Consider the following 57,671-nt stretch of genomic DNA (forward strand, 5'->3'; position numbering starts at 1 on the left):
CCTCCTCGCCGAGGATCTCGTCAATGAACTCCTTGACCTCACGCCCACGTTCGCCGATCAGGCCGACAACGATGATTTCCGCCTCTGTGAAACGGGTCATCATGCCCAGCAACACGGACTTGCCCACGCCGGTACCGGCGAACAGGCCCAAGCGCTGGCCACGCCCGACGGTAAGCAAACCGTTGATCGAACGAATACCAACATCCAGCGGCTGGCTGATCGGGTCGCGGTTGAGCGGGTTGATAGCAGGGCCATCCATCGGTACCCAGTCCTCGGCCTTCATCCCGCCCTTGCCATCGAGCGCACGCCCGGCGCCATCAAGCACTCGCCCGAGCATCGACATGCCCATGGGCAGGCGCCCGGTATCCGGCAACGGCACCACACGCGCACCTGGCGCGATACCGGCCAGGCTGCCGACCGGCATCAGGTAGATCTTGCCGCCGGAGAAGCCCATGACCTCAGCCTCGACCTGCACCGGGTGATAGCTGTCGCTGTTGATCACCAGACAACGGCTGCCGATGGCGGCGCGCAAACCTTCGGCCTCCAGGGTCAGGCCGACCATACGCAGCAGGCGCCCTTCCACCACGGGTTGGCTGGGCAGGTTGATCGCTTCGACATAGCCCGCCAGGCGTCTGGCGAAACTGATCCGCTCAAGGCGCATCGACGGCATCCAGATCCAGGTCGATGTCCGCTTCCGGCGGCTGAGAGACTTGCGCGCGCTGCTGCTCGAACAATTGCTTGAGCGCCTGCGCCATGCGCGTTTCGACACTGGCGTCGATCTGACTGTGCTCGGACTCGATACGGCAACCGCCGGGCAGCAGGCTGTCATCCTCGAGGATGCGCCAGCTTTCCTCGTGACGCTCACGCAAGGCCTTGATCGTTTCGAAATCCTGCGGATTGACCTGAATGCGCACGTTCTGCGCGCCCATTGGCAGCAGTTTGAGCGCCTCGCGCAGCACCTGGCGGATCTGGCTGGAGTCGGTGTTCAGCTCGCGCTGAATCACCTCGCGCACCATATGGCTGACCAGACGTACCATGGCCACTTCCATTTGCTGATCCTGCTCGGCAATCGGCTCGAGCAACTGCGTCATGAGTTTTTCCAGGCTGCCGACCTTCAGCGCCAAGGCCGCGTCGGCCTCTTGCTTGGCTTTGATCTGGCCGGCGTGAAAGCCGTCCTTCTCGCCCGTGGCGAAGCCTTCGTTATAGGCATCCTGGCGAATGGCTTCGAGTTCATCGAGCGTCAGTGGTTTGACATCTTCGAGTGCGACCTCTTCGACCTGTGCGGCGTCCTGCTGCTCGGATTCAGCTGGAGGCTGCATATGTTCTTCAGCAGCGGCCTCGGCTTCTGCCGGTTCGTCACCCGGCGCGTCGAAGCTGGGCAGCGCCCAGCGATCGAACGTGCCGAGATCCTTGGCGCGAATCAGCTCGCTATCAGGCTCCTTGGCAGCCATCAGGGTCTATTCTCGTTTCGACGCGAGCCGCGTTGCTGCGCCAAATGGCGCCATGGTCGGGCGGCGTTCCGCAGGCGTGGAGCGCAGGGAATGGTTGCTCCCTTGCCAAGTCCCGCAACACAGCATGGCGCCATTTGCCGCGCAACCCGGAGGGCCGGGCCAGTTTTTGCGCGCAGCGGCGTTATTCGTCGCTCATTTGGAATGACCAAACTTCTCTCCTCATGCCTTGCCCCGCGCAAAAACTGGCTCCGGCGCGGCCGTGGCGAAACGGGAATAGACCCTGTCAAACCATCTCCTCGCCGCCCTTGCCGCCAAGCACGATCTCGCCGGCCTCGGCCATACGGCGGGCAATGGTAAGAATTTCCTTCTGCGCCGCTTCGACATCGCTGACGCGTACCGGCCCCTTGGCCTCCAGGTCGTCGCGCAGCAGCTCGGCAGCGCGCTTGGACATGTTCTTGAACACCTTCTCCTTGATCGCGTCGTCGGCCCCTTTGAGTGCCAGCACCAGCACTTCGGAGGAGACCTCGCGCATCAGCGCCTGGATGCCACGGTCGTCGACATCGGCCAGGTTGTCGAAGACGAACATCAGGTCTTCGATCTGCATCGACAGGTCTTCGTCCAGTTCGCGAATGGAGTCCATCAACTGGCCTTCCACCGAGCTGTCGAGGAAGTTCATGATGTCCGCCGCACGCTTGACGCCGCCCATGGAGGCGCGCGTGGCATTGGCGCTGCCGGAGAACTGTTTCTCGAGAATCTGGTTGAGCTCCTTCAGCGCGGCCGGCTGCACGGTGTTCAGCGACGACACCCGCAGAACGATGTCCAAGCGTACCTTGTGATCGAAGTGACTGAGCACCTCGGCCGCCTGGTCCGGGTCGAGGTAGGCGACGACGATGGCCTGAATCTGCGGGTGCTCGTAGCGAATCACATCGGCAACGGCACGCGGCTCCATCCACTTGAGGCTGTCCAGGCCACTGGTGCTGCCACCGAGGAGAATACGGTCAATGAGGTTGCCCGCCTTGTCCTCGCCCAGCGCAGAGGTGAGCATCTTGCGGATGTAGGCATCGGAACCCACACCGAGGCTGGTCTGGTCGCCGACGATCTCGACGAACTCGGCCATCACCTGCTCGACCTGCTCGCGATGGATATTGCGCATGCCGGCCATGGCCACGCCGACGCGCTGCACTTCCTTCGGCCCGAGGTGACGCAACACCTGCGCGGCATCGGTTTCGCCCAGCGAAAGCAGCAGAATCGCGGCCTTGTCGACCTTGTTCAGCTTGGTAGCAGTGCGATTGTCACTCATCGGCGTTGATCCACTCTTTCACGACCTGGGCGACGCGGCCAGGGTCTTCCGCCACTAGGCTCTTGATAGCGTTCAGTTGCGCATCATACCCCTCACTAGACCTAGGCAACATGATGCTCTGCGGGCCGCCAAGGCTGACACGGTCATCGGACAGCTCGCCATCCAGACCTGCCATCGAGCCAAGCTCCACATCACCGGAGCCTGCCAGCTCCTTGCCCCTGCCACCGCCGGTGATGTTGTTGAGCACCGGACGCAACACGCCGAACACCAACACCAGGATGAACAGCACGCCGAGCACCTGCTTGACGATGTCCCAGAACCAGGGCTGGGTGTAGAACGGAATATCCGGAATTTCTTCGCCCATCGACGCGGTGAACGCCGTGTTGATCACGCTGACGCTGTCGCCGCGACTGGCATCGAAGCCCACCGAGTCCTGCACCAGACGAGTGAAGCGCGCCAGGTCATCGGCGGTCCAAGGCACCCGGCTGCTTTCGCCGGTGGCCGGGTCGACACGTAACTGGTCATCCACCACCACCGCTACCGACAGGCGACGCAGACGCCCCTGCTGCTGACGGGTGTAGCTGATGGAACGATCCAGCTCGAAGTTGCGGGTCGACTGCTCACGCTTGTCTGCCGGGTACGGCGCCAGCATCGGCTGGCCGGTTACCGGATCCATGATCTGCTGACCGTTGGCATCGACCAGCGGCTGACCAGCCGCTATCGGACCGGCGGGAGCGGCAGCGCCTGCAGCCTGCTGCGGAGCGGCAGCCGGGCCCGGCGGTTGATTGGACAGCGCGCCCGGCACGCCTTGCGGCGGCAGACTGCTCTGACGCTGTTCGTTGACCTGTTGCTCACTGCGCAGCGCGGGCTGATCCGGATTGAACATTTCGGAAGTGGATTCAACCGAACTGAAATCCACATCAGCCGACACTTCCGCCTTGTAGCGACCAGTGCCCAGCACCGGCTGCAGAATGTTGTGCACACGCTGGGTGAACAGCGTTTCCATACGGCGGGTGTAGTCGAACTGCTTGCCGGCCATGCTCAGCTCGGACAGTTCCTGCTGGTCGGAGAGCAGGTTGCCCTTCTGGTCGACCACCGTGACCTGGCCCTTGTCCAACTCAGGCACGCTGGTCGCCACCAGGTTGACGATGGCCATGACCTGACTGGGCTCCAATGCGCGCCCCGGGTAGAGTTCGACCAGCACCGAGGCAGACGGCTTGCGTTCGTCACGCACGAACACCGACGCCTTGGGCATGGCCAGGTGTACACGCGCCGCCTTGACGTTGTTGAGGCTGGCCACCGTACGTGCCAGCTCGCCCTCGAGACCGCGGCGATAGCGGGTCGCCTCCATGAACTGGCTGGTACCCAGGCCCTGCTCACGGTCGAGAATCTCGAAACCGACACTGTTATCGGTCGGCGCCACGCCGGCAGCTGCCAGGCGCATACGCGCACGCGCCAGATCGTCAGCCTTGACCAACAGGGCGCCGGAGTTGGGTTCGATGGTGTAGTCGATACCGGAAGCGGTCAGGGTTTCGACCACCTGGGTAGCATCCATACCGTTGAGGCTGCCATAGAGCGGACGGTAATCCGGCTGCTGCGACCACAGCACAACGGCAAAACCGATGGCCACGCTGGCAGCCAGGCCGACCAGCAGGCCGAGCTGACGCAGCACCGACATTTCGGCGAGATTTTCCAGGAAGCTAAGGCCCAGCAGGGGCTTCTTCGGCTCGCCTGACTCGGCCTTGGCCGGTACGTTTGCTACTGCTGCTTCAGCCATCAATCAACCCTCAGACCGGCATCTGCATGATGTCTTGATACGCCTGGACCAGCTTGTTACGCACCTGGGTCATGGCCTGGAAGGATACGCTGGCTTTCTGCGAGGCGATCATCACATCGGTCAGATCGACCCCGCTCTGCCCCATCTCGAATGCGGTCGCCAGTTTATTGGAAGCCTGCTGGGTCTCGTTGACCTTATTCACCGCCTGGCCGAGCATTTCCGAGAAACTCGGCGCCCCTTGCACTGGCTCGCTCGCAGCAGGCTTCTGACGCGCCATGGCCTCAGCCTGCATGGAACGCATTTCCAGCATCAAGCGATTGAATTCGACACCTTGGCTCATGACTTCCTCCACTGCCCGCTTTTTGACACTAGCGGCGCTATGCAGGGGTATCTGCAACAAGGGTGCCAACAAAGCGGCTTATGGGAATCAGATCGGGAACACGCAGATAGATGGGGTAGCCACCGTCATCCCCGCGAAGGCGGGGCCCCAGCAGCACCAGACGACTCACCAACAATCTCTGACCAAAGATCGCGCCCTTGCGGATTTCGCTCTTCGATCAGGCGCAGCTTCCAGGCACGATTCCATTTCTTGATCGCCTTCTCCCTGGCTATCGCGCCACTCATACTTTCATGCTGCTCGTACCACACCAGCAACTTCACTCCATAGCGGAGTGTAAAGCCCTCAACGGCTCCCTCTCTATGCTGCCAGACACGCTGCAGCAGATCCGCTGTAACTCCGGTATAGAGCGTGCCATTACGCTGACTGGCCATAATGTAAACGGCGGGTTGTTTCATGCTGCAGTCCTTTGCAGATTGGGCCCTCCATAGGTATGAAGGCCTATTCAGCGATTGATTTGAGCCCGAACGAAAAAATCGCTCCTACAAGCCAGGACAACCTTAGCACCGCGGCTGGATCCCCGCCTTCGCGGGGATGACGGTAGCTGCGCCTTCGCGGGGATGACGGCGATGGATCATTCGAGGTCATTCCCGCGAAGGCGGGAACCCAGGCAGCGTCCCCCTCCGTCGCATCCCCTTCAGCACAGCAACATTAGCTGGCGTACAGGTAGGCCTCGACATCCATCCCGGCATCGCGCATCTGCGCCAGCTTGTAGCGCAGGGTGCGCGGGCTGATACCCAGGCGCTCGGCGGCTTCCTTGCGGCGACCGCGCTCGGCACGCAGGGTGTCGATGATCACCTGAAACTCACGACGGCGAAGGTCCTCGCCCAGCGCGCCGGCATCGACCGGCTGCGTCATCGGCGGGGCCATACTCGGCACCACAGCCAGGTGCGGCACGGCGCTCTGCACCGTCTGACCTATGGGTGCGTGCAGGCACAGATCCTGCACCTGAATCACCCCGCCCTGCTGCAGAATCAGCGCACGTTGAATGGCGTTGTCCAGCTCACGCACGTTGCCCGGCCACTGATGCTGCACCAGGCACTGCGCGGCCGACTCGGACAAACGCACCGGCGCCTGATTCATTTTTTTGACGTGCTTGGCCAGCAGCCGCTCGGCCAGCGGCAGAATATCGGCAGGCCGCTCACGCAGTGGCCGCCAGGCCAAGGGGAAGACCGACAGTCGATAATAGAGGTCCTCGCGGAAGCGTCCTGCGGCAACCTCGCTAGCCAAGTCACGGTTGCTGGTGGCCAGCACGCGAATATCCAGGTTGATTGGCTTGCGCGCGCCGACCCGTTCCACCTCACGCTCCTGCAACACACGCAACAACTTGGCCTGCAGCCCCAGCGGCATTTCGGAAATCTCGTCGAGCAGGATGGTGCCACCGTCGGCCAACTCGAACTTGCCCGGCTGAGCAGTGACCGCACCGGTGAACGCGCCCTTCTCATGCCCGAACAAGGTGGCCTCGAGCATGTTGTCGGGAATCGCCGCACAGTTGATGGCGATGAAAGGCCCGGAGGCGCGCGGCGACTGCTGATGGATATAACGCGCCAGCACCTCCTTACCGGTCCCCGACTCACCCGTGATCATCACCGTCGAATCACTCTGCGCCACGCGTGACGCCAGCTCCAGCAGCTGCACGCTGGCCGGCTCGAGCGCTACCGGACCATCGCAATCCCCCGCCGTCAATTTACCGAGAGCGTGCTTGGCCACCAGCTCCAGCAGCGTGCGCGGCTCGAACGGCTTGACCAGATAATCAGCAGCACCCTGACGGATGGCATCTACCGCCCTCTCTACCGCGCCGAAAGCCGTCATCAGCAATACCGGCAGTTGCGGATAACGACTACGGATCTGCGCCAGCAGTTGATGACCATCCATACCCGGCATGTTGACGTCGCTGACCACCAGCCCGAACGGCTCTTCGGTCAACGCGACCAAGGCCGCCTCGGCGCAATCGACGGCTCGATAATCATGCCCGCCCAGGCACAGGGTATCGGCCAGGGCTTCGCGCAGCGCGCGATCGTCTTCAACCAGCAGGACTTTGGCAGCCATGGGTTACTCCTGATTCGAGTGAGACGCCGCATCAAGCAGCGGCAGAGAAACTATGGCGCAGGTGCCACGACCCGCACGCGATTGCAGCAGCAACTGGCCCTGGTGAGCACGCGCCACTGCCTTGACCACCGCCAGCCCGAGGCCGGTCCCAGTGGTTTTGGTGGTAAAGAAAGGTTCGCCAAGACGCGCCAGGACTTCCCTGCTCATACCGGGCCCGTTATCGCTGACGCACAGGCGCAGCAGGCCGTCGCGGCGGTAGAGATGAATCTTCAGACGCGCATCGCGCCCGGCCGCCTGAATGGCGTTGTCGATCAGATTGAGCACGGTGCCGACCAGCGTGTCGCGATTGCACAGCAGTTCGCCGTCACGCACATCGCACTGCCAGCGCACAGCCATATCGCCCACATGGGCATCGGCAGCCGCACGCAGCGCATCGAACAGGGCCGACGGCGACAGACGATCCGGCAATGGCAGCTCGCCCCGGGCGAAGATCAGCATGTCGCGCACCTGGTTTTCCAACTCGTGCAGCCGCTCCTTCAAGCGCCCGGCGAAGCGCTGCTGCTGTTCGGCCGGCAGTACCTGTTCATTGAGGTGGCTTGCATAGAGCAACGCAGCGGAAAGCGGTGTACGGATCTGATGGGCCAGGGAAGCGACCATGCGCCCCAGCGCCGATAGGCGCTCATGGCGAGAGAGCTGATCCTGCAGGCGACGGGTTTCCGTCAGGTCGGTCAGTAGCACAAGCTGCCCCGGCTCCCCGTGCAGGGAACGCGTGGCGATAGATAGACGGCGGCCGTCGCGCATGGAAATTTCATGACCATCGTCTTCGCGCGGGGCGAAGTTGCGTGCGATCACCTGACGCCAGAGCATGCCCACCAGGGGCTGGCCGAGCAGCGCACGCGCCACGGGGTTGGCCTCGCGCACGACGCCCTGACCGTCGATGACGATCACACCGCCAGGCAACAGATCCAGCAGGCTTTGCAGACGATGGGCCAGACGCTCCTTCTCCGCCAGTTCCTGCATGCGCTGTGCACTGACCAGCGCCAGTTGCCCCTTCAGCTCATTGACCCGCGCCTCAAGCAGGCTGTAGGACTCGCTGAGCTGATTGGACATCTGATTGAACAGGGCAAAGGCCTGCTCCAGTCCCGCGCGGCTGGCTTGTTCGAGCGGTGCGGAGCCGCTTGGCTCGGCTGACTCGGTAGGACGAAGGTTGGCTTCCATCGGCTTCTCTCGTACGACGTACCGTCAGAAGACGGTCGGATACAAGAGCCTTAGCAATACCCGTGCCTACTTTTTTATTCTTATTTTTCAACCACTTAAAAAAACAAAGCCGGAGCTTGCGTCAAAGCTCCGGCTTTCTTTGCGGCGTTACGGATGTTCTGAAAAAGTTACTTACCGTCACTCCCGCGAAGGCGGGAGCCCAGGAGTTTCGCAGGTTCTGGATTCCCGCCTGCGCGGGAATGACGAGTTTCCCAGAGTTTCCTTAGCCTGAGGCTGAGGAATCAATCCTCGTCCTGACCATCCTCTTCGCGGCGGCTCATGCCGTACTTGCGCATCTTCTCGACCAGCGTGGTACGGCGAATCCGCAGGCGCTCAGCAGCCCGCGCCACCACGCCACCTGCATCATCCAGCGCTTGCTGGATCAGTCCCTGCTCCAGGTTACCGAGGTAGTCCTTCAGATCCAGCCCCTCCGGCGGCAGCATGGCTGGCGTATCGAGGCCCGGTAGACCTGCCATGATCGCAGCGCGCTCTTCCATTTCATCACGCAGACTGGCCGCAAGCTGCTCATCTTCGTCATCGACATGACGGAACTTCTTCGGCAACTCGCCCACCCCGATCACGCCATAGGGATGCATGATCGCCATGCGCTCCACCAAGTTAGCCAGCTCACGCACGTTGCCCGCCCAATCGTGGCGGCACAGCGACATGATGGCTGCCGAGTTGAAACGAATGGAGCCGCGCTTCTCGTGCTCCATACGCGAAATCAGCTCGTTCATCAGCAGCGGGATATCTTCGATACGTTCGCGCAGCGGTGCCATCTCGATGGGGAAGACGTTGAGGCGGTAATACAGGTCCTCACGGAAACTGCCATCCTCGATCATCTTCTCCAGGTTCTTGTGCGTAGCGGCAATGATGCGCACATCAGCAGTCTGCGTCTTGTTACTGCCGACACGCTCGAAGGTTCGTTCCTGCAACACACGCAGCAGCTTGACCTGCATCGGCAACGGCATGTCACCGATTTCATCGAGGAACAGCGTACCGCCATTGGCCAGTTCGAAGCGCCCCGCCCGACTGGTGATGGCCCCCGTGAACGCGCCCTTCTCGTGACCGAACAGCTCGCTCTCCAGCAACTCGGCCGGAATCGCGCCGCAGTTGACCGGCACGAACGGTGCCTCGCGACGCTTGGAGTGGTAATGCAGATTGCGCGCCACCACTTCCTTGCCGGTTCCGGACTCACCGAGGATCAACACGCTGGCCTCGGTATCGGCGACTTGCTGCATCATCTGCCGCACCTGCTGAATGGCACGGCTGGTGCCGACCAGGCTGCGAAACAGATTGGGTTCGCGCTGCCGACCACGATCACGGGCCTGGTCGTACATCTCGCGATAGACCTGGGCGCGATGCAGCGAGTCGAGCAGCTTGTTGTAGCTGAGTGGCGTTTCCAGACTGGCCAGTACGCGCCTGCGCAAATCTTCCGGCCACTCGACGATGCTGGCGTCGCCAACCATCAGAAGCGGCAGGAACTCGTCCCAGCCGGCAAGCTGCTTGGTCAGTTCAAGCGCCCCACCCTTGGCCTCGACATCGCCCAGCAAGACACTCAGCACCTCGCGACTGGACTCAAGCCCAGCCACGGCACTGCGCCAGTCCTGGCTTGTACAGGCCAGATGCTCTCCCCCGAGAAAGTTCAGAATGATCGCCAGTTCGTGGCGGCGCGCAGCATTGTCATCGATCAACAGGATTTTGGTTTCACGCCACATCTTGTGCTTGTCTGACCCGAGGAGTTAGGGAAATTGCACGCCAGTTCTTCGGCGCACACCGGCAACTTGCCACTAGTAAAGTCAAAAAATTGAAGCCAGTCAATTTTATGACGTGATTTTTTACCCGCTATTGGCTTCAGCCAAGCAGTCACGTCGAGACTTGAGCGATAAAAAGCACTAGAACCGAGAGGAAGGGAAAACGCAACGAAGAAGAGACCGAGCCAAACCACTGGGGATTAGCTCGGTAATGCAGGTTAATTAACCGAAAAGCTGATAAACCTTGGCGCCCTGGCGGGCTTGATTGAGCTGCACCAATTCGCCTGCCAGACGCTGCTGCTCGGTCTGACAAACGGTCACCAACTCACGGTACAGTGACAGCAGATTTTCCATGCTGCCGCGCAGCTGCTCTTCATCGCGACTCTCGACCATGGCCGCATCGACCGCCATGCGGCACTGCAGATCAAGCTCGCCAATCGCGGCCCAGTCCTGTTTGGCCAGGGCGTCGCGCAAGGCCGCACCGGTTGCTTGCAAACGCTGGACAGATGCACTCATAACCTTCTCCTCTGGCGCCATGCCATAACTAGGCAATGGCATCCCAACCGGATTTAACCTCGCGAAGCAGCGCGGCGACCTCTTCGAGCAGTGCAGGCTCATTGTTGCGATTGGCCTGCAGCAGCCGACTCGTCATATATTCGTACAGACCGTCCAGATTCGCCGCCAGCTCGCCGCCCTGGCGGTGATCAAGAGCCTCGCGCAGACCGCCGACGATGGCGATGCTCTTACTGATCAACTCGCCTTTCAGCTCGGTCTGTCCGCGCTCCATGGCGCCACGCGCTTGAGCTATTCGGGTCAACCCACCTTCCATCAACATCTGAATAAGACGGTGAGGGCTGGCCTCAAAAGCCTGCACCTGGGTATTGACGGTCTGGTACTGCTGAAGGGCCGCCATTGCATTCATCGTCGCTCTCGCTCTGCTGTTTGGCTGATACCTTGTGTATCGGCCCTGGCCGGCAAAGCTTTAGGTGAATTTAACTTACCGATAGAGCGTTAGGGAAACTCTGAAATAGCCGTCGTTCCCGCGCAGGCGGGAATCCAGAACCTGCGTAGTTCCTGGGCTCCCGCCTTCGCGGGAGTGACGATAGATGGCTTTTTCAGAATTTCCTGAGGCGAATCTAACCTGCCGATGCAGGCTCAACCTCGGGGCCGATGGCGTCCCAGGCTTCCTTGATCTGCCCCAGCAACGCCAGCACCTCGTCCAGACTACGCGGCGTGTCGTCTAGCGCTACACCGGCCAGGCGACGGGTCATGTAGTCGTAGAGCGCGTCCAGGTTCTCGGCAATTTCGCCGCCCAGCTCCTTGTCTAGCCCGGCCTGCAAAGCGCCGATGATGGAGAGGGTGCTGCCGACGGCCAGGCCGCGAACTTCCGGATTGCCCTCGAGCTGGGCATGGCGGGCCAGAGACAGACGCTCCAGGGCGCCCTGCAGCAATAACTGAACGATACGGTAGGGGCTGACGTCCTGCGCGGTGTTGACCGTTTTGTAGGTGTCGATTGGATTGCTCATGGCTTATCAGCTGCCCTTTTTCACTACGCCGGGCAGGCTGCCCAGGGCCTGCGCCAGGCGATCACTGGTCTGGTTCAATTGCCCCACCAGCGAGTCCATGGCGTTGAACTGGGCGAACAGACGGGTCTGCAACTGCTCGATACGGCGGTTGAGGGTTTCTTTCTGCTTGTCGATGCCGCTGATGGTGGTTTGCAGCCCCTTCATACGCTCATCGAGAATGCCGCCGACTTGCGTGTAACCCTCGATACGCTGCTCGAGGCGCTTCATCAAGCCACTATCGCCGGTGAAAAAGGCACCTACTGCGTCGTAGTTGTCCTTTAAAGCGCTATCGAGTTTGCCGTCGTCGATCTTCAGGGTGCCGTCTTTCTGCGTGGTAATACCCAGGTCGGCCAGGGTACGCACGGCATCTCCCGATGCCCCGACCGGATTGCCCAACTCGCTGCGCACCCCGCTAAGCAAGGTACGCACAGTCGCATCGCCGACCAAGCCCCCTACCACTGGCGCCTTGCCCTCGCCGACCTGGGTGACATTGGTCAGCTCGCTGGTGGTGGAAATCAGCTTGTTGTAGGTATCGACGAACTTCTTGATGCTGCTTTTGACCCCGGCGTTGTCCTGGCCGACGGTCACGTTCAGCGGCTTGCCCGCCTCGGTCTTGCCGACCAGGGTAAGAGTCACGTCGGGAATGGCGTTGTCGATGCTGTTGCTGGCGCTGCTCAGGCTCAGGCCGTCGATCTTGAACTCGGCGTTCGAAGCCTGCTCCAGGTAGCCCGCAGCGGAGCCGCTGACTGCAGCGAGCGTACCCACAGGATTGTCCGGGTCGCTGTAGTCGATGCTGCCGATGGCCAGATCGGCGAGCGCGGCATCAGCCGTCTCGATATAGATATCCTTGCCGGCGCCGGTTTCCTTGGCGCTGAGCACCAGCCGCGAGGTGCCGCCGGCCGGGTCATTGACGATATTGGCGCTGACGCCCTTGTCCTTCAGCGCCGTGTTGAGTTTGTCGCGAATCGCGGCCAGGTCGTCGCCCGCCTCGATGGCCACGTCGACGCCGGCCTCGTCGCCGGCACCCAGCTTGACTGTCAGGGTACCCGCCCCCGTGGCGCTGAAATCCGAGGCGAGCGTCTGGGTCGCCACCTTGCTGGCACTCGCCAGGCGCCCGACCTCGACCTGGTAGCTACCGGCCAGGGCTGCGCTGCCGGCACTGGCCGTCAACGCAGTGGTATTGGACGAAGTGGCCGTGCGCTTTTCGAACAACGACGGGTTGTTAAGATCCTTGAGCGCCGTCTGCAGTTCGCTCAAGGCGCTCTTGAGCTGGCCCAAGGCGGAAAACTTGGTGGTGGAGGCCTTCTCCAGGCGCGCCAGCTGCGCCTCCTTGGGCGCCCGCTCGGCGTTGACCATGGCACCGACGATGCTGTTGATATCGATACCGGAGCCAATTCCCGTTATGCCAGCCATAAGTTCCACCTCGCCATTGAGTTGACGCGAACACCACGCCAACGCGCAGAATCAGCAATAAACGTACCACCCCACCCGCTCAGAGTTCGTGAAGAAATCGTCGCGAGCGAAGGCAGATTGCGTTTCGCCTGCGCGCAGCAAGCGGAGTGTATTGCAATACATGAGCATTGCGAGCACAGCCGAAATGCGAGATGCCGAGCGCAGCAGATTTATTCACAAGCTCTCAGGCCTGGGCATTGAACAGCAGGCTACGCACCTCATCCAGGCTTTCGGCCAGACGCAGCGCTTCTTCAGAGGGAATCTGACGAATGACCTCGCCCGATACGCCGTCGGTCACCTTGACCACCACCCGCCCGGTCGAGTCGTCCAGGCTGAAATTCAGGTTGCGCTGAATGCTCTGGGCGAACTCGCGGATGCTGGATACCGCCTCCTCCACGGACTGACGCCCGACCTCCGGCACTTGCTGCAACGCGGATTGACGATCTTCCGACCCCTGCTGCAGCGAAGCAGGTGCGCCCGCCTCACCACGCACCGCCCTGGTGGATCCAGCGCCGGTAATGCCGCCAAGCAGATTGTTTTCCATAACTTCACCTAAGATGGCAAAGCGGGGAGTAGCGCAAGCGCTACCCCCCGTGGTTCACAGCAACCAGCCCCAAGCTTAACGCAGCAGGCTGAGGACTGCCTGCGGCAGCTGGTTGGCCTGGGCCAGGATAGCGGTACCGGCCTGCTGCAGCACCTGATTTTTGCTCAGGTTGGCAGTTTCGGCGGCAAAGTCGGTGTCCTGGATACGACCACGGGCAGCCGATACGTTTTCCGAGATGTTTTGCAGGTTGGCGATGGTGTTATCGAAACGGTTCTGCACGGCACCAAGATCGGCACGCTGCGCATCGATGTTAGCCAGAGCGCCATCGATGACCGCGATCGCATCCTGGGCATTGGAGGCCGTATCAACCTTGATATCGGTAATACGGTTGAGCTGGCCAACCGTCTGCCCGGTCAGCTCATCCACGCTGGCACCCTCGATGGTGAATACCGACGAGGCGTTGAACTGAACGGTGCCCACAGCCTTGAACGCCGCATTGGTCGCATCCAGAGTGTAGTCACCGGCGAAGGTACCCGAGCCATTATCGACATTGACGGTCAAATTAACAGCTGCGCCACTTCCGGCGTTGCCCTTATAGTTTTGGATTTCGATGTTGTCGCCATTCACCGCGGCCACTAGCAGCTCGCCGTCGCTGTTGATACTGGCGCTCAGCCCGTTAGTGCCAGACTCGGCATTGATAGCATCACGCAAGGCAGCCAGATCGGTAGCATCATCTCCCGAGGCGGTGATGGTCACAGAGGTCTTGGTGCCACCCTTTGTGCCGATATCGAAACTGATGGCATCGAAGGTGTGGTTGGCTGGATCGGTATCGCTGGTATCGGCAGTCAAGCCCAGGCCGTTCCCGAAGGAGATGGTGTTCTTGGCAACAGCCGAAACGCCAGTTTCCGAAGCCGCCATATTGACCGCCTTGGCAATCTCGGAAGCACTGCTGTCTGCCACGACAGACACCGTCTTCTTGCCCAGCGAGCCTTTAATGTCGATATCGCCGGCCTTGAACCCTACATTCCTCTTGGCAGTGGCCAAGTCAGCCGCTGCGGCACCCGTGCCGGTGATCGAACCAGCAACGTTAGAACGGTAAGATCCCAGTGCATCGGACGACGCGCTGGTCAAGGTGACGTTGATGGTCTCGTTGGCATTGGAGCCAACCTGGAACGCAGTGGAGCCAAAGCTGCCATCCAACAGTTTACGCCCACCAAATGTAGTAGTATCCGCGATACGGGTCAGCTCCTCCTTGAGTTGATTCACCTCGGCGCCGATTGCCTTACGCTCTTGAGCTGAGTTGCTGCCGTTGGCCGACTGCAAGGCCAGATCGCGCATACGCTGCAGGATATTGGTCGACTGCTGCAGGGCACCTTCGGCGGTCTGCGCCAGGGAGATGCCGTCGTTGGCGTTGCGCACTGCTACACCCAGACCATTGATCTGGCTGGTCAGGCGGTTGGCGATCTGCAGGCCGGCGGCGTCGTCCTTGGCGGAGTTGATGCGCGAACCGGTGGACAGGCGCTGCAGGGAGGTATCCAGCGCCTTGGACGAGGAGTTCAGGTTGCGCTGAGTGTTCAGGGACGCAATGTTGGTATTGACAGTAAGGGCCATGGTGTTGCCTCCAATGGGCTGGTACTCAGATGAGCCGGGTGCTGCGAGCGTTTGGGCGGTCGCCTTGCTCAGGCACCCAGTTACTTCGCATTCGTCTCTTGTATCGGCGCTGCCGGTGATGGCTTTAGGTTTTTTTCGAGTTTTTTGTGGATTTTTTTTTGTGTTTTAAAACAGCTGGTTATGGGGATATCAGGATCGACGCAGGGGGTTCGCCAAAGGGTTGTCGGATTTGCCGGCAGTTTTTGCCGTCTCGTAGGGTGGACAACGCGCAGCTTGTCCACCGTCCTCATGCTATGGCGCCGATAAACCCGCGCCGGCTGCCGCTGGAAATGCTGCGCGGTTTTCCTCGGGGTGGCCATCCACCCAACGCGCCGCCCCGGATGGCATCCGGACTGTAGGAGCCGCGCCTCGCGGCGAATGCACTCGGGCAGGCTGCGCAGAAAGCAAAAGCTTCGCCCCGGGGCGGGGCTCCTACAGCCGGAATTCGTAGCCCGGGATCACGCCCCAGCGATTTCCCCCGGATGCAATCCGGGGAAAACGCCCGCCTGCCCCGGATTGCATCCGGGCTACAAGACCACAACGCCTGGTGCAGTTGGCCTTGCCCGGTCAGCGCAGATGGTTGAACAGGTTGAGCCCGGCGATCTTCACGTAGCTCTGCTGCGCCGCCTCGAGGATCACCGACTGGAAGGCCAGGCGCGACAGCGCTTCAGCGTAGTCCAGTTCGCGCAGTTCGGCCTGCACCGCCTTGTTGACCAGTGTGACGTCCTCGTTGTCGGTCAGCGAGGTCTCCACCACATTGAGCCGCGCGCCGATCTGCCCGCGCACCTGATCCAGGGCAACCATATTGTTGTCCAGATTGGTGAGCCCCAAGGCCACCGCATCGCGTACCTGGCGATTGCCCTCCGCGCTATCGGGCGCGTCTTCCAAACTTTTACGCAAGCTGGCGATGGTATTGAGGATGCCAACCTTGTTGGCAGGCGCGGTAGCCGGGTTGGTATCCGGCGGCTGCACGGTGAAGCTTGAACCGGCAGGCGGTACGCCGTTGATATGGAAGGCCACGCCGCCGTACTGCACCAGGCTGTCCTGCCCTTCCACCAGGCGTCGGCTGACCGGCACGCCATCCACCCCGTTACCGTCCACCGGGGTCAGGGTATAGGCCAGAGGGTCGGCCGGATCGTTGAACTCCAGGCGAATGCCGCCGGCGGGGAAGTTGGCGAAGGCCACCTCATCGTCCACCAGCGCGCCGCTGACGAGGGGCGCGGCAGGCGCCGGCGGATTACCACCGATGCTCAGGCGCCCGGCATTGCGGCCGCTGTCGAATATCGCCCGGCCGCTATCGCTGATCGGCAGCTCCAGGGAGCTGGCGATCTGCAGTTTGCGCTGGCCGTCGTCGCCCTGGTACAGATAGTTGCCATCGGCCGTGCGCAGATAGGGCTGGGTCTTGCCCTGGAAGCCGGCGAACAGGTATTCGCCACGAGCATTGCGGGTGTTCATCAGCGCCAGCAGTTCGTCTTCGCGCTGGCCCAGCTCGGCGGCGATGGACTGGCGGTCGGTCTGGCTGAGCGCGCCATTGCCGGCCTGCACCGTCAGCTCGCGCACCTGCTGCAAGATGGTGTTGACCGAATTGAGAGTGACCTCCTCCTGAGTCAGGCTGTTCTTCGCCGCCGTCAGGTTGGACTGGTATTGGCTCAGCACCGACTGCTGCTGCTCCAGCTGCAGCAGGCGCACCGAAGCCACCGGGTCGTCCGCCGGGGTGAGAATGCGGTTGCCGGTACTGATCTGCTCCTGGGTACGGATGGCATTGGCGTAGTTACGCTGCAGGCCGGAAACCCCGTTGTTGAACGCCTGGATGGTGGAGATGCGCATGCTCTGGCCTCTTGGTGCAACCGCCAAACCTAGGCGGATTCTGTAGGGTGCGCCATGCGCACCAGGTAGTTCATCGGTTCGCACGACCTAGACGGCCGCGTGTACCTTAGGGGAGCTCTGAAAAAGCCATTTTCCGTCACTCCCGCGAAGGCGGGAGCCCAGGTACTACGGAGGTTCTGGATTCCCGCCTGCGCGGGAATGACGACTACTTCAGGGTTTCCCTGGGGTTTATCTAAGGCTATGTCTGCGCTAAGTGTTGGGAGTGGGTGCAAAGGCCCGTAGGGTGGGCTTTAGCCCACCAACGGTGGTTGGCGTGGGCTAAAGCCCACCCTACAAGGCTCCCGGCCTTCCTTGGAACCCTAGCAACAGTTAACAGGGACATAGCCTTATCTAAATAAACTGATCAGGGTATCGAACAAACTGCGGGCAACTTGAATGATTTGTGCCGAGGCGTTGTAGTACTGCTCGAACTTGATCAGGTTGGCCGCTTCTTCGTCCAGGTTGACCCCCGACAGCGAATCGCGGTAGTCGGTGGCCTGCTTGAGAATCGCCGTGGTCGCCTCGCCATCCAGACGCGCCTGGGCTGTCAAGGTGCCAACCCGCTGGACCAGGTCGCCGTAGCCATCGGAGAAGCTCACGCCGGTAGTGCCCGAGGCTGTGGGATCGACGCCGATGGTCGCTTTGGATTGCAGGTCGGCCAGTTTCAAGGCGTTGCGGTTGTCCGACACGCCGTTGGCGTTAAAGGCGACGGAGAAGATATCGCCCGTCTGCGGTCGGCCGCTGAAAGTCTGCGATATCTCCAGCGTGCTTCCGCCCGAGGTAATCGTGTAACTAAGCATGTTGCTCTGCCCGGGCGTGATGCTCAGGGTAGCGGGCGTGATGGTAATGCCTGCCGGCCCACTCAGGTTCAACGTACCCGTAGTGGCCGGTGCAACCGGCTCGGCATAGGTCATGGTCAGCGGCGACAGGTCTTTGAGATCCGCCAGGATCATCGGATCCTGGACGTTGTCTATGGAAGGCTGACCGATAACCGCATTCCCTCGATTCTGCAGGTTCGCCTCTGCGCGCAAGGGGGCCGCGAAAGCCAGTTGATCCGGCTGATCGAGCACCACAGCGATATCACGGGCGCCGCGACGGGTCGGCTGCAGCAGGAAGATGTCACCCGCTGCGGGCGCCGGCGTGCCCACGTCGATAGTGAAGCCCTGGTCGCGACCATTGCTGTCGCCGAAACTGAGCGTGCCGGGCGGGCTCTCGGTAACGCTCATCATCGCGTTATCGCTAAGGCGGCGCGCCGTATAGTTGGTACCGTCGAACTCCAGGCGGTAGTCGCTGGTGGTCAGCAGGCTGGTGTCGCTGATATTGAGCAGCGGCTGGGCATTGCTGGTGTTGCTGCTGAAGGCGCGCACGCGCAGTGCCGCCAACGCCGGATCGTTGAAGTCGCCGAACAGCGCACTCCCCACCTGCCCCTTGAGGTCGAGGCCCTGGCCAAGCTGACTGTTGACCTGATCGCTGACGGCCAGGGCCAGACGACCAAGTGCATTGAAGGTGGAGTCCAGCACCTCCTCGCGATAGCGGATCAAGCCACCCAGCTCGCCGCCGCTGAGCTGGGTGGTAATGGTCTGGCGCGAGTTGCCGCTGACGAACTGCACCTCGAAACGCGTGGGATCGCCCAACCCCGGCCCAACCTCGAGGCGATTGGCGGTGGCGCCGACTACCAGTGGCTGACCGGAGCCGATGAACAGGTTGTAACTGTTGTCATCCTGCGGCACCACGGTGACGCCAACGTAGGTGGACAGTTGACGTACTGCCTCGTCGCGGGCATCGAGCAGGTCGTTGGGCTGCTGACCGTTCGCCGCGGCGATGGCGATGGCGTTGTTCAGGCTGGCTACGCTGGCGGCCAGGCGGTTGACCTCGTCGCTGACCGCCACCATCTGCTTGTTGAGGAAATTGTTCTGCTCGTTCAGGCGCTCGTAAACGGTATTGAAGCGCCGCGCCAGACCCTCAGCCTCGGAAAGCACCAACTGCCGCGCCGGGATATTGGCCGGATCTTCCGCTGCGGTCTGCAACGCGGCGAAGAAGGACTGCAGCGAGGGGGTGATGCCGGTGGTGGAGCCGGCCAGCAGGGCGTCGAGCTGGTCGATCTGGCTCTTGTAGGCAGCCACGTCGCTGGCCAGCGCGGTGCTGGAGCGCAGCTGGCTTGTGAGAAACTCGCTGTAACTGCGGCGGATGTCGGTTAGCGTGGTGCCCGAGCCGATATAGCCGGCACCACTGAACTGCGGCACGCGCGTGGCCTGCACGGCATCCTGGCGGGTGTAGCCGGGCGTATTGACATTGGTGATGTTATGACCGGTAACACTGATCTGGGTCTTGCTGGCGGCAAGCCCGGACATGCCAATACTGAGTAGGTCAGCCATGGTTCAGCCTCAAGTCCTTGTGGTGCCGCTGTCGGCAGCGGCCACAGCCTGGTAGGTCTGCATCTTGCGCGCGATCTGCGAGATCTTGCGCGCGTACTGGGGGTCGGTGGCATAACCGGCCTGTTGCAGCTCCTTGACGAAGCGCTCCGGATTCTCGGTGACGTTCAGCGCCTTCTCGTAGCGACCGTTGTTCTGCAGGAAGCTGACGTAATCGTCGAAGCTCTGTGCGTAGGAGTCATATGCACGGAAGCTGGCCGCCTCCTTGACCGCCTTACCACCCTTGTATTCCGTGGTCAGCACGCGGGCCGACTCGCCCTCCCAGCTGCCATGGGACTTGATGCCGAACAGGTTGTGGCTACTCTCGCCATCGCGGGTGCGGATGATCGACTTGCCCCATCCGGTTTCCAGCGCGGCCTGGGCCACCAGATAACGCGGGTCGACACCGATCTTCTCCGCGGCGGCTTCCGCCATCGGCAGCATGGTGGCGACGAATTCCTGCGGTGAGCTGAATGCGGCTTTGCCCGGCGCCAGCGGCGGTTGAGCAATACGACGGCCCGTCAATGCATCACTGTTGCCAAGGCTCAGGCCGCGATCCTTGGGCGCGGCGCTGGCCTGCGCCGGAATCCAGTCATTACCGGCCAGCGTTTTACCTTCGGCCGCAGAAGGTACGATGCCCGCCAGCAGACGGTCAGCCAATTTGCCCGGAACAGCCAGGCGGCGACGGTTGAGCAGCGCCACGTCATCACGGAAACCTTCGCTGCTGGCAACCTTGTCGGCTTTGCTCTCAGCCGACGCAGCAGCCGGCTGTTCGACCTGCGCGAATGGATTGGGACGGCTCGACGGCTGTTTGATCTTCGACATCTGCCGCACCAGCACGTCGGCCAGGCCGATGCCGCGCCCTTCTTTGGAAAGAGTCACCGCCAACTGCTGGTCGTGCATGTCCTGGTAGGTCTTGCTCTCGTTGCTGTTCATGAAGTTGCCCTCGCCGAATGCGGCGTTGGCCGACCGCATGGCCTTGAGCATTTCGTTCATGAACAGGGATTCGAACTCCTGCGCGACCTTGCGAATGTTCTGCTCGGTATCGCCGCCTACCTTGAACTGGTTGAGGCGATTCAGATCGGTGAACGCACCGCTGTCGACCGGGCTTTTACCGTTACCAAGCAGACCGGCTGAAAGTCGGGAATCCATGCTGGCAATCCTCCTCAGATCACGATCAGGTCAGCCTGCAGAGCGCCGGCTTGCTTGAGCGCCTCCAGGATGGCCATCAGGTCGGAAGGTGCTGCGCCTACCTGGTTAACGGCACGCACGATCTCGTCGAGGCTGGTGCCGGGGCCGAATTTGAACATCGGTTTGGCCTCTTCCTCGGCGCCCACGCGAGAGCGCGGCACCACCGCGGTCTGCCCGCCAGAGAATGCCTCGGGCTGGCTGACGATGGGGTCTTCGGTAATGGTCACGGTCAGGCTGCCATGGGTCACGGCAGCCGGCTGCACTTTGACGTCCTGGCCGATGACGATGGTGCCGGTACGCGAATTGATGATGACCTTGGCCACCGCCTTGCCGGCCTCGACCTGCAGGTTCTCGAGAATCGACAGGTAGTCGACGCGCTGATTCGGGTCGAGCGGCGCGCTGACGCGAATCGAGCCGCCATCGATGGCCTGGGCCACGCCAGGGCCAAGCAGGTCGTTGATTTGATCGACGATATTCTTCGCCGTGGTGAAGTCAGGGCGATTGAGGTTCAAAGTCAGGTAATTGCCCTGATCGAAACCACTCGGCACTGGACGCTCGACGGTAGCCCCGCCAGGGATGCGCCCGGCGGATGGCACGTTGACGGTGATGCGCGAACCGTCGGCACCACTGGCGTCGAAACCACCGACCACCAGGTTGCCCTGGGCGATGGCGTAGACGTTACCGTCGATGCCCTTGAGCGGCGTCATCAGCAGGCTGCCACCGCGCAGGCTCTTGGCGTTACCGATCGAGGAAATGGTGATGTCGATGGTCTGCCCCGGCTTGGCGAACGCCGGCAGGTCAGCATGCACCGACACGGCCGCGACGTTCTTCAGCTGCACGTTGCCACCTGGCGGCACCTTGATGCCGAACTGCGCCAGCATGTTGTTGAAGGTCTGTACGGTAAAGGGGGTCTGCGTGGTCTGGTCGCCGCTGCCATTGAGGCCGACGACCAGGCCGTAGCCGATCAGTTGGTTGCTGCGCACCCCCTGGATGGAGGCAAGATCCTTGAGGCGTTCGGCCTGGGTCGGCAGGCTCAGCAGCAGGCAACCGAGCATGGTTGCCAGCAACAGCCAGTCGTTGGCGCCACGACGACGATAGCCGCGATGGACGGCGGCGAATTGCCGGCGGCAGGAGCTTGCCTGCACCGGCAACGTTTTACCTGCGGGCCACAATATCCGCAGGAGCGAGCCAGGCTCACGAACCGCGCTCGACTTGAAAGCTTCGCGAGCAGAGCTCGCTCCTACATGATTCATCTCCATTCCCCTGATCAGAACGGCCACATCGGGCTGAGGAAGAAGCGGCTCAACCAACCCGGCTGACTGGCGTCGGCGAAGGCGCCAGTCCCGGAATAGGTGATGCGCGCATCGGCAACCCGAGTGGACGACACGGTGTTGTCAGTGGAGATGTCGTCGGCACGCACCAGCCCGGAGATACGCATCAGCTCATCGCCAGTATTGAGCGTCATCCACTTCTCGCCACGCACGGCCAGAATGCCGTTGGGCAGCACTTCAGCGACGGTCACGGTGACCGAGCCAGACAGGCTGTTGCTCTGCCCTGCCTGACCAGAACCGGAGGCATCACGCTGGGAGTTCCAGCTCGAATCCAGGCTCAGATTGTTGTTGGTCATGCCCAGCGCGCTGAGGCTGCGCAGCGGGTTGTCCGGTGCAACGGCCATGCCGAACAGGTTGGGCACACCCATTGTGCCGCTGCTGTCCTTCTGGATATTGCTGTTGGCGTTCTTGCTGGCCTGGGTGCGCTCATTGAGCGTGATGGTGATGATGTCGCCGACACGGAACGCCTTGCGGTCGTCATACAGACCATTTTCGAAACCGGCCTGATAGATCGAGCCGTTGTTCTGCGCAGCCGGCAAGGGGGTACGCGGTAAAACCGGCGCGTAATAGGGATCGTCCGGCTTGGCTGTCGGCGCCACGCAGCCGCTACCGAGCAGCAGGCCAGCCAACAGGGGGAAACAGAGAATTTGCCGGTTCATAACCACTACCTCGCGGCGTTCACAACAGTGTCAAAAATCAGAGGTTCTGCGTCACGAAGGACAGCATCTGATCGGCGGTGGAAATCACCTTGGAGTTCATTTCGTAAGCGCGCTGGGTGGTGATCATGTTCACCAACTCCTCCACCACGCTGACGTTGGAGTTTTCCAGGGTGTTCTGCAGCGTGGTGCCCAGGCCATTGAGCCCCGGGTTGCCCACCTGCGGCGCACCACTGGAACCGGTCTCGAGGAACAGATTGTTGCCGATGGCTTCCAGGCCCGCAGGGTTGACGAAGTCGGCCAGCTGGATATTGCCGATGATCTGCGGCTGCGGATTGCCGGCCGTGGTCACCGAGACGGTGCCATCCTCACCGACGGTGAAGGTGCGCACTTCGTTGGGCAGAACGATCGCCGGTTCCAGAGCAAAGCCCTGGGAGGTGACGATCTGGCCGTCGGAGTTGAGGTGGAAGCTGCCATCACGGGTATAGGAAACGGTGCCGTCGGGCTGCAGAATCTGGAAGAAACCACGGCCATTGACGGCAAGGTCGAGCGGTTGCTCAGTTGTTTGCAGGCTACCGGCGGTGAAGATCTTCTGCGTACCCACCACGCGCACACCAGTGCCGAGCTGCAAACCCGAAGGTAGCTCGCTGTCCTGGCTGGACTGGCCACCTGGCTGACGACGGATCTGATAGAGCAGATCCTCGAATTCCGCGCGATCACGCTTGAAGCCGGTGGTCGCCACGTTGGCCAGGTTGTTGGAAATGGTGGTCAGGTTCATGTCCTGAGCGGACAAACCGGTCTTGCTGACCCACAGTGCCGGAAGCATATAGATTCTCCTCGGGCGCCGGTTTTACGGCGCCGCGTGCTGGTAATTAGCTAATTTGCAAAACCCGCGCCATGGCCGACGAGTTGTCCTCGGCGGTGCGCATCATCTTCACCGACAGCTCGAACTGACGGGACAGGGAGAGGATCGCGGTCATCTCTTCAACGGCGTTGACGTTGCTCGCCTCGAGGAAACCCGACGTCACCTGAACGGTCGCATCGGCCTCTACCTCGGGCTGCCCCTTCACACGGATCAGGCCATCGGCGCCCTTCTCCATGCTTTTCGGATCAGGGTTGACCAGCTTGATGCGATCGACTTCGGCCAATACGTTGGGGTTTTCACCAAGCGCACGAATGCTGATGGTGCCGTCCTGGCCGATCTCCACCTTCTGCTCCGGCGGTACGGCAATCGGCCCGGCATTGCCCATGACCGGCAAACCGTTGCCGGTACGCAGCACGCCCAAGGCATCGATATTCAAGCTGGCAGTGCGAACATAGGCCTCGCTGCCATCGGGTGCCTGCACGGCGATCCAGCCCTTGCCGCCAATGGCCACGTCCATATCGCGCCCGGTTTCCTGCAGCGCCCCCGGACGGAAGTCGGTAGCCGGACGTTCGCTCATGGCGAATACGCGCGCCGGATAGGTTTCACCGAACAGCGGCATGGAGCGCGCCTGCTCGAAATCGCGACGAAAACCCGAGGTGGAAACGTTCGCCAGGTTATTGGCGTGGGCGCGCAGAGCCAGTGTGTTGTTCTGCGCTCCTGTCATGGAGACGTACAGCATCTTGTCCATGGTAATTCTCCGAGTGGGCGACGTGCCCTTGGCTCTTTGCATTGACTACAGCAAGCGCCGTGCCAGACTCGAAAAATAAATACAAGACACTGATTTAAAAGGAATTTACAGGGCTAGCATGAAAGCTATAGAAGCGCGGCGGCGAGGTTTTGCCGGCCCTGGAACGGCAAAGCGGCAAGCCAGGCTTGCCGCTTTGCCTAACCCTCCCCTATCAACGCAGGTTGATGATGGTCTGGGTGATGGCGCTTTCAGTCTCGATGGTCTTGGCGTTGGCCTGATAGTTGCGCTGGGCCACGATCAGGTTCACCAACTGGTCGGACAGCTCGACGTTGGAATCCTCCAGTGCACCAGCTTGAATAGCGCCTAAAGTGCCAGACCGGGGTGGATTACGAACCGGCTCACCTGATTCGAAGGACTGCACCCACTGCGTTTTACCCACAGGAGTCAAACCCTGGACATTCGCGAAATTAGCAAGAATTACCTGACCCTGCACCTTCGATTGGCCATTGGTGTAACGCGCAAAAATCACCCCCGTATCATCAATCTCAATCCCAGCCAGTTGTCCAGTGGTATAGCCATCTTGACTCACACTGTTTACCGCAAAGGAACTAGCAAACTGCGTAGAGCCTCGTAAATCTAAGGCAAACGGGCTTGGTGAAGTGGCTCCGTTGGCCCCCCACACTGGCGTTGCACCGGAAGTATCAAGTCCAGCTGGCTGCCAGTCCGAATAGCGGATAACTCCCTCATCTACAGTGAAACCAGCTGGCAAGGGCGTTGCATTTAGCGCAGCAGTATCCAACTGCCCCGCCGGCGTAAACTGGAGCGGTATCACTGCTGGCACTGGAGGCTCCTGCGCAGCATCACCCGGACTGCGCCCATCGATCAAAACTTGCATATCCCAAGAATTTGCTCCCGTCTTCACGAAGTACTGAGTGAGAACATGAGCATTACCTTGAGAATCATAAATATTTGTTGAAGTTGAAGAGTTGTACGTTGTTGGATCGCCCGCATTAAAAGGCGTGGTCACCGGCACAGTATTGGTGGAGTTCAAGTTGAACAATTGTGCAACCTGGGTAGTTGCCTTAGGCTGTTGACTTGCAGTCTGAATTTGTAGATTACCCACAACCCCGGTCTGCAGATTGCCATTGGCATCCACAGTATAACCCTGAAGATTGTAACCGAAATTATCCACAATAAAGCCATTACGATCAGTCCCAAAGTAGCCCGCCCGAGTGTAACTGAGCGCACCATTGTTACTGACCTGAAAAAAGCCATTGCCGTTAATAGCAAGATCCAAGGCATTCTGTGTGTAGTTAACATTACCCTGATTGAATAGCTGCGAAATGTTCGACAGCAAAACCCCACTACCCTGGGGGTTCTTCCCAGTACCCAATACTGATGCTGCATAGACATCAGAAAACTCTGCACGCGATTGCTTGAAGCCTGCCGTACCAGCATTCGCGATGTTGTTGCCCGTGACGTTTAGATCTTTTGTCGCGGCACGCAGACCACTGAGACCAATATTGAACGACATGGAAGACTCCTTTGCCGGAACGTCCGGCGGCAATAAGTTACTGGCCGATGACCTGCACTTGAGAAAGCGGAACACTGCCCAGACCGGCAAGGTTGAGCATCAGCTCGTTGCGGCCCAAGGTGACACTGTCGACATTGGCCGGCAACAGGGTGTAAAGCCCTTTGGTCTCGGTACCGTAAGTGGCCTGGGCCTCGAACTTGTAGGTACCCGGCGGCATCAGGTTGCCGCTGGAATCCTTGCCATCCCAGATGAAACTGACGTTCCCGGCAGCCTGCTCACCCAGGTTGATACGGGTAACCACCGATCCAGCGCTGTCATAGACGTTGACATATACGTTGCTACTGCTGACCGGAAGGATAGTGCTGGCCTTGAAGCTCTCACTGGTATCGACCACCGCCTTCTCGCTCGGCACAATGACCTTGCGCCCGACCAGGGAGGAGGCCTGAAGCGCCTGCGAGGACTGGAAGCTGGACATCATCGAGCTGACACTCGAGTTCAACTGCTGAATACCTTCCAGGCTGCTGAACTGCGCGAGCTGAGCGATGAACTCACCGTTGCCTTGCGGCTCCAGCGGGTTCTGGTTATTCAGCTGCGCCACCAGCAGATTGAGGAACTCGTTCTTGCCGAGATCCTTGTTTTGTTTGGTTTCCTGCTTGATCTGGTACTGATCGAGTACCGAACTCGTGCCGCTTACCGTGCTCATCCCTTGTCTCCTTTCAAAGCATTACTGACCGAGGGTCAGCACACGCTGCAGCATCTGTTTGGCGGTATTCATCATTTCCACGTTGGTCTGGAAGGCGCGACTGGCAGAAATCATGTCGGCCATTTCCTCGACCACGTTGACGTTCGGGTAGTAGACATAGCCGTCAGCGTTGGCCATCGGGTGATCTGGCTCATAGCGTGGCATCAGGCTGCTCTGATCCTCGATCACGCCCAGCACCTGCACACCACGCCCGGCCTCATCCTGTTCGGCGAACAGCGAGCCGCGGTCGCCGCCTTGAGCACTCTGAAATACGGTGGCGAACACCGGGTGGCGAGCGCGGTAGGTCTGATCCAGGCTCGAGGAAACAGTCTCGGCGTTGGCAATGTTGCTGGAAATGGTGTTCAGGCGAGTGCTCTGCGCGCTCATGCCGGTTCCGGCGATATTGAAAACACTGGCAAGGGACATGGCCTGACTCCTTATTCGCCGCGCAGGGCTGCAGTCAGCCCTTTGAATTTGCTATTGAGAAAGGTGAAGCTGGCCTGAAACTGCACCGAGTTTTCGGCGTAGTTCGATTGCTCGATCTGCAGGTCGACGGTGTTCTGATCCAGCGACGCGTGGAACGGCGTGCGATACGGCAGCTCGGCTTCGCCGGTCTTCACGCCCTCGGCTGGGATGTGGCGGCTATCGGTGCGGCTCAGAGAAACGCCGCCACGCTGCATGCGGCTGCTCTGTTCGGCCAGTACGCTGGCGAAATCCAGATCGCGCGCTTTGTAGTTCGGCGTATCGGCGTTGGCGATATTGTTGGCCAGCACCTCGGCGCGTTGGGCGCGAAAGCCGAGGGCTTGTTCGTGAATACCGAGTGCTCTGCCGAAGTTGATGCTCATGTTCCGAACCTTTGCCGCTTGGGCCATGTAGTCACTGTTGCAAGCTATCCAGCAAAGGCTGTGCCAATTTATTTAATCCAATTAAATCAATACTTTAATAGCATTCAGGCGGAAAAATAACGGCAAAGCGGCAAGGCTTTACCGCCTATTGGCAAGCAAGCGGCAAAGACAACCGGACAGATTGCCGCCCCGCCGAACCCTGGGGCGCGCGATGCGCATCGGTTCTTCTGCACCAGGCCAAACCGCTGGTGCCTACGGCGAAACCTATCCGATCGGGCCCATGGTTTTCAGAGTCCAGAAACGCAAACGGGAGGCCAAAGGCTAATGCTGATCAGATAAGTTCGTCACCACCCCCTCCTACTTGCAGTAGAGGGGCGTTTTTCGTAGGAGCCAGCTTGCTGGCGATGCTTTTTATGGCGGATCGCCGGCAAGCCGGCTCCTACAAAGATCGAGTGCAACGGCTTAACTGACTGGCATTAGGCCAAAGGCCTCCCGCTGCTGATACCAAACATGCCTTGCGCCTATTTGGCCTTGTAGATGATCCCCGGGCTGCACTGCACCATCTGGTACTTGTCCGGCAGGCCATTGAGCGCTTCGGAGGCGCCAAGGAACAGATAGCCACCCGGCTTGAGGGTGGCATGGATGCGCGTGAGGATGTCCTTCTTCACCTCGGCCGAAAAGTAGATCAGCACGTTGCGGCAGAAGACGATGTCGAACTTGCCCAATGCCGCGTAGCTATCCAGCAAGTTCAGTGGGCGAAACTCGACACGGCTCTTGATAGGCGCCTTGACCTGCCAACGCCCTGGCCCCTTGGGGTCGAAGTAGCGCTGCAGTCGCTCCTGCGAAAGCCCGCGCCCCATGGCCAGGCTGTCGTATTCACCGGACTTGCAGTTGGCCAGCATCGAAGGCGAAAGATCGGTGGCGACGATCTGCACACCTGCCTTGAGCTGACCGAGGTTGGTACGCTCGAACTCATCGATGGCCATCGACAGCGAGTATGGCTCCTGCCCGGACGAGCAGGCGGCCGACCAGATACGCAGGCGCTGCCCCGGGTAGGCCTTGATCAACTCCGGCAGTACACGGCTCTTGAGCACCTCGAAGGGATAGGTGTCGCGAAACCACAGGGTCTCATTGGTGGTCATGGCATCCACCACCTGCTCGCGCAACCCGCCTCGCGGCTGGCTCTGCATGCGCTGCACCAGCTCGCCCAGGGTCTTGATGCCGTTCTGTTCCATCAACTTGTTCAGACGGCTGGAGACCAGGTACTGCTTGTTGCTGCCAAGCAGAATACCGCAGGCCTTTTCCAGGAAAGTCCGGAACTGCTCGAAATCCAAATTACCTGAAGACACTAGTGCCGCCTCTGCAACCATAACGTTCGCCGAAGGTCATCCTTCAGCCCCCATCCGATATACGAATGCGATCGACCACGCGCGCCGCCAGATCATCTGGCTTGAACTTGGCGAGGAAGTCGTCAGCGCCGACCTTCTTCACCATCGCCTGGTTGAACACACCGGAAAGCGAAGTATGCAGGAGGATATGCAGCTTCTGCATGCGCGGATCGCTACGAATCTCCGTGGTCAGCGTATATCCGTCCATCTCGGGCATCTCGATGTCGGAAATCAGCATCAGCAGTTCCTTGTCGGGATTATGCCCCTCGTCGGCCATTTTCTTGAGGTAATTGAGTGCCTCGCGGCCATCGTTCAGCGCCGTCACCTCGACGCCAACGGTCTGCAGGCAGCGCAAAACCTGTTTGCGCGCCACCGAGGAGTCATCGACGATCAGCACATGCTTGGTCACCGCCTGACTCTGCACCTGATCATCGATGACGCCAGCGGAGATCACTTCCGAGGTCGGCGCGACTTCGGCAAGAATCTTCTCGACATCGATGATCTCGACCAACTGCTGGTCGAGCCGCGTGACTGCTGTCAGGTAGTGATCGCGTCCGGTGCCCTTGGGTGGCGGATGGATCTCCTCCCAGTTCATGTTGACGATACGTTCGACCGAGCGCACCAGAAAACCCTGAACCTTGGTGTTGTACTCGGTGATGATCACGAAGCTGGTCTTCAGATCTTCCAGCGCGGCACGGCCGGTAGCGATGGAAAGATCGAGAATCGGGATGGTGCCCCCGCGAATGTTGGCCACCCCCCGCACCACCGGACTTGATTTGGGCATGATGGTGAGTTTCGGGCATTGCAGCACCTCTTTCACCTTGAATACGTTGATACCGTAAAGCTGTGGGCCTTCCAGGCGAAACAGCAACAACTCCAAGCGGTTCTGTCCCACCAACTGAGTGCGCTGGTTAACCGAATCCATCAACCCGGCCATGCCCGGACTCCTTCTTATCCAGTAACGCCTACCCCGTTGAGCCTAGCAGGCGGCACGGGGCTTGCTTTGCATTGCTTATGAAGCAGAGAACGTCATCATTCCGTCAGCTACTAGCAAAGTGCCTTGCCCCTTTGCCCGTTTTACTCGCTTTGCCGACACTCGGCTACAGCGCTACGGCGGCTGCCACCTTCACCAGCACTGAACAACTTATCGGCGCCACCGAGGCCTTTCTTGAGCAGGCGACCACTGAATATCTACAGCGTAGCGAAATTCAGGGCCGCCATGAGATTCGCGTCAACCGTCTCGACCCACGGTTACGCCTGCCTCTGTGCGATCAGCCGCTGACCACCACGCTGGAAAGCCCGGCGCAGCCGCTGGGCCGTGTCACTACGCGCGTGCGCTGTGACGGCAGCGCTCCGTGGACAGTATTCGTGCCCGCTGAAGTGCGCTTGTATCGCCCCATTGTCGTACTGACTCGCCCGCTCAAGCGCATGAGCGTAGTCAAAGCTACGGATTTGAGCCTGGTTGAACGCGATGTCGGTCAATTGGGTCAGAACTTTCTCACCGACCTGAATCAGGCGATCGGCAAAAAATTGACGCGCCAGCTCGGTAGTGACCAGATTCTTCTTTCGACTCATCTGCAAATAGCCGAGGTCATTCGGCGCGGCGACCAGGTGGTGATCAGCGCTCGCGGCGCTAGCGTGAGTGTCCGTATGCCCGGCGAAGCTCTGACCGATGGTGCTCCAGGCGAACAGATCAACGTGCGTAACCTGCGTTCGCAGCGAGTCGTTCGAGCCCGCGTTGTCGGGCCTGGGCAAGTGGAAGTACCCATGTAGGCATGTTTCTTGTAGCGCAAAGACGTGGCGATTCCCTACACTGTTAAACGACGCGATGAAATTAATCCTAAAGTTTTCCCGGCAGCAGCCGAGAAGCATGGCAAGCGTCCACCATATCGTCCGAGGTTCTGCATCATGGTCATCGACTTCAACCGGCTGAACAATGCCAATACGCCCGCCAATGCGGGACGTACCGGCGCGACTCAGGCTGGCAATCGCAATGAGTCGGCACAGCCGAACAAAGCGCCTGTCACCGGTACTGATGAACAGACCAACACCAAGAGCGGTGAATCGGTACAACTGAGCCGTGAGGCACAGCAGTTGCAAACAATCGGCGAGAAGCTGCGTGATCAGCCCATCGTCAACAAGGAGCGTGTGGCCCAGCTGAAACAGGCCATTGCTGATGGCAGCTATCAGGTCGACAGCAAACGCGTCGCCCAGAAACTGCTCGACTTCGAATCCCAGCGCTAGTCTCAGGGCTGCGCTGGGGGTGTTGGACGCCCGACCCCCAAGAGCCCGCCATGAACGACACAGCCTTGCTTGACCTCTTCACCAACGATATCGGCACCGCCGAGCAATTGCTTGAGCTGATCGATAACGAATTCCAGGCCCTCACCGAACGCGACCTGCCGCGCCTCGACAGCCTGCTCAGTGAAAAACAACCTCTGCTTGCCCTGCTTCAACAGCACGGCAACGAGCGCAGCCGTCTGCTGCAAAACGCCGGTCTGAGTGCAGATCGCGAAGGGCTCACTGCGCTGGCGAGCAAGTCCTCCGTAGGTGATCAGTTGCTGGTACGCAGTGAGGAGCTGTCCGCTCTCCTGCAGCGCTGCCAGGAGGCCAATCTACGCAATGGGCGTTTGATTCGCGCCAACCAGGCCTCGGTCGGCAGCGTCCTTGGTATTCTGCGCGGCGCAGAGACACCCGGCCTCTATGACAGCCGCGGCGGTGCCGCTAGAATCGCGCAGCAAAGACCGCTCAGCCAGGCCTGAGCCATCCCCCAACAAAAAGCACAGGGACATGCAGGCACTCTGCCAGTATGCTAGTGCCGTTATAGCTCATGAACCGGAGAGTTCCGTCCTGTGTCCAGCGCGTTCAACGACGAGAGCGGTCCTCAGCCGCCCAAGGTGCTCAAGACATCCGTCGAGATCATTGCCATCCTGCGTCAACTGCAACAGAACCATGACCCCCTGATCATTCAGTTCAAGGGGCGCGACCTGCGCTTCCAAAGCTACCTGGTTGAAATCGATAAAGACCGTGCTCGCGTGGCACTGGACGAAATCATCCCCAACGATGGTGAGCGTTTTCTCAAGCAGGGTGAAACCTTCAACATAGAAGCGTTTCGCGACGGGGTACGCGTCGCCTGGACCTGTGATCATGACGTGCAGCTCGGCGAGCTCGAGGGAGCCCCCTGCTACTGGGCGCCGCTACCCAGTGAGGTAATCTATCACCAGCGCCGCAGCGCCTTTCGCGCACAATTGAAACAAAGCGATCTGGTCAAGGTTGTACTCAATGGTGACAAACTGCGCGAGTCGCTGCCAGGCCATCTGCTGGACATCTCGGCCACCGGCTGCAAACTGCGTTTCGCCGGTAATCTCAGCCAGCAATTAAGCAATGGCCAGGTGCACGAGCGACTCACAGCTTACCTGCCCTTCGGCAACCTGACCTGCGCAGTGGAAATACGTCATGTGCAATACGAGGACAAGGTCGACATGACCTTCGTCGGCACTCGTTTTCATCGCATGACCGGTCTGGAGCAACGCCAGGTCGAGCGCTTCGTCTATCAACTGCAACGCGAGGCCCGTCGCACCGAGAGCGACGGCCCCTTCTGAGCCCACCCCCTCCATTCGCGCAAAGCCCGTAGGGTGGGCTTCAGCCCACCAAGGGAGGCCGCCGTGGGCTAAAGCCCACCCTACAAAGTCTGGCGGCGGACTACCCCCGCTTCACGTCCGGCTCAACCTCCTCCTCGCCCGCCGCAGCTGGCTCCTGCATCTGCTCCTGTACCGTCTGCTCATCGACCCTCGGGTCTAGCGCTGCAACCAGCGGTGAACTGGTGACATTACCGGGCATGGCCATATGCTGCAGTGGCGCATCATCGACCTGATGCTGATGGGTGACGACCTCTGGGCGAATACGCCAGACCAGGATCAGCGCACAGACACTGACAAACACATAGAGCATGTTGGCGCCATAAAAACGCATCAATACACCCGCCAATAATGGACCGATGCAGGCACCAACACCGAATGTCACCAACAGCATGGCCGTCAGTGATACCCGCCGCTCCGGCTCGACATGGTCATTGGCCAGGGCCACGGCCAGTGGGTAGAGGCTGAATTGCATCATGCTGACCAAAAAACCGACACCGAACAGCAGGCCGAGAAATACCTGTGGCAGTGCCGCCAACGGCAAGGCAGCCAGCAGCAGCAAGACCGAACAGCCACGAATCAGGCGCACGCGGTCATGTCGATCGGAAAGCCAGCCCAGCGGCCACTGCACCAGGAGACCCGCCAGGATGCAGCTGCCCATGAACAGCCCCACCTGCTCGGTCGATAGCCCCATCCGAGTGGCGTACAAAGGCGCCAGGCCATAAAAAGAACCGATCAACAGGCCAGCCACGGCGATAGCGGTCAGCGACAGCGGCACGCGACTGAGGAAGAAGCGCAGCTCCAGCGGTGCCGGATGCAAGGGCGCCGGGTGTAAACGCCGGGTCAGCGCTACGGGCACCAGACACAAGGCGAAGCACAGGGCGACCAACATGAGCAATTCCAGACCCAGCGTCGGATGCACCACCAGCGCCAGTTGCCCAAGAATCAGGCCCAGGTAGGAAGCCCCCATGTACCCGCTGAACACCAGGCCACGCTGCGTGGCTTCGGCCTGCTCGTTGAGCCAGCTCTCGATGACCATGTACTGACACATCATGCCCAGGCCCACCAGCATGCGCAGAAACAGCCAGAATGGCAGCCACTCGATCAGCCCATGGCCCAGCACAGCCGCCGTGACCACGCCGGCACAGGCCACGTAAGCACGGATATGCCCCACCCGACCGATCAGTCGATGCCCCAGCTTGCCGCCGAGCACAAGGCCAAAGTAATTGGCCGCCATCAGCGCACCGACCCAGAGACCATCCACGGTGTCAGCCAGACGCAGGGCCAGGTAGGTACTGAGCAGGCCAGAGCCGAGCAACATCAGCAAGGTGGCGAAATAGAGCGAGCGGAATGACTTCCAGATCAAGCGCATTGACGGGTAAAGCTCCTTGTGCACGGAAACCGGGAATGGCGGCGGGCCTGCGCGGCTAGGACGGCGCCCTTGGGGCGTGCGGGCGATGCAACTTTCGATGCCCTGGAAAACGAACAGTTCGATTGCCAACTCATCACGATTCAGACGCTCGCTTGCGCCGCACAGGGTACAGCGTAGCCTCAATTCTTCCTGTTCTTCGAGCGACCACGGGTCACACCCTGCCAGCCGCAGGTTTGCTGATCCGCCCCGGCAACTACCTGGCAGAGCCGGCAGACAAGCCTTGTAGAGATGCGACATGGGCTTGCGCCCTGTCGTCCAGATGCCCGTCCAGCGCACGAACCCCGATCCGGCTGTGCTAGAGTCGCGCGCTATTTTTTCGGCCTGCTCTCCATGGCACTACCGAAAAACCTCTCGAACCAGGCCCGACGCCACTTGCAACGCGCCCAGCAACCAGAGAACTCGCGATGTCCCAAGCCCTTCACCCTGCCCTGCAGCTACTCAACCGCACCAGCCTGGTGACACAGATCATCATCGGCCTGCTGGCAGGTATCGCCCTGGCCGTAATCGCTCCGCAGGCGGCACTGTCTGTCGCGTTCATCGGCAACGTATTCATCTCTGCGTTAAAGGCCGTCGCTCCGGTACTGGTGTTCATTCTGGTGATGTCATCCATCGCCAACCACCAACACGGCCAGCAAACCCACATCCGTCCGATTCTGATGATGTACCTGCTCGGCACCTTCAGCGCAGCGTTGGTAGCGGTAGTGGCCTGTTTCCTCTTCCCTTCCTCGTTGGTACTGAGTAGCCAGGCCGCCGAGCTGACACCCCCTGGCGGCATCGGTGAAGTCCTCAAGACGCTGCTGATGAACGTGGTCGACAACCCGGTCAATGCCCTGCTGAATGGTAACTTCATCGGTATCCTGGCCTGGGCTATCGGCCTCGGCTTCGCCTTCCGCCATGCCAGCGCCGGTAGCAAACAACTGCTGGGCGAACTGTCCAACGGTGTGACTGCCATCGTCAAGCTGGTGATCCGCCTGGCGCCGCTGGGGATCTTCGGCCTGGTCGCCGCCACCCTCGCCGAATCCGGCTTCGACGCCCTGCTCGGTTATCTGCACCTGCTGGTGGTGCTGGTCGGCTGCATGCTGCTGGTGGCCCTGGTGGTCAACCCGGCGCTGGTGTACTGGAAGATCCGTCGCAACCCCTACCCGCTGGTGTTCACCTGCCTGCGCGAAAGCGGCATCACCGCTTTCTTCACCCGTAGCTCGGCCGCCAACATTCCGGTCAACCTGCAACTGAGCCAGCGCCTGGGCCTGCACGAAGAAACCTACTCGGTCTCCATTCCGCTGGGCGCCACCATCAACATGGCCGGTGCCGCCATCACCATCACCGTGCTGACCATGGCTGCAGTGCACACCCTGGGCATCCCCGTCGATCTACCCACCGCCCTGCTGCTGAGCGTGCTGGCCTCGATCAGTGCCTGCGGCGCATCCGGTGTCGCCGGCGGCTCGCTGCTGCTGATCCCGCTGGCCTGCAGCCTGTTCGGCATCCCCAATGACGTGGCCATGCAGATCGTCGCCATCGGTTTCATCATCGGCATCGTTCAGGACTCGGCAGAAACCGCGCTGAACTCTTCCACCGACGTGCTGTTCACCGCCGCTGCCTGCATGGCACAAGAGCGTAAGGACAGCTGAGACCCATCGCGTTGATAGCAAGGCCCACCTCGCGTGTAATGCTGTTGACTTAAGCGGAGCAGCCTTGCGATCCACCGGGTAGCGGGTCTATGAAATCTTCACCGTCCTTGCTCTTGATGGCCTTGGGCGGTGATCCAGAAACAGCCCACCGACTCCTGCCCTCAACGCTGATAAGCGTTGTCCTGTTGCTGAAATCGGGTTGGCCGCTGCCATCACGATCAATTGCACGGCGATGTAGTGGGCCACCGGCTTGAAGCGGATGTCGCTTGGGGAGCGGCCAAAGGCGACGGCTGCCTGACTGGCTTCACGACGAATGATGTTGTAAGCCAGCAACAATCCCCAAACCTCTTGGTAGATCAGCTCCTTTACAGGCAAGAGCAGGCCGAATCGGCCTTTTTGAGGCAGGACGCCGGAACACAACAGGTGTTCATTGCCGCCCGTGTTCCTGTCTGTTCGCTCTTGTGCTCCATCGCTGAAAGCCCCGTGGTTACTGGCCCCAAGCATTCTAGGAGCACCAATCACACCAAGAACAAGGAATTTTTCAGGGGTATGGGTTTGCATGCTCAAACCGACTTGCCGAAGTTGACCGGCACCACGTTGCCGACCCCTTACCAACGGTGGGCGAAATCGTATGGGGTGACGTGCTGCTGCCGGTTGGCATCGAGGTAGTCGGCCCACCACTGGCACATCAGCCGGCGTTCCTGCAGGTGCTCTGCCTTGTGGATGTAGGCGCCACGCACCGTGTCGCGCTCTTGGTGGCTCATCCGCCTTTCAACGGCATCCTTCGACCATAGCCCCGACTCCACCAAGGCGGAACAGGCCATAGTGCGGAAGCCGTGGCCGCACAGATCAACCTTGGTGTCATAACCCATACGGCGCAGGGCCTTGTTGATGGTGTTCTCGCTCATGGGCTTGTGGTGGTAATGGTCGCCGGGGAACACCAGATCGAAGCGACCGGTGAGCTGCCGCACCTGTTCCAGCAGCTCCAGTGTCTGGCGGCTCAGCGGTACCAGGTGCGGAGTCCCCATCTTGGCGCCGCGGTGGGAGAACTTGACGCCCTCGATGGCCTCGCGCTGGCCGGGTATCTCCCACATGGCCCGGACGGTGTCGATCTCACTCCAACGGGCAAAACGCAGCTCGCTGGAGCGGATAAACACCAGCAGGGTGAGCGATACCGCATGCCGGGTCAGCGCCCGGCCGGAATCGGCCTTGATACGCTGCAGCAGCTCGGGTAGGCGATCCAGTGGCAAGGCGGGCCGGTGGGCACTCTTGCGGGTGGCCGTGGCGCCCACCAGGTCGTTGGCCGGGTTACTGTCGATCAGCCCATGCTGCACTGCCATACGCATGACCCCGGTGATGTACTGGCGCAGCCGGCCAGCCAGCTCCAGGGTGCCGCGCTTCTCCACGGCCTTGAGCGGCTGCATCAGATCCCGGGTTTTGAGCTCACCCAGCGGGCGCGCACCGAGCACCGGCAATACGTGCAACTCGAGGTTGCGCCACACCGTGGCGGCATGCCCTGGCGACCACTTGAGGGAACAGGCCGCATGCCATTCCTCGGCCATGGCCTTGAAGGTGTTGGCGCGGGCATTGGTGGCTTCGATCTTTGCGAGCCTGGCGGTCTCTATCGGGTCTTGATCGTGGGCCAGCAGCTCCAGGGCAGAAGCACGCCGATCACGGGCGGCCTTCAGGGTCAGCGCTGGGTAGTTGCCGAAAGTGGCCAGCCCCGCCCTATCATCGGGCCGGGTGAACTTGAAGCGCCACACCTTGGAACCGCTGGGCTTCACAGCCAGGTACAGGCCCTGACCATCGAACAGCTTGTATTCCTTCTCGCGCGGCTTGGCAGCCTCACACTTGGAATCTGTCAGAGGGGTGACTGGGCGTGCCATAGGAATACGTACCCTTATCGAACCGGCGTATCCCTAAACGTCTTCCTAAAACGTGGATATGTACAGAGACAATAGTAGACAGCCGGATACAACAAAGCCGGCTCAAGTGGCCGGCTTTACTGGGATTCGTAGACTTCTATAGACAGATAGAGTCAATCATTTGGCGTCCCCTGCTGGAATCGAACCAGCATCTAGCCCTTAGGAGGGGCTTATTCTATCCGTTGAACTAAGGGGACACGGCCGTATTGGCAACGGCCGGGCCGCATCTTAGCGGCGACACGCGCATTTGTCATGTCGCCACCGCTCACTTCCTAGGGCCTGCTGCCGTTTTACATGGGCAACCATAGGAAGGCTCAGGCCATGGCCACCACGCTCTCGTAATTTCTCTTGAGCTTGTCGAATCGAGAGACCACCTGTTCGTGCTGATCGAAGTCGACGTGAGTGAAGACGGACATCGGGTTACCTCGGATATAAAAAGCCGCCCCTCTCCCGCACGGGAGAGGGTGGCAAAGGGGATGGGTTTGCGGCTCAGGCAGCCGGTTCGAACAGCTGCACAGCGGCGATCTCGCTGACGGTCAGGCGTGCCTTGAGCTGCGTCGCCTGCTCGCGCGCCTTGGCCAGTGCCGCTTCCTTGACGTGGCCGTAGCCGCGGATCTGCTCGGGAATCTCGGCCAGCGCCACCGCCGTGCGGTAGTTACCGGCGTTGAGCTCGGCGAGCAGGTAGGCCACATTGGCTTCGTACTCCTCGATCAGCTCGCGCTCCAGGCGACGCTCGGCACTGTGGCCGAACGGATCGAGCACGCTGCCACGCAGGAACTTGAAGCGCGCCAGTACGCCGAACGCCTTGAGCATCCAGGGGCCGAAGCTGCGCTTGCGTGGCTGGCCGGTAACCGCATCGGGCTTGCTCAACCAGCTCGGCGCCACGTGGAACTGCAGTTGGTAGTCGCCTTCGAACTGCGCTTCGAGCTGCTTGCGGAACGTGGCATCGCTGTACAGCCGCGCCACTTCGTACTCGTCCTTGTAGGCCAGGAGCTTGAAGTAATAGCGAGCTACGGCCTTGCTCAGGCGCTGCTGCGCATCGGTATCGGCCTTGCGCACGTGCTCGACCAGCTCACGGTAGCGTTCGGCATAGGCCGCGTTCTGGTAGGCGGTCAGACGCTGCACACGGTCGGCAACGATTTCCTCCAGCGTGCTGCAATGCGGCGCTTCGACGACCTTGGGCGCGGCGAGCTTTTCCACCGCAGCCAGGTCATGTGCGGCGCGACGGCCCCAGAGGAAGGCCTGCTGGTTGAGTTGAACGGACACGCCGTTGAGCTCGATGGCCTTGTTCAGCGCTTCGGCCGATACCGGCACCAGGCCCAACTGATAGGCATAGCCGAGCATGAACAGGTTGGTGGCGATGCTATCGCCGAGCAGGCGAGTGGCCAGGCGAGTAGCGTCGACGAAACGAGTCTTGCCCTCGCCCACCGCCTCGCTGATCGCCTCGCGCATGGCTGCGCCGGGAACCTGGGCGTCCGGGTTGCGGGTGAACTCGGCAGTGGCCGCCTCATGACTGTTGATCACCGCATGGGCGATCTTGTCGTTGAGCTTGGCCAGCGCCTCTTCGCTGGACGACACCACCAGGTCGCAACCCAGCAGCAGGTCGGTTTCCCCGGCGGCGATGCGCACCGCGTAGATGTCGCTCTGCTGCGCGGCGATGCGGATATGGGTGATCACCGGGCCGAACTTCTGCGCCAGGCCGGCCTGGTCGAGCACGGTGCAGCCCTTGCCTTCGATATGCGCGGCCATGCCCAGCAGCGCGCCAACGGTGGTCACACCGCTACCGCCAACACCGGGCAGAAGGATGTTCCAGGGGCGAGTCAGGGCCGGCTGTTTCGGCTCCGGCAGGGCGATGAACAGCGCACCGAGGCCAACGGCCTCGGGCTTGCGCAGGCTGCCGCCGTGCACGGTGACGAAACTCGGGCAGAAGCCCTCCAGGCAGCTGAAGTCCTTGTTACAGGCACTCTGGTCGATCTCGCGCTTGCGCCCCAGTTCGGTTTCCAGCGGCAGCACCGACAGGCAGTTGGATTTCACGCTGCAGTCGCCACAGCCTTCGCACACGGCCGGGTTGATGAAGGCGCGCTTGGCCGGATCGACCATCTTGCCGCGCTTGCGCCGACGACGTTTTTCGGTGGCGCAGGTCTGGTCGTAGAGGATCACCGACACACCTTTTACCTCGCGCAACTCACGCTGCACGGCGTCCAGTTCGCGGCGGTGGTGGAAGGTCACGCCCGGGGCGAAGGTGGCGCGGGTCGGGTACTTGTCCGGCTCATCGCTGACCAGGGCGATGCGTTTGACGCCCTCGGCATGCACCTGCTGGCTGAGCTGGTCGATACGCAGCTCGCCGTCGATGGGCTGGCCGCCGGTCATCGCCACCGCATCGTTGTAGAGAATCTTGTAGGTGATATTGACCCCGGCGGCCACGGCCGCGCGCAGGGCCAGATGGCCGGAGTGGAAGTAGGTGCCGTCACCGAGGTTCTGGAACACGTGCGGCGTATCGGTGAACGGCGCCTGGCCGATCCAGGTGGCGCCCTCGCCGCCCATCTGGGTGAAGGTGTCGGTGCTGCGATCCATCCACTGGGTCATGTAATGGCAACCGATGCCAGCGAGGGCGCGGCTGCCCTCCGGCACCTTGGTCGAGCTGTTGTGCGGGCAGCCGGAGCAGAAATGCGGGGTGCGCACGGTCTTGTGCTTGGGCGCGGCCAGGGCCTTTTCCTTGGCATCGAGGAAGGCCAGGCGCTCTTCGATGGTCGGGCTGCTGTAGATCGGCGCCAGGCGCTTGGCGATCACCCGGGCGATCATCGCCGGAGTCAATTCGCCCAAGTTGGGCAGCAGCGAATTACCCTGTTCATCGAACTCGCCGACCACGCGCGGGCGCTTGCCCACTGGCCAGTTATAGAGCTGGCCGGTGAGCTGGTCTTCGATGATGCTGCGTTTCTCTTCCACCACCAGAATTTCGTCCAGGCCTTCGGCGAACTGGTGCACCGACACCGGCTCCAGCGGCCAGCTCATGCCGACCTTGAGCACGCGCAGGCCAACCTGGGCGCACAGTGCTTCGTCCAGGCCGAGGTCATCCAGGGCCTGGCGCACGTCGAGGTAGGACTTGCCGGTGGTGATGATGCCCAGACGCGGGTTGGGCGAATCGAGCTTGACCTGGTTGAGGTTGTTGGCCAGGGCGAAGGCGCGCGCGGCGTAGATCTTGTAGACGTTGAGGCGCTTTTCCTGGGCCAGGGGCGGATCGGGCCAGCGGATGTGCACGCCGTCTTCCGGCAGTTGGAAATCCTCGGGGATCTTTATCTGGATACGCAGTGGATCGACGTCCACCACGGCCGAGGAGTCGACGTTCTCGGCGATGGTCTTCAGCGCTACCCAGCAGCCGCTGTAGCGCGACAGCTCCCAGCCGATGATGCCGTAGTCCAGCACTTCCTGGACGTTGGCCGGGTTGAGCACCGGGATCGACGCGGCGATGAACGCATGCTCGCTCTGGTGGGCGATGGTCGAGGACTTGCAGCCATGATCGTCGCCGGCCAACACCAGCACGCCGCCATGCTTGGAAACACCGGCCGAGTTGCCGTGCTTGAACACGTCACCGCTGCGGTCGACGCCCGGCCCCTTGCCGTACCACATGGCGAACACGCCGTCGTAGCGGGCGCCGGGGAACAGGTTGGCCTGCTGGCTGCCCCACACCGCGGTCGCGCCCAGCTCTTCGTTGACGCCGGGCTGGAAGTGGATGTGGTTTTCCTTCAGGTACTCGCGCGCGTCCCACAGGCTCTTGTCCAGGCCGCCAAGGGGCGAGCCGCGATAGCCGGAGATGAAGCAGGCGGTATTGAGTCCGAAGGCGGCATCACGCTGCTTCTGCAGCATGGGCAGGCGGGTGAGCGCCTGAGTGCCGGTCAGATAGAGGTGACCCGTGGCGAGGCGGTATTTGTCATCCAGGCGGATTTCGGCCAGTGACATGGAGCGCTCCTTTTATTTTTATGGCGAGCACAAAGGAGCGCGATGGTAGACACGCTCCATTGGTTTCCACAGCAGGATCACTGCGACGGATTTGCCTAAAGCATGACCGGAGGGTTCCGCTTTTTTATTTCTATATTCGGGCTTCGAAGGCAATACTCCGCATGATCCTTCCAACAATCACAATAATTTGGAAACAATCATGCAGGACAAACTCAGCCCCATCGACCGGCGGATTCTCCGCCTGCTGCAACACGATGCCGACCTATCTGCCGCCGAGGTGGCGGAAAAGGTCGAGCTGTCGCAGTCACCCTGCTGGCGGCGCATCAACCGCATGCAGGAAGAGGGATTGATCGAACGCAAGGTCGCCCTGCTCAACCATAAGCGCCTGGGCTTCGGCATCACGGTGTTCGTCGACATCAAGCTGTCGGCACACGGCCGCGGCAATCTGGATGAGTTCGAGCAAGCTGTGGTCGGCTACCCGCAGGTACTGGAGTGCTACAGCATGGCCGGCGGTTCGGACTACCTGCTCAAGGTGGTGGCCAAGGACATCGCCGACTACGAGCGCTTCCTGCGTGACCACCTGCTGCAGCGCCCGCACGTGCACGAGGCGCACTCGCATATCGCCATGAGCGAGGTCAAACGCACCACCGAGCTGCCGCTGGATTAACGCCCTGGCCTGCGCGTCCGCCAAGCGGCCAGCAGCGATGGGCCGAGCGCGGTGAGTGCCGAGCCAAGCACCACCACCACGGCGCCAGCGTAGGCGATCCAGTTGACCTGCTCAGGTAGCACGTGGTCCGGCCACCAGGTCGAGGCCAGGGCCACGGAGACGAAGGTCACCAACGGGGTCAGCGCCAGGGTCGCACTGACCCGTGAAGCCTCCCAATGCGCCAGTGCCTCGGCGAAGGCGCCATAGGCCACCAGGGTATTCAGGCAGCAAGCCAGCAGCAGCCAGCCTTGCAGCGGGCTCAGTTGCAGCGCTTGTAGCGGCTGCGCCCAGGGCGTCAGCAACAGCGCGCAGGCCAGGTAGATAACCATCATCACCTGCACCGAATTCCACGAGGTCAGCAGTTGCTTCTGCGCCAGGCCGTAGAAGGTCCAGACAAAGGCAGCCGCCAGCACGGTCAGCACCCCGGTGGTATAGGTGGTCAGCGAGGTCAGCAGCTCACCCAGGCGCTGATTGAAGAACAGGCCGAAGCCCAGCAGCATGACCATCAGGCCAAGCGCCTGGCCCAGACTGAAACGCTCGCGAAAGACGAACAGGCTGCTGATCAGCAACAGGATCGGCGCCACCTGGATCACCAGTTGCGTGGTACCGGGGCTGAGCAGGTTGAGCCCGACCAGGTACAGCACGTAGTTGGCCGTCAGCCCGCCAATGGCCAGCGCCAGCAGCCAGCCGCCCTTGCGCCCGAGCGGACGGAAACGCGGTAACCGACGGCTCGCAGCCAGGTAGGCAAACAGCAGCGAACCGGCCACGGCCAGGCGATACCAGGTGACCGTGACCGGATCCATGACCAGGAGAACTTCTTTCAGCTTGATTGGCAGGATGCCCCAAAGCACCGAAGTGATCAGGGCCAGCAGCAGACCGTACATCCAACGGCCGGAAGAAATGTGCATGGCAACCTCTGGCAGGCGGCCAACAGAGCATGTCGACCGCAGCAGAGCATTCTAGGAGAGGCCACCACACCGACACAGCAACAGTTCAGCCCAGTTGCCGAGCGAAACTGTACTGATCGGCAACCCAGAAACGCCAGCCGACCGGCGCCAATAATCTATAAGATCCGCTAAAAGCACCTAACAAGCCGCCAAAATCTACCATCTGTCGTTTTGCCAAGCAGGTCGCATTGGCCACAGTAGACTCAGGTTATCCAGCACCTGCAGATGGAGTCCCCGCCATGTTCGGCCAACGCACCGTCGACCCCCAACCGGGCACGCATTACCGCAGCTCACGCGTCAGCGCCGTCAACGGCCAGTATTTCTTCGCCACTCGCGAAGGCACGCTGGAGGGCCCCTACCTCTCCCGTCACGACGCCGAACAGAGCATCGTGCGCTATATCGAGCGCATGGTCATGGCCGACAAGCTGATGCGTCATAGCAGCGAGCACATCGACAACCTGCAACGCCGCGAAGCGATCAAGCACAATCAGGAGCTTTGAGCGCTCCCACCTACAGACGCGCCAAGCCCAAATCCCCCCGATGCGCCGCGAGATGCGGCAGCACTGCGGCCAGCAAAGGCTCCTTGAAGGCATCCTGAAAGCGATGCGCCAGGCCCGGAATCAACTTGAGTTCGGAGCCCTTGATATGCGCAGCCACGTGTACCCCATGCATTACCGGCAATAGCGGGTCGGCCGTGCCGTGCACCACCAGCGTCGGCACGTTCAGGCGATTGAGCAACTCGACCCGACTCGACTCGGCAAGAATCGCCAGCAGCTGACGCTGCACGCCTTCGGGATTGAAGGCGCGGTCATAGGCCTGTTCAGCCTGATGCAAGAGCAAGGCACGATCATCATGCACCGACGGGCTACCGAGGGCCGCCAGCAAGTCTGCCTGCTGCTGCAGAGCGGCCTCGCGACTCCCCGCCTCGCGCCTTGCCAGCAGCGCCACCAGCGCATCGCTGGGTGCAGGCAGTCCTTGAGCACCCGAGCTGGTCATCACCAGCGTCAGACTGAGAACGCGCTGCGGCGCCAGATCGGCCAGGTGCTGGGCGATCATGCCGCCCATGCTCGCACCCAGTACATGGAAGTTGTCGACGCCCAGACGATCCATCAACCCCAGGGCATCGCCCGCCATGTCGCGCAGGTGATAAGGCGCGCCGAGCGAAAGGCCCAGGCGATAGCGCAGTACCTCGTAAGGCAGGTTGATGCTCGGCGCCGGCCGCCGCCACGTGCTCAGCCCGACATCGCGATTGTCGAAGCGCACGACGCGAAAGCCCTGCTGACACAGGCGCTCGACCACCTCGTCAGGCCAGTGGATCAACTGTCCGCCCAGCCCCATCACCAGCAGCAGCGCCGGGTCGCGCTCACTGCCGATGCTTTGATAAGCCAGACGCACCTCACCGACATCCGCATAGCGGGTCGGCTCGGACAGGTCGCAACGATTGGCCGCAAGAGACGGCAGGCCGCAAAGCAACGCGGCCAGGAAAATGAATGCACGCATGGAAACACCAGAAACGCAGAACCCCACTGAAGCGCGAGTCTGATGAAAGTCGTTCGACGGCGCTGCCACACAAGCGTGACAGTTTGATGAAGGGGGACGAACGGTTGCCCAGACGGTGACCAGAAGTGCGATCCAGAGCGTCGCGAGCGCCCCTCCTACCTATCCGTAGGAGGGGCTTCAGCCGCGACCACTGCCGGGGAATCAGGCCAGCTCGGCGCGCAACTGCCTGGCGGCGGCCACCATGTTCACCAACGCCGCCTCGGTTTCCGGCCAGGCGCGGGTTTTCAGGCCGCAATCGGGGTTGACCCACAGGCGTTCGAGCGGGATACGCCGCGCCGCCTTGCGCAACAACCCGACCATCTCGGCGCTGTCCGGCACCCGTGGCGAGTGGATGTCATACACGCCGGGGCCGATGTCGTTCGGGTAAGCGAACTTCTCGAACGCTGCCAACAGCTCCATGTCCGAACGCGAGGTCTCGATGGTGATCACGTCGGCATCCATCGCCGCGATGGACTCGATCACATCGTTGAACTCGCTGTAGCACATGTGGGTGTGGATCTGCGTCTCGTCGCGCACACCGCTGGCGGTGAGGCGGAAGGCCTCGGTGGCCCAGTCCAGGTAGTGCTGCCAGGCGGCCTGACGTAACGGCAACCCTTCGCGAAACGCCGCCTCGTCGATCTGGATGATCTTGATACCGGCTGCCTCCAGATCCACCACTTCGTCACGAATCGCCAGCGCCAGTTGCTGCGCCTGCACTTCACGTGACACGTCCTCGCGCGGGAACGACCACATCAGCATGGTCACCGGGCCGGTCAGCATGCCCTTCATCACCTTGTCGGTCAGACCCTGGGCGTACTTGATCCATTCCACCGTCATGGCCTTGGGTCGGCTCAGGTCGCCAACGATCACCGCCGGTTTGACGCAACGTGAGCCGTAACTCTGCACCCAGCCGAAGCGGGTGAAGGCATAGCCATCGAGTTGTTCGGCAAAGTACTCGACCATATCGTTGCGCTCGGCCTCGCCATGCACCAGCACGTCCAGCCCCAGGCGCTCCTGCACCTGTACCGCCTGGCGAATTTCACTCTGCATGACCTCGGTGTATTCGGCCGCACTCAGCTTGCCTTGCTTGAACGACTGCCGCGCCAGGCGAATCGCCGAGGTCTGCGGGAAGGAGCCGATGGTGGTGGTCGGCAACAATGGCAGTTGCAGGCACTCACGCTGTTGTTCGATGCGCTCGGCGAACGCCGACTGGCGCTGGGCATGACGCGGACGAATCGCCGCCAGACGGGCCTGCACCTCGGGTTTGTGAATACGCCCTGAAGCCGCACGAGCAGCCTGTACTGAGCGGCTCGCTTGCAAGGCGGCATGCACAGAAGCGTCTTCCGGCACCTCCAGGGCCTTACCGAGCAATGCGACCTCCTGACATTTCTGCACGGCAAAAGCCAGCCAGCCTTTCAGCTCGGCATCGAGCTGGTCTTCGCGCATCAGGTCCACCGGGCTGTGCAGCAGCGAGCAGGACGGCGCGACCCACAGCCGGTCGCCCAAACGCTCGTGAGCGTGGCGCAGCACCTCAAGGGCTTTCTCCAGATCGCAGCGCCAGACGTTGCGCCCGTTGACCACGCCCAGCGACAACACTTTATAAGCCGGCAGACGGTCGAGAATGGTCGGGTACTGCTCCGGCGCACGTACCAGGTCGATATGCAGGCCATCTACAGGCAGGTTGGCGGCCAGACCGAGGTTGTCTTCCAGGCCGCCAAAGTAGGTGGCGATCAGCTTCTTGCAGGGTTCGCGCTGAATCAGGTTGTAGGCGCGCTCGAAGGCGTTCTTCCAAGCCTGTGGCAGATCGAGCACCAGAATCGGCTCGTCGATCTGCACCCACTCCACGCCCTGCGCGGCCAGACGCTGGAAGATCTCGCCATAGACCGGCAGCAGACTTTCGAGCAGCTCCAGCTTGTCGAAGTCGCCACCCTTGGCCTTGCCCAGCCATAGATAGGTCAGCGGACCGATAAGCACCGGCTTGACGTCGTGACCGAGGGCATGCGCCTCAGCCACCTCCTCGAACAGTTGCTCCCAGCTCAGGGCGAACTGCTGGTCAGCACTGAACTCCGGCACCAGGTAGTGGTAGTTGGTATTGAACCACTTGGTCATTTCCTGGGCGTGGGCACCACCGCAGCAACTGCCACTGCTCTTGTTTGCAACGGCCCCACGGGCCATGGCGAACAGGGTCTCCAGCGTCGGCTTGCCGGCGGCCGGGCGAAAGCGCTCGGGAATCACACCGAAGGCCAGCGAATGAGCGAGTACCTGGTCGTACCAGGCGAAGTCACCCACCGGCAGCAGATCGATGCCGGCATCCTTCTGCAATTGCCAGTGCTCGGCGCGCAGACGCTGGCCGACGGCGCGCAAGCCGGCTTCGTCCAGCTCACCTTGCCAGTGGGCTTCGAGGGCTTTCTTCAGTTCGCGGTCGCGGCCGATGCGCGGGAAACCGAGGGAATGGGACAGGGCCATGTCGTGAAACTCCAGAATCAATCGAGATGGCGCCATTCTCGGCACCAACACCGAGTGAGACAAACTCAAGATTTTCGTCTTGATCTAAAGATTTACTCATGTAGGCTGTATGAACCATTTTCATCCAGACACGCAACTGGATGAGTGAAACCTTTTAGAGAATCGCCATGCTCGAGCTACGCCACCTGAAAACCCTGCACGCCCTGCGCGAAACCGACAGCCTGGTGGAAGCCGCCGAACGCCTGCACCTGACCCAGTCGGCCCTTTCACACCAGTTCAAGGAGCTGGAAGAGCGCCTCGGCCTGCAGCTGTTCGTGCGCAAGACCAAGCCCGTGCGCTTCACCAGCGCCGGCCTGCGCCTGCTACAGCTCGCCGACGCCACCCTGCCCCTGCTCCGCGGCGCCGAGCGTGATTTGGCGCGCCTGGCGGGCGGCACCGCTGGCCGCTTGCACATGGCCATCGAATGCCACAGCTGCTTCCAGTGGCTGATGCCGACCATCGATCAGTTCCGCGACGCCTGGCCGGAGGTGGAACTGGACCTGGCCTCGGGCTTCTCCTTCGCCCCGCTGCCGGCCCTGGCCCGGGGAGATCTGGACCTGGTGGTGACCTCGGACCCACTGGAACTGCCCGGCATCACCTATGTACCGCTGTTCACCTACGAAGCCATGCTGGCGGTGGCCAACCAGCACCCACTGGCCAGCAAGGCCTGCATCAGGCCAGAAGACCTGGCCACGGAGACGCTGATCACCTACCCGGTAGAGCGCGACCGCCTGGATATCTTTACCCGCTTCCTTGAGCCTGCGGATGTGGAACCCGCCCAGGTACGCACCTCCGAGCTGACGGTGATGATGATGCAGCTGGTGGCCAGCGGCCGCGGCGTCTGCGGCCTGCCCAACTGGGCGCTGCACGAATACAGCTCACGCGGTTATGTGACGGCCAAGCGCCTGGGCGACAAGGGCCTGTTCGCCACCCTGTACGCCGGCATCCGCACCGATATGCTCGATGCACCCTTTATGCGCGACTTCCTGCTCACCGCCAAGGACACCTCCTTCGCCAATCTGGAAGGAGTCAGCGTGGCGCGCTGAGCGGCTGGCCCCACTTCACAGAGTGGCGTTGCACGCCCGCAATAGCGATTTGCTAAAACCGTGATCTGAATCAATTGCGCATGGCTGCAACTAAGCCTTAATCAAAGCGTCAGTATTCAATAGGCACGGAAACCAAATCCCATGATCCAGGCGATGCGCAGCCGCTATAGAGCATTCAGCAGAAATCTGCTGGCGCTCTGGTGTGTGCTGCTTATCGCCTGCTCCTTCGCCCATATTCAAGTCGCTAGCGCCCACACCCACGACGCCGCCGAGGTCGTCTCCTACAGCGGCCACGAGCATGCCAGCCATGATCACAGCACTGCGGATAGCTGCAGCGCCGTGCAGAACGCGCCGCTCAACCAGCAACTGCTCACGCTCTTGGCCTTGACCGCCCTGTTCGCCCTGGCTGGCAGCCTTGGCCTGTTCAGCGATCTGCAGCGGCGCAGCGGCCGCTTGCTGCGCATACCCTTATTCAGCCCCGGCCTACCCGCGCCCATTCGCAAGCAGCTGCATCGCTATAACGAATAGCGCCACTCTCCCCCGCTAAAACCCGCAGCCGCGCTGCGCCGGCCCACGCCGTGCATAGCGCTGCGCCCCTCGGTTTTTTGGAGAGTGCCAACATGCCCCATGACCCGCATAGCGCCCCAGCAGCCAACAACCCCTGGCGCTTCTGGCCTGCACTGGTGGTTTTCGCCGCCATCGCCCTGTTCCTCCTCTGGGAAGAGCATGAGGCCCATCTGCTTGGTGCCCTGCCCTATCTGATCCTGCTGCTGTGCCCGCTGATGCATGTGTTTATGCACCGCGGTCATGGTCGGGATAAAGATGGCCCGCACGACCACCACTGATCAGGAGGCAACATCATATGGAACATACAACCTCGGCCTACGGCCTCTGGGGCCTGGTGATCATCAATTCACTGGTGTTTATCATTTTCGCTTTCAGCTTTTTCAAGCCGAACAGCCCACGGGACTGGCGCACCTTCGGCACCTTCGCCGCCTTTATCGTCGCGCTGTTCGTCGAGATGTACGGCATTCCGCTGACGCTCTACCTGCTGGCCGGCTGGTTGCAAAGCAGCTACCCGCAACTGGATCCGCTGTCGCACAACGCCGGCCATCTGTGGAACAGCCTGCTGGGCATCGAAGGCGATCCGCATTTCGGTGCGCTGCATATCCTCAGCAACCTGCTGATCTTCGCCGGTTTCTGGCTGCTGGCCACGGCCTGGCGCGTGCTCTATCACGCCCAGCAGACGGGCGAGCTGGCCGAAAGTGGCCCCTACGCGCGCATCCGTCATCCGCAGTACGTCGCCTTCGTGTTGATCATGCTGGGCTTTCTGCTGCAGTGGCCGACCCTGTTGACTTTGCTGATGTTCCCAGTGCTGTTGCTGATGTACGCACACCTGGCGCGCCAGGAAGAACGCTGGGCCGAAGCCACCTTCGGTGCCCGCTGGCACGCCTACCGAGCACGGGTGCCGGCCTTTATCCCGCATTTGAGCAATTCCACCGCAAGCAAGGAGCAACAGCCATGAACGCAGCCGAACCCAGCCCCAAGCGGCAAAGCGCGATACTGATAGTGCCCGGTATGGGCAGCGACCACTGCGCCGGGCTGGTTAGCCAGTCGCTCAAGCGCCTGCCCGGCATCGCCGAACTAAGCACCAGCATCGCCAGCCACAAGGTACGCATCGAATTCGATGCCGAGCAGACCAGCCTGGCGGCCCTCCAGCAGGCCGTGGAACAGGCCGGCTACCAGGTGGCCAAGGCGGTGCTGGCCAGCACTGCAGGCGAACCCACAGGGGCCGAAGAGGAAGAGCAGTACCTGCGCGACGCCTGGCGGCGCATGTGGATAGCCGGCGTACCGGCAACCCTGATCATGCTACTGATGGCCCTGCCCATGGCCGGCGTAGCGGTGCCCGGCTACCTGGCCATCGTGGTGGTGCTCGCCGCCATCCCAGTGTTTATCGCCGGGGCCAGCACCCATGTGTCGGCCTGGAAGGCGCTGCGCAACCGCACCGCCAATATGGATGTGCTGATCAGCCTGGGCAGCCTGCCGCCCTACTTTATCGGCCTGGTGGGGTTCTTCTACCCCATGACCTCCTTCGTCGAGATGGCCGCCACCATCACCACCTTCCACCTGATCGGCCGCTATCTGGAGGCCCGCGCCAAGGGCCGCGCTTCCCAGGCCATCCGCAAAATGCTGGAACTGGGGGCCAAGAGTGCGGTTCTGCTGCGCGACGGCAAGGAAGTGCAGGTGCCAATCGAAGCCGTGGTGGTCGGCGACCTGATGCTGGTCCGCCCCGGCGAGAAGGTGCCCAGCGACGGCGAGGTGGTCGAGGGTAACAGCCATATCGACGAGTCCCTGGCCACCGGCGAATCGCTGCCGAAGGAGAAAGGCCCAGGCGATGCGGTGATAGGCGCGACCCTGAACAAGGAAGGCCTGCTGACCGTGCGCGCCACCAAGGTCGGCCAGGACACCTTCCTCGCCCAGGTGATCGATCTGGTCGAGCATGCGCAAAGCTCCAAGGTGCCGATCCAGGAATTCGCCGACCGCGTGACCGGGCGCTTCGTGCCCCTGGTGCTACTGATCAGCCTGGCCAGTCTGGTGGTCTGGCTGGTCTGGGGCGAGTCGCTGCGCGGCGTGCTGGTATGGGGCGCGACCTGGCTGCCCTGGGTCAACCCCGAGCTTTCGCCGGGGCTGGTGGGGCTGCTGTCGGCAGTCGCGGTGCTGGTAATCGCCTGCCCCTGCGCCCTCGGCCTGGCCACTCCAACCGCGTTGATGGTCGGTGCTGGCCGCGGCGCCGAGCGCGGCATTCTCTACCGTTCCGGCACGGCCATTCAGATGTTCAAGGACATCAAGGTGATGGTGCTGGACAAGACCGGCACCCTGACACTGGGCAAGCCGGTGGTTACCGACTGCCTGCCCAGCGCCAGTGTTGACGAGCAGGCGCTGCTGCGCCTGGCGGCCAGCGTGGAATACGGCTCCGAACACCCGATTGCCCAGGCCATGGTCGAGCGCATCAAGGAACTCGGCCTGGAACTGGGAGCGCTCAGCGATTTCCAGGCGCTCAACGGCCTGGGCGTGCAGGGCCAGGTGGACGGCCAGTTGATCCGCGTCGGCAATGCGCGCTGGATGCAGGAATGCCAGGTGGACACCGCCGCCCTGGCCAGCCAGCTTGAAACCCTGGAAAACCAGGGCAAGACCGCCCTCTATGTGTCCCGCGAGCAGCAATTGATCGGCGTAGTAGCGGTGGCAGACAGCCTCAAGGAGGATGCCCAGGCCGCCATCGCCGAACTGCGTGCCCTGGGCATCCAGACCGTGATGCTGACCGGCGACAACCCGCGCGCCGCCGCCCATATCGCCGCCCAAGTGGGCATCGACAAGGTGCATGCGGGCGTGCTGCCCAGCGGCAAAGTTGAGGTGATTCGCCAGCTGCAGGCCGAATACGGCCAGTGGGTGGCGATGGTCGGCGACGGCATCAACGACGCCCCGGCGCTGAAACAGGCCAACATTGGCATCGCCATTGGCAGTGGCGCCGACGTGGCCATGGAGGCCGCCGACGTAATCCTTATCGGCGGCCGCCTGATGGGTCTGGTGGAAGCAGCGCAGCTGTCGCGCCTGACCTTCCGCAAGATCGTCGAAAACCTGATCTGGGCTTCCGCGTACAACGTCGCCGCCATTCCCATCGCCGCGGCCGGCCTGCTCCATCCAATGATCGGCGTGATCGCCATGACCGCCAGCTCGCTGTCGGTGATCGTCAATTCCCTACAGCTCAAGCGAGCCTCCTTGAGCGCTATTCACAAAACCCAATAAAACCCAGCAGGAGAAACACCATGAGCACATTCACCTACAAGACCCTGACCGCCCTCGCCCTGACCGGCGCACTACTGGCCGCCCCGGCCTTTGCCGAAGAGGCCCATCACTCTCAAGGTGCCGCCACCCCACCCGCCACCGCAGGCCAAGGCATGGGCATGATGGGCGGCATGGACATGGGCAAGATGCACGAGATGATGCAGCAGATGCACGCCGCCAAAACCCCGGAGGAAAAGCAGAAAATCCGCGCCGAACACCACAAGGCCATGCAGGAAAAAATGGGCACCATGCGCCAAGGCATGCAGAACAGTCAGTGCCCCATGGCCAAGGACGATGGCGCCCAACAGCAGTGCATGAAGGAAATGCACGAAAACATGCAGGGCATGATGCAGATGATGGAGCAAATGATAGAAGGCCAGAGCATGCAGCACGGGCAGTGAAGCCAGGCTGCCTGGTCTACGAAGGGCATCCACCCGCTATTGGTGGATGCCAAAGTCGTAATCGCGCGAAAGCTGGTTTCTCGCCTATGGGCTGCCTCCTAGGGTCTGTTGCCCCCTGATCGGCTGCGGTTCTTTGGGGGCATCAAGCCTGTAGGAGCCCTTGTGCTGTGGTTCGGCATTACGACGCGCCTTCAACTTATTCAGGAGTTTTACCATGCACCGTTTTTCACTCATCCGCGCCATTGCTGATCGGCTCACTTGCTGGTCGAGCAACAGCGCACAGGTCTGCCAGGGGCCGCCACAAGCAAAGAAAGCCTCTACCATCTGGACGCGCGCTTTGCGCCCGCAATGGCTGCTGGCTACGGTTTGCACTCTTACCCTCGCCTCAGTCCAGGCCAATCCAGACGGCCAGGTTTTCAGCGCCGACGAACACGGGGCTTCGCTGACCCGCATCCTGCTTGAGGATGGTCAGCGTCTGTCGCTGGATCTGAGTATTTCTCCCCACAATGTCCAGGTCAGCGCCGATGGTCGCTATCTGATGGCAGTGGGTGAGCGCAGCGGCGCTGATCACGGGCACGGCAAGAAAGCCACGCCAGGTTTCCTGCAGCTGTTCCAGATCGATGACTTTCAGCAGGGGCTGCTGGCAGAAATTGCCGTCGGGGCTCATCCGGCTCATGTGGTCAGCGACCTGAGCGGTCGCCATGCATTCGTCACCAACGCCGGCGCCAACACCGTCTCGGTAATCGACCTGCAAACACGCAAGAACATCGCCAGCATCGCCACCGGAAAATCCCCCCACGGCTTGCGTCTTAGCCCCGATGGCAAGGAACTCTACGTCGCCAACGTACAGGACGGTAGCGTATCGGTGCTGGATGTGAGCACACGCCAGGAGGTCACCCGCATTGCGGTTGGCAAGGCGCCGGTGCAGGTGGGCTTTACCCCCGATGGCAAGCGCGTATTCGTATCGCTACGCGACGAGAACAGTGTCGCGGTAATCGACAGCCAAAGCCGCAAGGTGCTGGCGAAAGTGGCGGTCGGTCGGTCGCCGATTCAGGTGCATGCCACGCCAGACGGACGCCTGGTGCTGGTGGCCAATGAAGGCAGCAAGGCCGCACCGGACAATCGCGTATCGGTGATCGATACCGATCGTCTTGAAGTCGTCGCCACCTACCAGGTGGGCCAGGGCGCCCATGGCGTCACGGTGGACGCCAGCGGCCGCTTTGCATTCATCACCAATATTTATGACGACAGCCTGTCGGTGATCGACCTGCAAGCAGGCAAGGTCATTACGACTTACGCCACCGGGCGCGGGCCCAACGGCGTGACCTGGGTCGCCAACTGAGCAGCACCCTGTAATCAAGCGATGGGCCAGTCGACTGCTTCCCCATTGTTTTCCCATTGTGCCAACAGAAGGAAAGCCGCCATGAAAGAAGCAAACCGGCTGGGCGTCTCCAGTGCCAATCTGGTAACCCGTCACTTGAAGCTCGAACCCACGGAGCGGGAAAAACTGGATGCGGCAATTGCCGAGATCGACAAGCTGTATGGCCTCGCCAGCGTCGCCTTCGATGACAGCAAGGGACGCCTCGACATGGCCTATGACGCGACCCGAATCTGCCTGGACTGCATTGAGGAAGTCCTGACAAAGTACGCCATCGAGGTCAGTCATGACTGGTGGACGCACTTCAAGGAAGGTCACTACCGTTTTGTCGATCAGAACCTGAAAGACAATGCCTCTCGTGAACCATGGAGCTGCCATAAGTCGCCACCAGGCTCCGGGCACAATCGATAATTCATAGCCCTTGCCATGCCCTGCGCGGAAATTCCGCGCCGAACTCGTTGAGCTTCGCAGGCTCAGCACCAACCTACGGTGCTGTGCGCTGACCTGGGCGTAATCGCTCATCGCGGCCAAGGCCGCTCCTACAAACAACGCGGTTTCGTGGACCTTATGTTCCTGCGCAATATCTACGACGTCGTAGGGAGGACATGCCGAAGGCTTGTCCGCCATTGGGCAGCCAGCGGTGGACAAGGCTTCGCCATGTTCACCCTACACAAGCGCACACCGTAGCCCGGATAAGCCCCAGCGCAATCCGGGGCCGCCCTCCTGGCTTGCAGCGCTTTCGCGTTTTCCAACCTCTTAGGGCGGGGGCAACCCGCCAAGCCTTTAGCTGCGCCTGTGCCCTGGCGGGTTTCACCCGCCCTACTGTTCTGTTATAGCACCTCTGATCGAGCCGCTTCGCCTTCACCCTTTGTCTGGCGCCGCAACTCGCGCAGGCGCAGCAACTGATAGGCCGCCGGCAGCACCAGCAGCGACAACAGGGGCGCGCTGAGCATGCCGCCGACCATGGGCGCAGCGATGCGGCTCATGATCTCGCTGCCACTGCCACTGCCCAGCAGGATCGGCAACAGACCGGCGATAATGGTCGCCACCGTCATCGCCTTGGGCCGTACCCGTTGCACCGCGCCTTCGCGAATCGCCTCCAGCAGGGCCGCCGGGCTGCTCTGCCCCGCCGCCTGGCGCTCGGCCCAGGCGTTGCGCAGGTACAAGAGCATGATCACGCCGAACTCCGCCGCCACCCCGGCCAGGGCGATAAAGCCCACCCCGGTGGCCACCGACAGGTTGTAGTCCAGCCAGTAGAGGAACCAGATGCCACCCGTCAGGGCGAACGGCAGCGTGGCCATGATCAGCAGCGCCTCGTCGAAGCGCGAGAAGCACAGGTAGAGCAGCACGAAGATGATCAGCAGGGTCGCCGGCACCACCAGTTTGAGCCGCGCATTGGCCCGTTCAAGAAACTCGAACTGGCCGGAGAAGCTCAGGCTCATGCCCGGCTGCAGAGGCACCTGTTCGGCGATGGCCTGGCGCAAGTCATGTACCACCGAAGCCATGTCCCGTCCGCGGGTGTCGATATAGACCCAGCCGGAGGGCCGCGCATTCTCGCTCCTGAGCATGGGTGGGCCGTCGCTGATGCCGATCTGCGCCACCGTACCGAGGGTGATCTGGCTGCCCACCGGGGTGTAGATCGGCAGCTCGCGCAGACGGCTCAGGGAGTCGCGCCATTCGCGCGGGTAACGCAGGTTGATGGGGAAGCGCGCCAGGCCTTCCACGGTTTCGCCGACATTCATCCCGCCAATGGCCCCGGCCACCAGATCCTGCACTTCGGCGATATTCAAGCCATAACGGGCGGCCGCCACCCGGTCGATGTCGATGTCGATATAGCGGCCACCGGTCAGGCGTTCGGCCAACGCCGAACCGACCCCGGGCACTGTGCGCGCGACCCGCTCCACCGCCTGGGTCACGGCGTCGATCTGGGCCAGGTCGCTGCCGGCGACCTTGACCCCGATCGGGCTCTTGATGCCGGTGGCGAGCATGTCGATACGGTTGCGGATTGGCGGAATCCACAGGTTGGCCAGGCCCGGCACCTGCACCGCGCGGTCCAGCTCCTCCACCAGTTTTTCCGCGGTCATGCCGGCGCGCCACTGCTCGCGCGGCTTGAACTGGATGGTGGTTTCGAACATCTCCAGCGGCGCCGGGTCGGTGGCGCTGTCGGCGCGCCCGGCCTTGCCGAACACCCGCGCCACCTCGGGCACCGTCTTGATCATGCGGTTGCTCTGCTGCAGCAACTGCGCAGCCTTCTGCGCCGACAGTCCCGGCAGTGCCGTGGGCATATACAGCAGGTCGCCCTCGTCCAGTGGCGGCAGAAACTCGCCGCCCAACTGGCTGGCCGGCCAGAGCGCGCTGAGAAACACCAGCACGGCCAGCACCAGGGTCGCTCTGGGATAACGCAGCACCTGCTCCAGGGCCGGTTGGTAAAGGCGGATCAGTCCACGATTGAGCGGGTTGCACTGCTCGTCCGGGATGCGCCCGCGAATCCAGTAGCCCATCAGCACCGGTATCAGGGTCACCGACAGCCCGGCGGCGGCGGCCATGGCGTAGGTCTTGGTGAAAGCCAGCGGGCCGAACAGGCGACCTTCCTGGGCCTGCAGGGTAAACACCGGGATAAACGACAGGGTGATGATCATCAGGCTGAAGAACAGCGCCGGGCCCACCTCCACCGCCGCCGCACCTATCACCTGCCAGTGCCGCTCGCCCTTGAGTTCCTGTCCTGGATGAGCGGAGTGCCAGTGTTCGATCTTCTTGTGGGCGTTTTCGATCATCACCAGGGCCGCGTCGACCATGGCGCCGATTGCGATGGCGATGCCACCGAGGGACATGATGTTGGCGTTGATGCCCTGCTGCTGCATGACGATAAAGGCGATCAGCACCCCCAGCGGCAGCGAGACGATGGCCACCAGGGAGGAGCGCAGGTGCCAGAGAAAGGCCAGGCACACCAGGGCCACGACGATGAATTCCTCCACCAGCTTCTCGCCCAGGTTGCGCACCGCGCGGTCGATCAGCTGGCTGCGGTCGTAGGTGGTGACGATCTCCACACCCTCGGGCAGGCTGGCCTGCAGCTCGTCGAGCTTGCGCTTGACCGCGTCGATGGTGCTGCGCGCGTTCGCCCCGCGCGCAGGATCACCACACCGCCGACCACCTCGCCCTCGCCGTCCAGCTCGGCGATGCCGCGGCGCATTTCCGGGCCGAGCTGGATATGCGCCACCTCGCCCAGGGTCACCGGCACCCCGCCGCCATCCAGGCGCAGGGGAATGGCGCGAAAGTCCGCGAGGCTCTGCAGGTAGCCGGAAGCGCGCACCATATATTCGGCCTCGGCCAGTTCCAGCACGCTGCCGCCGCTTTCCTGGTTGGCCGCGCCGATGGCCGCCGCCACCTGCTGCTGGCTGATGCCGCGGCTGGCCAACTTGATCGGGTCGAGCAGCACCTGGTACTGCTTGACCATGCCGCCGATGCTCGCCACCTCGGCGACATTGGCCAGGGCCTTGAGCTCGAAGTTGAGGAACCAGTCCTGCAGGGCGCGCAGCTGCGCCAGGTCGTGCTGGCCGCTGCGATCGACCAGGGCGTACTGGTAGATCCAGCCGACTCCGGTGGCATCCGGCCCCAGGGCCGGTTTGGCCCCGGCCGGCAGGCGCTCTTGGATCTGGCTGAGGTACTCCAGCACCCGCGAGCGCGCCCAGTAGAGGTCGGTGCCGTCTTCGAACAGGACATACACGAAGCTGTCACCGAAGAAGGAAAAGCCGCGCACCGTGCTGGCTCCTGGCACCGAGAGCATGGCGCTGGCCAGCGGATAGGTGACCTGATTCTCGACGATCTGCGGGGCCTGCCCTGCATAAGGCGTGCGGATAATCACCTGGGTATCGGACAGATCCGGCAAGGCATCGATGGCGATGTTCTGCACCGACCAGGCGCCCCAGGCGGTGGCGAACAGGCTGGCCAGCAGC

The 57,671-nt window shown here is 61.6% G+C and carries 49 protein-coding genes, 1 tRNA gene and 2 pseudogenes (2 of these 52 cut by a window edge); 15 read left to right on the forward strand and 37 right to left on the reverse strand.

Features of this window, described 5'->3' with window-relative positions; all coding sequences use genetic code 11:
* The 28 genes from fliI to PSOLE_RS06710 all read right to left on the reverse strand — a co-directional run.
* Window positions 1–661, reverse strand: partial view of a flagellar protein export ATPase FliI gene (gene fliI, locus PSOLE_RS06575; protein WP_055986414.1) — the start only. The gene continues 686 nt to the left of window position 1, outside the view; only the first 661 of its 1,347 coding nucleotides appear in the window; it begins with the start codon at window positions 659–661; the stop codon falls past the left edge of the window.
* Complete coding sequence (gene fliH, locus PSOLE_RS06580) at window positions 651–1,451, reverse strand: flagellar assembly protein FliH (protein WP_074857656.1); 801 nt, start codon at window positions 1,449–1,451, stop codon at window positions 651–653. The genes fliI and fliH overlap by 11 nt, the downstream gene beginning before the upstream one ends.
* Window positions 1,452–1,734: 283 nt before the next feature.
* Window positions 1,735–2,751 carry a flagellar motor switch protein FliG gene (gene fliG, locus PSOLE_RS06585; protein ID WP_074857653.1) on the reverse strand — a complete coding sequence of 339 codons (1,017 nt, stop codon included), beginning with the start codon at window positions 2,749–2,751 and terminating at the stop codon, window positions 1,735–1,737.
* Window positions 2,744–4,528 carry a flagellar basal-body MS-ring/collar protein FliF gene (fliF, locus tag PSOLE_RS06590; protein ID WP_074857651.1) on the reverse strand — a complete coding sequence of 595 codons (1,785 nt, stop codon included), beginning with the start codon at window positions 4,526–4,528 and terminating at the stop codon, window positions 2,744–2,746. Before fliF ends, fliG begins: the two co-directional genes overlap by 8 nt.
* 10 nt (window positions 4,529–4,538) lie before the next feature.
* Window positions 4,539–4,868 (reverse strand): flagellar hook-basal body complex protein FliE, encoded by a 330-nt coding sequence (gene fliE, locus PSOLE_RS06595; protein WP_013714978.1) that lies wholly within the window; start codon window positions 4,866–4,868, stop codon window positions 4,539–4,541.
* Between the two features lie 125 nt (window positions 4,869–4,993).
* Window positions 4,994–5,323, reverse strand: a complete 330-nt coding sequence (locus tag PSOLE_RS06600) for a GIY-YIG nuclease family protein (RefSeq protein WP_074857647.1) — start codon at window positions 5,321–5,323, stop codon at window positions 4,994–4,996.
* Window positions 5,324–5,576: 253 nt separating this feature from the next.
* On the reverse strand, window positions 5,577–6,974 hold the full coding sequence (gene fleR, locus PSOLE_RS06605; protein WP_074857644.1) for a sigma-54-dependent response regulator transcription factor FleR: 1,398 nt from the start codon (window positions 6,972–6,974) through the stop codon (window positions 5,577–5,579).
* A gap of 3 nt (window positions 6,975–6,977) precedes the next feature.
* A complete protein-coding gene (locus PSOLE_RS06610; RefSeq protein WP_074857641.1) occupies window positions 6,978–8,192 on the reverse strand; it encodes a sensor histidine kinase in 1,215 nt (404 codons plus the stop codon).
* A gap of 281 nt (window positions 8,193–8,473) precedes the next feature.
* Entirely contained in the window at window positions 8,474–9,949 is a 1,476-nt protein-coding gene (locus tag PSOLE_RS06615; RefSeq protein ID WP_074857638.1) for a sigma-54 dependent transcriptional regulator, read from the reverse strand.
* A gap of 258 nt (window positions 9,950–10,207) precedes the next feature.
* Window positions 10,208–10,501 carry a flagellar protein FliT gene (locus tag PSOLE_RS06620; protein WP_074857634.1) on the reverse strand — a complete coding sequence of 98 codons (294 nt, stop codon included), beginning with the start codon at window positions 10,499–10,501 and terminating at the stop codon, window positions 10,208–10,210.
* 28 nt (window positions 10,502–10,529) lie between these two features.
* The gene (gene fliS, locus PSOLE_RS06625; RefSeq protein ID WP_074857631.1) at window positions 10,530–10,907 is read right to left on the reverse strand and encodes a flagellar export chaperone FliS; all 378 of its coding nucleotides are present in this window, start codon (window positions 10,905–10,907) and stop codon (window positions 10,530–10,532) included.
* Window positions 10,908–11,121: 214 nt separating this feature from the next.
* Window positions 11,122–11,511, reverse strand: a complete 390-nt coding sequence (gene fliS / locus PSOLE_RS06630; protein WP_074857628.1) for a flagellar export chaperone FliS — start codon at window positions 11,509–11,511, stop codon at window positions 11,122–11,124.
* Window positions 11,512–11,517: 6 nt separating this feature from the next.
* On the reverse strand, window positions 11,518–12,963 hold the full coding sequence (fliD, locus tag PSOLE_RS06635) for a flagellar filament capping protein FliD (protein WP_074857625.1): 1,446 nt from the start codon (window positions 12,961–12,963) through the stop codon (window positions 11,518–11,520).
* 223 nt (window positions 12,964–13,186) lie between these two features.
* Window positions 13,187–13,546, reverse strand: a complete 360-nt coding sequence (locus PSOLE_RS06640; protein ID WP_083393732.1) for a flagellar protein FlaG — start codon at window positions 13,544–13,546, stop codon at window positions 13,187–13,189.
* Between the two features lie 75 nt (window positions 13,547–13,621).
* On the reverse strand, window positions 13,622–15,157 hold the full coding sequence (locus PSOLE_RS06645) for a flagellin (protein ID WP_074857622.1): 1,536 nt from the start codon (window positions 15,155–15,157) through the stop codon (window positions 13,622–13,624).
* Between the two features lie 606 nt (window positions 15,158–15,763).
* Window positions 15,764–17,023, reverse strand: coding sequence for a flagellar hook-associated protein FlgL (gene flgL, locus PSOLE_RS06650; protein ID WP_074856838.1), 1,260 nt, complete (start codon window positions 17,021–17,023; stop codon window positions 15,764–15,766).
* A gap of 386 nt (window positions 17,024–17,409) precedes the next feature.
* Complete coding sequence (gene flgK / locus PSOLE_RS06655) at window positions 17,410–19,437, reverse strand: flagellar hook-associated protein FlgK (protein ID WP_074856834.1); 2,028 nt, start codon at window positions 19,435–19,437, stop codon at window positions 17,410–17,412.
* A gap of 9 nt (window positions 19,438–19,446) precedes the next feature.
* The gene (gene flgJ / locus PSOLE_RS06660; RefSeq protein WP_074856831.1) at window positions 19,447–20,625 is read right to left on the reverse strand and encodes a flagellar assembly peptidoglycan hydrolase FlgJ; all 1,179 of its coding nucleotides are present in this window, start codon (window positions 20,623–20,625) and stop codon (window positions 19,447–19,449) included.
* Window positions 20,626–20,639: 14 nt separating this feature from the next.
* On the reverse strand, window positions 20,640–21,719 hold the full coding sequence (locus tag PSOLE_RS06665) for a flagellar basal body P-ring protein FlgI (protein ID WP_074856846.1): 1,080 nt from the start codon (window positions 21,717–21,719) through the stop codon (window positions 20,640–20,642).
* A gap of 212 nt (window positions 21,720–21,931) precedes the next feature.
* Complete coding sequence (gene flgH, locus PSOLE_RS06670; RefSeq protein ID WP_074856829.1) at window positions 21,932–22,654, reverse strand: flagellar basal body L-ring protein FlgH; 723 nt, start codon at window positions 22,652–22,654, stop codon at window positions 21,932–21,934.
* 37 nt (window positions 22,655–22,691) lie between these two features.
* Complete coding sequence (gene flgG / locus PSOLE_RS06675) at window positions 22,692–23,477, reverse strand: flagellar basal-body rod protein FlgG (protein WP_037050359.1); 786 nt, start codon at window positions 23,475–23,477, stop codon at window positions 22,692–22,694.
* A 46-nt stretch (window positions 23,478–23,523) separates the two neighbouring features.
* The gene (locus PSOLE_RS06680) at window positions 23,524–24,264 is read right to left on the reverse strand and encodes a flagellar basal body rod protein FlgF (RefSeq protein ID WP_074856826.1); all 741 of its coding nucleotides are present in this window, start codon (window positions 24,262–24,264) and stop codon (window positions 23,524–23,526) included.
* Window positions 24,265–24,475: 211 nt separating this feature from the next.
* Complete coding sequence (gene flgE / locus PSOLE_RS06685) at window positions 24,476–25,798, reverse strand: flagellar hook protein FlgE (protein WP_074856821.1); 1,323 nt, start codon at window positions 25,796–25,798, stop codon at window positions 24,476–24,478.
* Window positions 25,799–25,835: 37 nt separating this feature from the next.
* Window positions 25,836–26,501: a flagellar hook assembly protein FlgD gene (flgD, locus tag PSOLE_RS06690; protein WP_074856819.1), complete on the reverse strand. Its 666-nt coding sequence runs from the start codon at window positions 26,499–26,501 to the stop codon at window positions 25,836–25,838.
* Between the two features lie 21 nt (window positions 26,502–26,522).
* The gene (gene flgC, locus PSOLE_RS06695; RefSeq protein WP_074856816.1) at window positions 26,523–26,966 is read right to left on the reverse strand and encodes a flagellar basal body rod protein FlgC; all 444 of its coding nucleotides are present in this window, start codon (window positions 26,964–26,966) and stop codon (window positions 26,523–26,525) included.
* Window positions 26,967–26,977: 11 nt separating this feature from the next.
* The gene (flgB, locus tag PSOLE_RS06700) at window positions 26,978–27,385 is read right to left on the reverse strand and encodes a flagellar basal body rod protein FlgB (RefSeq protein WP_074856814.1); all 408 of its coding nucleotides are present in this window, start codon (window positions 27,383–27,385) and stop codon (window positions 26,978–26,980) included.
* A gap of 521 nt (window positions 27,386–27,906) precedes the next feature.
* On the reverse strand, window positions 27,907–28,734 hold the full coding sequence (gene cheR, locus PSOLE_RS06705; protein WP_039964674.1) for a protein-glutamate O-methyltransferase CheR: 828 nt from the start codon (window positions 28,732–28,734) through the stop codon (window positions 27,907–27,909).
* Between the two features lie 43 nt (window positions 28,735–28,777).
* On the reverse strand, window positions 28,778–29,710 hold the full coding sequence (locus tag PSOLE_RS06710) for a chemotaxis protein CheV (RefSeq protein ID WP_074856811.1): 933 nt from the start codon (window positions 29,708–29,710) through the stop codon (window positions 28,778–28,780).
* Window positions 29,711–29,787: 77 nt separating this feature from the next.
* Here PSOLE_RS06710 and flgA point away from each other — a divergent pair, with 77 nt between their 5' ends.
* The 4 genes from flgA to PSOLE_RS06730 all read left to right on the forward strand — a co-directional run bounded on the left by flgA (window position 29,788) and on the right by PSOLE_RS06730 (window position 32,375).
* Window positions 29,788–30,546 (forward strand): flagellar basal body P-ring formation chaperone FlgA, encoded by a 759-nt coding sequence (gene flgA / locus PSOLE_RS06715; protein ID WP_074856809.1) that lies wholly within the window; start codon window positions 29,788–29,790, stop codon window positions 30,544–30,546.
* Between the two features lie 135 nt (window positions 30,547–30,681).
* Window positions 30,682–31,017 carry a flagellar biosynthesis anti-sigma factor FlgM gene (gene flgM / locus PSOLE_RS06720; RefSeq protein WP_003460690.1) on the forward strand — a complete coding sequence of 112 codons (336 nt, stop codon included), beginning with the start codon at window positions 30,682–30,684 and terminating at the stop codon, window positions 31,015–31,017.
* Between the two features lie 50 nt (window positions 31,018–31,067).
* Entirely contained in the window at window positions 31,068–31,535 is a 468-nt protein-coding gene (locus PSOLE_RS06725; protein WP_003460689.1) for a flagella synthesis protein FlgN, read from the forward strand.
* 90 nt (window positions 31,536–31,625) lie between these two features.
* On the forward strand, window positions 31,626–32,375 hold the full coding sequence (locus PSOLE_RS06730; RefSeq protein WP_074856806.1) for a flagellar brake protein: 750 nt from the start codon (window positions 31,626–31,628) through the stop codon (window positions 32,373–32,375).
* A gap of 100 nt (window positions 32,376–32,475) precedes the next feature.
* Here the strand turns inward: PSOLE_RS06730 and PSOLE_RS06735 are convergent, their stop codons facing one another.
* Window positions 32,476–33,783, reverse strand: coding sequence for an MFS transporter (locus tag PSOLE_RS06735; protein WP_055986504.1), 1,308 nt, complete (start codon window positions 33,781–33,783; stop codon window positions 32,476–32,478).
* Window positions 33,784–34,247: 464 nt separating this feature from the next.
* On the opposite strand from PSOLE_RS06735, the gene sstT reads away from it, so the two are divergent.
* Entirely contained in the window at window positions 34,248–35,471 is a 1,224-nt protein-coding gene (sstT, locus tag PSOLE_RS06740; protein ID WP_074856803.1) for a serine/threonine transporter SstT, read from the forward strand.
* 87 nt (window positions 35,472–35,558) lie between these two features.
* Here sstT and PSOLE_RS06745 read toward each other — a convergent pair.
* The 4 genes and pseudogenes from PSOLE_RS06745 to PSOLE_RS06760 all read right to left on the reverse strand — a co-directional run.
* Window positions 35,559–35,834, reverse strand: a pseudogene (locus tag PSOLE_RS06745) (IS4 family transposase); the annotation flags it as partial.
* A gap of 245 nt (window positions 35,835–36,079) precedes the next feature.
* Window positions 36,080–37,357 (reverse strand): tyrosine-type recombinase/integrase, encoded by a 1,278-nt coding sequence (locus PSOLE_RS06750; protein ID WP_003460680.1) that lies wholly within the window; start codon window positions 37,355–37,357, stop codon window positions 36,080–36,082.
* 161 nt (window positions 37,358–37,518) lie between these two features.
* Window positions 37,519–37,593: transfer RNA gene (locus tag PSOLE_RS06755), tRNA-Arg, on the reverse strand.
* Between the two features lie 292 nt (window positions 37,594–37,885).
* Window positions 37,886–41,353: an indolepyruvate ferredoxin oxidoreductase family protein gene (locus PSOLE_RS06760; protein ID WP_074856801.1), complete on the reverse strand. Its 3,468-nt coding sequence runs from the start codon at window positions 41,351–41,353 to the stop codon at window positions 37,886–37,888.
* A 199-nt stretch (window positions 41,354–41,552) separates the two neighbouring features.
* On the opposite strand from PSOLE_RS06760, the gene PSOLE_RS06765 reads away from it, so the two are divergent.
* The gene (locus tag PSOLE_RS06765) at window positions 41,553–42,020 is read left to right on the forward strand and encodes an Lrp/AsnC family transcriptional regulator (RefSeq protein WP_003460678.1); all 468 of its coding nucleotides are present in this window, start codon (window positions 41,553–41,555) and stop codon (window positions 42,018–42,020) included.
* Here PSOLE_RS06765 and PSOLE_RS06770 read toward each other — a convergent pair.
* Window positions 42,017–42,967: a DMT family transporter gene (locus PSOLE_RS06770; protein ID WP_074856799.1), complete on the reverse strand. Its 951-nt coding sequence runs from the start codon at window positions 42,965–42,967 to the stop codon at window positions 42,017–42,019. The genes PSOLE_RS06765 and PSOLE_RS06770 overlap by 4 nt on opposite strands.
* A 278-nt stretch (window positions 42,968–43,245) precedes the next feature.
* Here PSOLE_RS06770 and PSOLE_RS06775 point away from each other — a divergent pair, with 278 nt between their 5' ends.
* The gene (locus PSOLE_RS06775) at window positions 43,246–43,506 is read left to right on the forward strand and encodes a DUF6316 family protein (protein WP_003460676.1); all 261 of its coding nucleotides are present in this window, start codon (window positions 43,246–43,248) and stop codon (window positions 43,504–43,506) included.
* Window positions 43,507–43,516: 10 nt separating this feature from the next.
* Here PSOLE_RS06775 and PSOLE_RS06780 read toward each other — a convergent pair whose 3' ends face one another.
* The gene (locus tag PSOLE_RS06780; RefSeq protein WP_003460675.1) at window positions 43,517–44,506 is read right to left on the reverse strand and encodes an alpha/beta fold hydrolase; all 990 of its coding nucleotides are present in this window, start codon (window positions 44,504–44,506) and stop codon (window positions 43,517–43,519) included.
* Between the two features lie 201 nt (window positions 44,507–44,707).
* Window positions 44,708–47,011 (reverse strand): 5-methyltetrahydropteroyltriglutamate--homocysteine S-methyltransferase, encoded by a 2,304-nt coding sequence (gene metE / locus PSOLE_RS06785; RefSeq protein ID WP_074856795.1) that lies wholly within the window; start codon window positions 47,009–47,011, stop codon window positions 44,708–44,710.
* A gap of 167 nt (window positions 47,012–47,178) precedes the next feature.
* Here metE and metR point away from each other — a divergent pair, with 167 nt between their 5' ends.
* The 8 genes from metR (at window position 47,179) to PSOLE_RS06825 (ending at window position 54,129) form a co-directional block, all read left to right on the forward strand.
* Window positions 47,179–48,096 (forward strand): transcriptional regulator MetR, encoded by a 918-nt coding sequence (metR, locus tag PSOLE_RS06790; protein ID WP_055986523.1) that lies wholly within the window; start codon window positions 47,179–47,181, stop codon window positions 48,094–48,096.
* A gap of 141 nt (window positions 48,097–48,237) precedes the next feature.
* Entirely contained in the window at window positions 48,238–48,624 is a 387-nt protein-coding gene (locus PSOLE_RS06795; protein WP_055986526.1) for a hypothetical protein, read from the forward strand.
* A 92-nt stretch (window positions 48,625–48,716) separates the two neighbouring features.
* The gene (locus PSOLE_RS06800; RefSeq protein WP_055986529.1) at window positions 48,717–48,941 is read left to right on the forward strand and encodes a DUF2933 domain-containing protein; all 225 of its coding nucleotides are present in this window, start codon (window positions 48,717–48,719) and stop codon (window positions 48,939–48,941) included.
* Between the two features lie 17 nt (window positions 48,942–48,958).
* Window positions 48,959–49,621, forward strand: a complete 663-nt coding sequence (locus PSOLE_RS06805) for a methyltransferase family protein (protein ID WP_055986532.1) — start codon at window positions 48,959–48,961, stop codon at window positions 49,619–49,621.
* Window positions 49,618–51,900 carry a heavy metal translocating P-type ATPase gene (locus PSOLE_RS06810; protein ID WP_074856793.1) on the forward strand — a complete coding sequence of 761 codons (2,283 nt, stop codon included), beginning with the start codon at window positions 49,618–49,620 and terminating at the stop codon, window positions 51,898–51,900. Before PSOLE_RS06805 ends, PSOLE_RS06810 begins: the two co-directional genes overlap by 4 nt.
* A gap of 20 nt (window positions 51,901–51,920) precedes the next feature.
* Window positions 51,921–52,340, forward strand: a complete 420-nt coding sequence (locus PSOLE_RS06815; RefSeq protein WP_055986539.1) for a hypothetical protein — start codon at window positions 51,921–51,923, stop codon at window positions 52,338–52,340.
* A gap of 214 nt (window positions 52,341–52,554) precedes the next feature.
* Window positions 52,555–53,682, forward strand: a complete 1,128-nt coding sequence (locus PSOLE_RS06820) for a YVTN family beta-propeller repeat protein (protein ID WP_082469403.1) — start codon at window positions 52,555–52,557, stop codon at window positions 53,680–53,682.
* Window positions 53,683–53,763: 81 nt separating this feature from the next.
* Window positions 53,764–54,129 carry a hypothetical protein gene (locus tag PSOLE_RS06825; RefSeq protein WP_055986542.1) on the forward strand — a complete coding sequence of 122 codons (366 nt, stop codon included), beginning with the start codon at window positions 53,764–53,766 and terminating at the stop codon, window positions 54,127–54,129.
* A 419-nt stretch (window positions 54,130–54,548) separates the two neighbouring features.
* Here PSOLE_RS06825 and PSOLE_RS06830 read toward each other — a convergent pair.
* Window positions 54,549–57,671, reverse strand: a pseudogene (locus tag PSOLE_RS06830) (efflux RND transporter permease subunit); it runs 47 nt beyond the window's last position.

Source organism: Pseudomonas oleovorans subsp. oleovorans, assembly GCF_002197815.1.
Taxonomy (GTDB): domain Bacteria; phylum Pseudomonadota; class Gammaproteobacteria; order Pseudomonadales; family Pseudomonadaceae; genus Aquipseudomonas; species Aquipseudomonas oleovorans.

Bases quoted from the DNA above. Each gene is read 5' to 3' on its own strand.
- fliH (WP_074857656.1), bottom strand. From the start codon at position 1,451: ATGGCTGCCAAGGAGCCTGATAGCGAGCTGATTCGCGCCAAGGATCTC.
- fliG (WP_074857653.1), bottom strand. From the start codon at position 2,751: ATGAGTGACAATCGCACTGCTACCAAGCTGAACAAGGTCGACAAGGCC.
- fliF (WP_074857651.1), bottom strand. From the start codon at position 4,528: ATGGCTGAAGCAGCAGTAGCAAACGTACCGGCCAAGGCCGAGTCAGGC.
- fliE (WP_013714978.1), bottom strand. From the start codon at position 4,868: ATGAGCCAAGGTGTCGAATTCAATCGCTTGATGCTGGAAATGCGTTCC.
- PSOLE_RS06600 (WP_074857647.1), bottom strand. From the start codon at position 5,323: ATGAAACAACCCGCCGTTTACATTATGGCCAGTCAGCGTAATGGCACG.
- fleR (WP_074857644.1), bottom strand. From the start codon at position 6,974: ATGGCTGCCAAAGTCCTGCTGGTTGAAGACGATCGCGCGCTGCGCGAA.
- PSOLE_RS06610 (WP_074857641.1), bottom strand. From the start codon at position 8,192: ATGGAAGCCAACCTTCGTCCTACCGAGTCAGCCGAGCCAAGCGGCTCC.
- PSOLE_RS06615 (WP_074857638.1), bottom strand. From the start codon at position 9,949: ATGTGGCGTGAAACCAAAATCCTGTTGATCGATGACAATGCTGCGCGC.
- PSOLE_RS06620 (WP_074857634.1), bottom strand. From the start codon at position 10,501: ATGAGTGCATCTGTCCAGCGTTTGCAAGCAACCGGTGCGGCCTTGCGC.
- fliS (WP_074857631.1), bottom strand. From the start codon at position 10,907: ATGAATGCAATGGCGGCCCTTCAGCAGTACCAGACCGTCAATACCCAG.
- fliS (WP_074857628.1), bottom strand. From the start codon at position 11,511: ATGAGCAATCCAATCGACACCTACAAAACGGTCAACACCGCGCAGGAC.
- fliD (WP_074857625.1), bottom strand. From the start codon at position 12,963: ATGGCTGGCATAACGGGAATTGGCTCCGGTATCGATATCAACAGCATC.
- PSOLE_RS06640 (WP_083393732.1), bottom strand. From the start codon at position 13,546: ATGGAAAACAATCTGCTTGGCGGCATTACCGGCGCTGGATCCACCAGG.
- PSOLE_RS06645 (WP_074857622.1), bottom strand. From the start codon at position 15,157: ATGGCCCTTACTGTCAATACCAACATTGCGTCCCTGAACACTCAGCGC.
- flgL (WP_074856838.1), bottom strand. From the start codon at position 17,023: ATGCGCATCTCCACCATCCAGGCGTTCAACAACGGGGTTTCCGGCCTG.
- flgK (WP_074856834.1), bottom strand. From the start codon at position 19,437: ATGGCTGACCTACTCAGTATTGGCATGTCCGGGCTTGCCGCCAGCAAG.
- flgJ (WP_074856831.1), bottom strand. From the start codon at position 20,625: ATGGATTCCCGACTTTCAGCCGGTCTGCTTGGTAACGGTAAAAGCCCG.
- PSOLE_RS06665 (WP_074856846.1), bottom strand. From the start codon at position 21,719: ATGCTCGGTTGCCTGCTGCTGAGCCTGCCGACCCAGGCCGAACGCCTC.
- flgH (WP_074856829.1), bottom strand. From the start codon at position 22,654: ATGAACCGGCAAATTCTCTGTTTCCCCCTGTTGGCTGGCCTGCTGCTC.
- flgG (WP_037050359.1), bottom strand. From the start codon at position 23,477: ATGCTTCCGGCACTGTGGGTCAGCAAGACCGGTTTGTCCGCTCAGGAC.
- PSOLE_RS06680 (WP_074856826.1), bottom strand. From the start codon at position 24,264: ATGGACAAGATGCTGTACGTCTCCATGACAGGAGCGCAGAACAACACA.
- flgE (WP_074856821.1), bottom strand. From the start codon at position 25,798: ATGTCGTTCAATATTGGTCTCAGTGGTCTGCGTGCCGCGACAAAAGAT.
- flgD (WP_074856819.1), bottom strand. From the start codon at position 26,501: ATGAGCACGGTAAGCGGCACGAGTTCGGTACTCGATCAGTACCAGATC.
- flgC (WP_074856816.1), bottom strand. From the start codon at position 26,966: ATGTCCCTTGCCAGTGTTTTCAATATCGCCGGAACCGGCATGAGCGCG.
- flgB (WP_074856814.1), bottom strand. From the start codon at position 27,385: ATGAGCATCAACTTCGGCAGAGCACTCGGTATTCACGAACAAGCCCTC.
- PSOLE_RS06710 (WP_074856811.1), bottom strand. From the start codon at position 29,710: ATGGCCGGGTTGATGGATTCGGTTAACCAGCGCACTCAGTTGGTGGGA.
- flgA (WP_074856809.1), top strand. From the start codon at position 29,788: ATGAAGCAGAGAACGTCATCATTCCGTCAGCTACTAGCAAAGTGCCTT.
- flgM (WP_003460690.1), top strand. From the start codon at position 30,682: ATGGTCATCGACTTCAACCGGCTGAACAATGCCAATACGCCCGCCAAT.
- PSOLE_RS06725 (WP_003460689.1), top strand. From the start codon at position 31,068: ATGAACGACACAGCCTTGCTTGACCTCTTCACCAACGATATCGGCACC.
- PSOLE_RS06735 (WP_055986504.1), bottom strand. From the start codon at position 33,783: ATGCGCTTGATCTGGAAGTCATTCCGCTCGCTCTATTTCGCCACCTTG.
- sstT (WP_074856803.1), top strand. From the start codon at position 34,248: ATGTCCCAAGCCCTTCACCCTGCCCTGCAGCTACTCAACCGCACCAGC.
- PSOLE_RS06750 (WP_003460680.1), bottom strand. From the start codon at position 37,357: ATGGCACGCCCAGTCACCCCTCTGACAGATTCCAAGTGTGAGGCTGCC.
- PSOLE_RS06760 (WP_074856801.1), bottom strand. From the start codon at position 41,353: ATGTCACTGGCCGAAATCCGCCTGGATGACAAATACCGCCTCGCCACG.
- PSOLE_RS06765 (WP_003460678.1), top strand. From the start codon at position 41,553: ATGCAGGACAAACTCAGCCCCATCGACCGGCGGATTCTCCGCCTGCTG.
- PSOLE_RS06770 (WP_074856799.1), bottom strand. From the start codon at position 42,967: ATGCACATTTCTTCCGGCCGTTGGATGTACGGTCTGCTGCTGGCCCTG.
- PSOLE_RS06775 (WP_003460676.1), top strand. From the start codon at position 43,246: ATGTTCGGCCAACGCACCGTCGACCCCCAACCGGGCACGCATTACCGC.
- PSOLE_RS06780 (WP_003460675.1), bottom strand. From the start codon at position 44,506: ATGCGTGCATTCATTTTCCTGGCCGCGTTGCTTTGCGGCCTGCCGTCT.
- metE (WP_074856795.1), bottom strand. From the start codon at position 47,011: ATGGCCCTGTCCCATTCCCTCGGTTTCCCGCGCATCGGCCGCGACCGC.
- metR (WP_055986523.1), top strand. From the start codon at position 47,179: ATGCTCGAGCTACGCCACCTGAAAACCCTGCACGCCCTGCGCGAAACC.
- PSOLE_RS06795 (WP_055986526.1), top strand. From the start codon at position 48,238: ATGATCCAGGCGATGCGCAGCCGCTATAGAGCATTCAGCAGAAATCTG.
- PSOLE_RS06800 (WP_055986529.1), top strand. From the start codon at position 48,717: ATGCCCCATGACCCGCATAGCGCCCCAGCAGCCAACAACCCCTGGCGC.
- PSOLE_RS06805 (WP_055986532.1), top strand. From the start codon at position 48,959: ATGGAACATACAACCTCGGCCTACGGCCTCTGGGGCCTGGTGATCATC.
- PSOLE_RS06810 (WP_074856793.1), top strand. From the start codon at position 49,618: ATGAACGCAGCCGAACCCAGCCCCAAGCGGCAAAGCGCGATACTGATA.
- PSOLE_RS06815 (WP_055986539.1), top strand. From the start codon at position 51,921: ATGAGCACATTCACCTACAAGACCCTGACCGCCCTCGCCCTGACCGGC.
- PSOLE_RS06820 (WP_082469403.1), top strand. From the start codon at position 52,555: ATGCACCGTTTTTCACTCATCCGCGCCATTGCTGATCGGCTCACTTGC.
- PSOLE_RS06825 (WP_055986542.1), top strand. From the start codon at position 53,764: ATGAAAGAAGCAAACCGGCTGGGCGTCTCCAGTGCCAATCTGGTAACC.